We start from the raw sequence: 54981 nt of genomic DNA, 5'->3' as shown, positions 1-54981 counted from the left end.
GGCGGCGCAGCTCGGGGCGGGGAAGTGAGGGTGCCGCCGCGAGCGGGGGACGGGGAGCCCTGCGCCCCGCACCGGCCGCCGAGCGGGACCGCGTCCGCCGGGGCCACCCGCACCCGCGGCCCGCGGCCGGCCCCGGCGGACGCGGGGACGCGCGGGCACCCGCACGCCCGGTGCCTGCGCGGGCAAACCCTCCGGCCCGAGGGCGGGAGGGCCCGCGCATGACGACGCGCTCGCGCTACCCGCTCGTCCTCGTGGGGCTCGCCCTCGTCCTCCTCGCCGCGGCCGTCGCCGGGCTCGCGCTCGGGTCGGTGCGGATTCCCACCGGCCAGGTGCTCGCCATCGTCACCGGCCGCGCCGAGCCGAGCCCGTACCGCACGATCGTCCTGGAAGTCAGGGCGCCCCGCGTGGTGCTCGGCGCCGTCACCGGCGCCGGGCTCGCCGTCATCGGGACCGTGCTCCAGGCCCTGGTGCGCAACCCGCTCGCCGACCCCTTCCTGCTCGGCGTCTCCAGCGGGGCCTCCGCCGGAGCCGTCGCCGTGATCGTGCTCGGCATCGGCGCCGGGGTGGCCACCACCGTCGCCCTGCCGGCCGCCGCCTTCGCCGGCGCGCTCGCCGCCCTCGTCCTCGTGTACGCCCTGGCCCGGCGCGCGGGCTCCATGACGGGCGGGCGCCTGGTGCTCGCCGGAGTCGCCGTCTCGTACGTCCTGTCCGCGCTCACCAGCCTCATCCTGGTCACCTCGGCCAGCGCCGAACACGCGCAGGAAGTCCTGCACTGGACGCTCGGCGGACTCGGCGGCGCCCGCTGGGACATGCTCGCGCTGCCCGCCGTCGCCCTCGTCCTCGGCACGCTCGTCCTGATCGCCCTGGCCCGCCCGCTCGACCTGCTCCTCGTCGGCGAGGAGGGCGCCGGCGTCCTCGGCCTCGACACCGGCCGCTTCCGCGCCGGGGTCTTCGTGCTCGCCTCGCTGCTGACCGGCGTCCTCGTCGCCTACACCGGGGCGATCGGCTTCGTCGGCCTGATGGTCCCGCACGCCGCCCGCCTGGTCGTCGGCGCCGCCCACCGCACGCTGCTGCCCGTCGTGGCCCTCGGCGGCGCCGCCTTCCTCGTCCTCGCCGACCTCGCGGCCCGGACCGTCGCCGCGCCGCAGGACATTCCCGTCGGCGTCCTCACCGCGCTCACCGGCGGCCCGTTCTTCCTGTGGATGCTGCGCGGCCGCGGCACCCGGGCCGAAGGAGGCCCCGCATGACCACGCTGCGCACCGAGTCGCTCTCGTACACCACGCCCCAGGGCCGCGCCCTGCTGCACGACATCACCCTGGGCGCCGCCGACGGCGAGACGGTCGGCCTGGTCGGCCCCAACGGCAGCGGCAAGACCACGCTGCTCCGCTGTGTCTACGCCGCCCTGCGCCCCACCGCCGGACGCGTCCTGCTCGACGGTGCCGACCTGCACGCGCTGCCGGTCAAGGCCCGCGCCCGCCGCATCGCGACCGTCCCGCAGGACGCCGACGCCGGGAGCATCGAGCTGAGCGTCCACGAGATCGTCGCCATGGGCCGCTCCCCGCACCACCGCTTCTGGGAGGCCGACACCACCGCCGACCACGCCCTGGTGCGCGAGGCGCTCGCCCGCGTCGGCATCGCCGACCTCGCGGGCCGCCCCTTCCCGTCCCTGTCCGGCGGCGAACGCCAGCGCGCCCTGGTGGCCCGGGCCCTCGTACAGCAGCCGGACGTCGTCGTCCTGGACGAGCCGACCAACCACCTCGACATCCGCTACCAGCTCGAAGTCCTGTCCCTGGTAAGGGAGTTGGGGACCGTCAATCTGCTGGCCCTGCACGACCTGAACCTCGCCGCGTACTACTGCGACCGCATCTGCGTCCTGGCGGGCGGCCGGGTGGTCGCCTCGGGGCCGCCCGCCGACGTCCTCACGGCGGACCTGCTCGCCGAGGTGTACGGGGTGAACGCCGAGGTGAGCGTCCACCCGGTCACCGGCGCGCCCACCGTCGTCTACCTGCCGCCGAGCGGCACCCGCGTCCCGCCCGCGCCCGGGCTGCCCACATCCTGAGCGGGATCGGTCCAGGATGTGGGATCACATTCCGGGAAGCGGACCGGGAATCTATACGATGACCCCATGGTTTCGAACGACGTGAGCGACAAGACGCCGAGCAGCGGCCCCGCCCTGCTGCTCGTGGCGCGGCTGCACGTCGACCTGTGCCGGCTCGCCAGCGCGATCTGTACGGCCCGCGCAGCCGCCGTCTGACGCCGCGCGCCCCGCACCAACGCACCACCGCACGCCCCAGCGCGTGCGGCGCGCGGACCCGAGCCCGAGCCGCGCCCACCTGCCTCTCCCCTTAGATCAGGAGCCCACGCCATGGCCATCGAGGTCCGCATCCCGACCATCCTCCGCACCTACACCGACGGCGCCAAGGCCGTCGAAGGCAGCGGCGCCACCCTCGCCGACCTCTTCAACGACCTCGACGCCCGGCACACCGGCATCCGCGAGCGCATCGTCGACGGCGACAACCTGCGCCGCTTCGTGAACGTGTACCTCAACGACGAGGACGTCCGCTTCCTCGACGGCATCAACACCCAGCTCGCCGACGGCGACAACGTGACGATCCTGCCCGCGGTCGCGGGCGGTTCCGTCTGACATGCGCTACGACTCCGCTCTCGCCGCGGTCGGCAACACCCCGCTGGTCCGGCTCCCGCGCCTGTCCCCCTCGGACGACGTACGGATCTGGGCCAAGCTGGAGGACCGCAACCCGACCGGCTCCATCAAGGACCGGCCGGCCCTCCACATGGTCGAACAGGCCGAGAAGGACGGCCGGTTGACGCCGGGCTGCACCATCCTGGAACCCACCAGCGGCAACACCGGCATCTCCCTCGCGATGGCCGCCAAGCTCAAGGGCTACCGCATCGTGTGCGTGATGCCGGAGAACACCTCGCAGGAGCGGCGCGACCTGCTCGCGATGTGGGGCGCCGAGATCGTCTCCTCACCGGCTGCGGGCGGCTCCAACACGGCGGTGCGGGTCGCCAAGGAACTGGCCGGGCAGAACCCGTCGTGGGTGATGCTCTACCAGTACGGAAACCCGGACAACGCGGGCGCCCACTACGCCACCACGGGCCCCGAGATCCTCACCGATCTGCCCTCCATCACCCACTTCGTGGCGGGCCTCGGCACCACCGGAACCCTGATGGGCGTCGGGCGCTACCTGCGCGAGAACGTCCCCGGCATCCAGATCGTCGCCGCCGAACCCCGCTACGACGACCTGGTCTACGGCCTGCGCAACCTCGACGAGGGCTTCGTGCCCGAGCTGTACGACGCCTCCGTCCTGACCACCCGCTTCTCGGTCGGCTCGGCGGACGCGGTCACCCGCACCCGCGAGCTGCTCCAGCAGGAGGGCATCTTCGCGGGCGTCTCCACCGGCGCCGCCCTGCACGCGGCGATCGGCGTCGGCAGGAAGGCCGTCAAGGCGGGCACCCCCGCCGACATCGTCTTCGTCGTGGCGGACGGCGGCTGGAAGTACCTCTCGACCGGCGTCTACACCGCGCCGACCACCGAGGCCGCGATCGAAACCCTGCACGGCCAGCTCTGGGCCTGACGGCCGAGCCCGCCCCCAGGGGCCGGAGGCCGGTGGTGCGGGTCCGTCATCCCGCCGGGTTCCGTCACCCCGCCGGGTTCCGTCACCTCGCCAGGTTCCGTCATCCCGCCAGGTGACGGACCTGGTCCCACAGGGCCGGGTCCACCACGCCCACCCGGCGGCGGAAGTCCCGCACCCCGACCTCGCGCAGCTCGTCGGTCTCCAGGAAGCTGGGCCGCCCGTGCGCGTCGGCCACCGTGCCCGGCGCCAGCGGGATCACCCCGGCCCGCTCGTCGTGGAACTTGCTGGTGATCTTCGCGACCGTCGCCGTCCCGCCGCGCACCCGCAGCACCAGACACGGCCGGTCCTTGCCGCCCGGCAGGTCCTCGTACGGCACCTGCGCCCACCAGATCTCCCCGGCCTTCGGCAGCCGCCCGGCAGCCCGCCCGGACCCGTCCGGCCGCCCGGGCGGCCGCGTACGCCCGCCGGGCCGACGCCGCCGGCGCCCGCGTCCGTCCATCAGAGCCGCGACGGCGGCGAGCGCCACCACGGCCCCCAGCGCCAGCCACCACGACGTGTCCATAGCGCAGACGTTACCGGCGCACCACCCGCGGCGCGCGCTCCCTGACAACACCATCCGAACCGGTGACAGCGCAGGTGAGTTCCCCCACAACGGCCCGCTCCGAAGGAGCGAGGGGCCTTGGCGCGCCTTACGCTCGATCCACCGCAGCCCTATCCCGCGGCCTCCCCGCCAGCCCCGGCCGCCCCGCAACGACAGGCTTCGCCTGGCCCCTCTGTTCCGGAGGTTCACGCTCCATGAAGCTCACCGTCGTCGGTTGCTCCGGGTCGTTCCCGTCCGCGGAATCGGCTTGCAGCAGCTACCTCCTTGAGGCAGACGGCTACCGGCTGCTCCTCGACATGGGCAACGGGGCCCTCGGTGAGCTACAGCGCCACATCGGACTGTACGACCTGGACGCGATCTTCCTGTCCCATCTGCACGCCGACCACTGCATCGACATGTGCGGCTACTTCGTCGCCCGCTACTACCGCCACGAGGGCGGCCGCTGCGCCCCCATGCCGGTGTACGCGCCCGAGGGCGCCGAGCAGCGCCTCACCACGGCGTACGCGGACACGCCCTCCGCCTCTTCGATGAGCGAGGTCTTCGACTTCCACACCCTGAAGCCGGGCACGTTCGACATCGGCCCCTTCTCGGTGCGCACGGAGCGGGTCTGCCACCCCGTCGAGGCGTACGGCATCCGCATCGAGCACGGCGGCTCCACGCTCACCTACTCCGGCGACACGGGTGTCTGCGCCGCCCTCGACGAACTGGCCGAGGGCGCCGACCTGTTCCTGTGCGAGGCGTCCTTCACGTACGGCAAGGAGGACATCCCGGCGCTGCACCTCAACGGCCGCGAGGCCGGCGAGCACGCGGCCCGGGCCGGCGCGGGCCGCCTGGTCCTCACCCACATCCCGCCGTGGACGGACGCCGAGGTCAACCTGGCCGACGCCCGCGTGGTCTACTCCGGCCCGACGGAACTGGCCGCGCCCGGCGCGGTCTACGAGTTCTGACCCCGCCCCGCCCCGCTCGGCGGCGCGAGCATGCGAAAGACCCCCGGAACCGTTGGGTTCCGGGGGCCTTCCGTCGGGCGCGGGCGGGGGCTACTTGGCCTCGGCCTTGGCCAGCTCCGCCAGTTCCTCGTCGGACTCGCGGCCCGGCGTCGGCAGGTTGAACTTGGTGATCGCGAACCGGAAGATCACGTAGTAGACCACCGCGAAGCAGAGGCCGACCAGCGCCAGACCCCACGGGTTGGTCGCGATGCCCAGGTTGAGGAAGTAGTCGACCGCGCCGGCCGAGAAGCCGAAGCCGTCCTTCATTCCGAGGGACCAGGTCAGCGCCATGGAGACACCGGTGAGCACCGCGTGGATCGCGTAGAGGACCGGGGCGATGAACATGAAGGTGAACTCGATCGGCTCGGTCACACCGGTCACGAACGCGGTGGCCGCGAGGGAGAACATCATGCCGCCGACGACCTTGCGGCGCTCGGGGCGGGCGCAGTGGGTGATCGCGAGGCAGGCCGCCGGGAGGGCGAACATCATGATCGGGAAGAAGCCCGTCATGAACTGTCCGGCGGACGGGTCACCCGCGAGGAAGCGAGCGATGTCGCCGCTCTTGCCCTCGTACGAACCGGCCTGGAACCAGGGGAAGGAGTTGAGCAGGTGGTGCATGCCGACCGGGATCAGCGCGCGGTTGGCGACACCGAAGATGCCAGCGCCGACGGCGCCCGAGCCGACCAGCCACTCACCGAAGTTGTGCAGACCCGTACCGAGGACCGGCCAGATCAGACCGAAGACGATGCCGACGAGCAGACCCGCGAAGGCCGACATGATCGGCACCAGGCGGCGGCCGCCGAAGAAGCCCGCCCAGTCGGGCAGCTTGGTCCGGTAGAACTTCTGGTAGAGCAGGGCGACGATGACGCCCATGACGACACCGCCGAGCACACCGGCGTTCACCGGGGCGGCGTTCATGACTATCTTGCCGTCGACGACCGACGCGACCTTCGGGAGGTTGCTGTCGGTGAAGGTGGCGAGCACCTTCTGGAAGACGAGGTAGCCGGTCACGGCCGCCAGGGCGGTGGAGCCGTCCGACTTCTTGGCGAAACCGATCGCGATGCCGACGCAGAACAGCAGCGCCATGTTGTCGAGCAGGGCCCCGCCACCGGCGGCCATGTAACTGGCCAGCTTGTGGATGAACTCCGGGAACGAGGCACGGCCGAGCATGTCCGGCTGGCCGAAGCGGACCAGCAGTGCGGCGGCAGGCAGCACGGCGACCGGCAGCATCAGGCTGCGGCCGATGCGCTGCATGACAGCCATCGCGCCGGCGCCCTTCTTCTTCGTGGCCGCGGGGGCGGCACTGGCCGTACTCACAACATCCTCCAGTAGGCAAGGCGCCGCCCGGGGGACATGGGAAAATACGGGGGGACGGCGGCGTCTCAGGGGAACGCGGTCAAGCCCGCGTGGTCTACACCAATGAGTGGTGTAGACCAGTTGTAGCACGGTGTGGGTTAGATAAGGAACCTTCGTTTTTTGTGGTCTGAGCCATACCTGGCAATACGGGCAACCCCGACCCCCCGCCGTCTCCGCGCCGTGACCTTTCCGTAGCCGCGCCGAGCCCCGAACGGCCCCTGAACGGCGGCCGTTCGGCGGCGGAACGGCGGTCGTACGGCCCGTCGAGGAGCGCGCGAAGGCCCCCGGACCGGGCGGGTCCGAGGGCCTTGCGGATCCGGGCCGAAAAGCCCGGCGAAAAGGGGCGCCGAGGGAGGAGGCGTGCCTAGGCCTTGATGTTCTCCTGCTCCAGCTCGTCCGCGTCCGGCTCGCGCCCCGGTGTCTGGAGGTTGAACTTGGTGATCGCGAAGCGGAACACCACGTAGTAGACGACCGCGAAGCACAACCCGATCGGAATGATCATCCAAGGCTTGGTCGCAAGGCCCCAGTTGATGACGTAGTCGATCAACCCGGCCGAGAAGCTGAAGCCGTCCTTGACGCCGAGCGCCCAGCTGACCGCCATCGAGACACCGGTGAGCACCGCGTGGATCGCGTACAGCAGTGGCGCGATGAAGACGAAGGAGTACTCGATCGGCTCGGTGATGCCGGTGACGAGCGAGGTCAGGCCGACCGAGAGCATCATGCCGCTCACCTCCTTGCGGCGGTGCGGCTTGGCGCAGTGCGCGATCGCGAGGGCGGCCGCGGGCAGCGCGAACATCATGATCGGGAAGAAGCCGGTCTGGAACTGTCCGGCCGTCGGGTCGCCCGCGAGGAACCGCGGGATGTCGCCGTGCACGACCGTGCCGTCCGGCTTGGTGAAGTCGCCGAACTGGAACCAGATGAAGGTGTTCAGGAACTGGTGCAGGCCGATCACGAGCAGGGCCCGGTTGGCGACACCGAAGATGCCGGAGCCCCACGAGCCCAGGTCCACGAGCCACTTGCTGAAGCTGGTCAGCGCGTCACCGACCGGCGGCCACACCCACAGGCACAGCACCGCGAACACGATCGCGATGCCGGCCATGATGATCGGCACGAGCCGGCGCCCGTTGAAGAAGCCCAGCCAGTCCACCAGCTTCGTACGGTGGAAGCGCTGCCAGAAGTATGCGGTCAGCAGGCCCATCACGATGCCGCCGAAGACGCCCGGGTTCTGGTACGTGGCGAGGACCGCCGAACCGTCCTTGGCGACACAGGCGCCCGCCGTCAGTGTCGCGCCGGCGGCACAGTCCTTCGGGAACTGGAGCAGCACCCCGTAGTAGACGAGGAAGCCTGCCACCGCGGCGAGCGCGGTCGAGCCGTCGGCCTTCTTCGCCATGCCGATGGCGACGCCCACGCAGAACAGCAGGGGCAGTCCGAGCGAGCCGTTGAGCAGGGCGCCGCCCGCGCCGTTGAACACCTTGGCGACGTCGTTCCAGCCGAGCCCGGTCTTGCCGAACATGTCGTCCTGGCCGAACCGGTTGAGAATGCCCGCCGCGGGTAGCACGGCGATGGGCAGCTGGAGGCTGCGGCCCATTTTCTGCAGCCCCTGGAACAGCCCGTTCCACCACTTGGGCTGCGGCACTGCGGCCGCGCTGCTGGCACTCATCGGCAACCTCCAGGCTTGTGGAACAAGCCGGCTAGGACGGTCGTTGCAAACTGGTGTAGACCAGTTGCGGTATCGTCCGGAGAGGCCCCTCGCGGGACATGGCTCCGGTGATCGCCATCCTTGGCCAGGCAGAATGCGCCCGCGCGCATAGCTGAGCCAAACGTGGGTTACCGTGACAAAGCGGACCTACCGTGGGCCGACACAGCGTTCTTCAAGAACCAGGAGAGACACATGGCCAGCAAGGCTGAGAAGATCGTCGCCGGCCTCGGCGGTATCGAGAACATCGAAGAGGTCGAAGGCTGCATCACGCGCCTGCGCACCGAGGTCATCGACCCGAGCAAGGTCGACGAGGCCGCGCTCAAGGCCGCCGGCGCCCACGGCGTCGTCAAGATGGGCACCGCTGTCCAGGTCGTCATCGGCACCGACGCGGACCCCATCGCCGCGGACATCGAAGACATGATGTGAGTCGCTGACCCACAGCGCCGAAGGCCGGCCCCCACTCGGGGCCGGCCTTTCGCGTACGCACACAGGGTTCGGCACTTCCGGATCCTGCGGTCGTGCGAGACCCGTGCCCGTCCGGGACCCGCGCTCGTCCGGATCCCGCGCCCGCGCGGACTTCACCAGTGGCGGCATCACCTAGGCTCATAGCCATGTCTCGAATCGACGGCCGCACCCCCGAACAGCTCCGCCCCGTCACCATCGAACGTGGATGGAGCAAGCACGCCGAGGGCTCCGTCCTCGTATCCTTCGGCGACACCAAGGTCTTCTGCACCGCCTCCGTCACCGAAGGCGTCCCGCGCTGGCGCAAGGGCAGCGGCGAAGGCTGGGTCACCGCCGAGTACTCGATGCTGCCCCGCTCCACCAACACCCGCGGCGACCGCGAATCCGTCCGCGGCAAGATCGGCGGCCGCACCCACGAGATCTCCCGCCTCATCGGCCGCTCGCTGCGCGCCGTCATCGACTACAAGGCCCTCGGCGAGAACACCATCGTTCTCGACTGCGACGTCCTCCAGGCCGACGGCGGCACCCGCACCGCCGCCATCACCGGCGCCTACGTCGCCCTCGCCGACGCCATCACCTGGGCCCAGAACAAGAAGCTCGTCAAGCACGGCCGCAAGCCCCTCACCGGCACCGTCTCCGCCGTCTCCGTCGGCATCGTCGACGGCGCCCCCCTCCTCGACCTCTGCTACGAGGAGGACGTACGCGCCGAGACCGACATGAACGTCGTCTGCACCGGCGACGGCCGCTTCGTCGAGGTCCAGGGCACCGCCGAGGCCGAGCCGTTCGACCGCAAGGAACTGAACGCCCTCCTCGACCTCGCCACCGGAGGCTGCGCCGACCTCGCCGCCCTCCAACTCCGGGCGCTGGCCGCGGTGTCCGGGGAGTAGGGAAGCAACCGGGCAGGGCGCTCCCCGCGTCACTACGAGTACGGGCGCACGGGCCGACCGCGCGCCCGTCCGTACCTTCCGGAACGGCCGACCTCTGGAACGCCCTCCGGAGCACCCGAGCACCGCCCGGAACCCCTGGGGGAGGACCGCCCGATGCGCCGAGCCGCGCTCGCCGCCGCCATCGCGGCCCTGGCCGTCACTGTCACCGCCACCGCAGGCTGCGGAGCCATCGACAAGGCGGTCGACTGCGTCAACACCGCGGACGCCATCGGCAACAGCGTCGGCAACCTCGGCCGGGCCGTCGGCAACGCCACCGACAACCCCGCGCAGGCCGACCAGGCGCTCAACGACATCGACAGAGAGCTGTCGTCCCTGAAGAGCAAGACCGGCGACGCCGACCTGTCCAAGGCCGTCGACGACCTCGGCAAGGCCGTGGACAACGTCCGTACGGCCATCAAGAACGGCGACAACACCCCCGACATCAGCGGCGTCACCGCCGCGGCCAAGGAAGTCGGCAAGGTCTGCACGCCTTGAGCGGGCGGCCCGGCCCCCCCACGCAGGCATGCGCGGCCGTCCTGCCCCGATACTGGTGGGCATGACCCGCCTGATCCTCGCCACCCGCAACGCCGGCAAAATCACCGAACTCCACGCCATCCTGGCCGCCGCCGGGCTGCCCCACGAACTCGTGGGCGCCGACGCGTACCCCGAGATCCCCGACGTCAAGGAAACCGGCGTCACCTTTGCCGAGAACGCCCTCCTGAAGGCACACGCCCTCGCGCAGGCGACCGGCCTGCCCGCCGTCGCCGACGACTCCGGCCTCTGCGTCGACGTCCTCAACGGCGCCCCCGGCATCTTCTCGGCCCGCTGGTCCGGCACCCACGGCGACGACCAGGCCAACCTGGACCTCCTGCTCGCCCAGCTCTCCGACATCGCCGACGAACACCGCGCCGCCCACTTCGCCTGCGCCGCTGCCCTCGCCCTGCCCGACGGCACGGAGCGAGTGGTGGAGGGCCGTCTCCTCGGCACCCTCCGCCACACCCCGGCGGGCCAAGGCGGCTTCGGCTACGACCCGATCCTCCAGCCGGAGGGCGAGACAAGGACGTGCGCGGAGCTGACGGCGGACGAGAAGAACGCGATCAGCCACCGGGGGCAGGCCTTCCGGGCGCTAGTGCCGGTGGTGCGGGAGCTGGTGGGCTGAGACGCGAACGGCGTGGTTCCCCCGCCTCCGGGGGAACCACGCCGTTGCGCTCCGGTGCGCCCGGTCGGATTCGAACCGACAGACACGACCACCTAAAGATCGCCGCTCAGCCCTTGGCGTACGGGCGCGCACACCGCGCCCACTCTACTGGGCGAAGGCCGCCGACGGCAGCCGGAGCCCGGTGGACGGGCCCGGTCACGAGGAGCCGCCTCGGCCGCCCCGGCACCAGGTGACCGTCACCGCATGGCAGTTGGGGCACATCAGTCGCAGGTTCTCCCGCCGGTCGTCGCCCCGGTCCCCGTTGATGTGGTCCACCTCCAGGGTCATGGGCCTGCCCAGCCACTCCGGCCCACAGCCGCACTCGACGCAGCGTTCGGGCACGCCGACCTCGCGCAGTGCGCGGCGCAGGTGGAGCGTTCTCGTACGCCGCCCGTCGTCGTGCCGTGCCAGTACGTCCTCGGCGTTCCTTCTGGCGGGGTGTGTCCTGCCCAGCTGGTGCGCCTGTCCGAGAAGGTGGTGGGTGGGGACGGCGTCCTCAGTCAGCCACCCGCGCAGGGCCGTCCGTGCACGTGAGCTGTCCGGTCTGCCGAGACGGCGGAGCACTTCGGCGAGTGACAGGGATGCGGCCACGGCGCTGCGCAGTTCCGCGGGGCCGGGGCGTGGCTCGGCCGTCCGGCGCGTCCTGGTGCGCAAGTGCGAAACGTCAACGCCGTAGTGCGCGAAGCGTTTGAACAGATAGCGGCGCAGGTGCCTGGTGGGCGGAGCTCCGAAGAGCGCGATGACCTCGTCGATGTCCCCACACGTCTGCGCCGCCTCCACGAGCCGGGCCCGTGAATAGCGTGTTGTCGAGCTCATCGCCAACCTGCTTCCCCCGCCTTGCCCCGGCCTCGGTAACTGTCCGTTGTGGAATGGCAGTTGGGGCAAAGGAGCCGGAGGTTCTCGATGCGGTTGTTCCGCCAGTCTCCGTCGATGTGATCGACTTCGAGTGGGAGCGGCCGCCCTCGCCAAGCCGGTCCGGTACCGCACAGGGAACAGCGCTCGGTGACGCCCAGGGTGTGCATCGCGCGCTTCAGCCGATCGCCCGGTATCCGTCGCGCCGTGGCCGGTTCTTGCTCGACGAGGAGCGCTTCTGGCACTCGCCGCCGGGTCTCGCCCGCTCGCGCGGGAGGCCGGAAGTGCGAGGTATCGATCCCGAACGCCTTGACGCGCCGAGAGATATGCGTGTGGTGCCCGCCGACCACGTCCAGACCGAGTCGGCGCAGCACCTCGCACATGTTCGTCGAGTCCGCGACCACCGGCTCAAGGACCTCCCGCGTCCAGCGGGCCCCCTCGCGCTCGAAGTGAGCGGTCTCGATGCCCAGCTTCCGCATGCGCTCGCGTATGTACCGCCGCGACCCGCCGGTCGGGTCGACTCCCAGTTTTGTCAGGGCCTCCGACAGGGTCCGGGACGAGCCGGCCGCCGCGGCCAGCCTCTCCCGGGTGTACGGGCTCGCACTCATGTCCCCTCCGTCCCGGCCGCACGTTCGCAGCCTCGTACGGAGTAACGAACCGAATACCGGACAGTCACACCCGAAATGCGGAACGCCCCGTCCCGCTTCCCGCCGAGCAGGGCTGGGCAGGGCGGGGCCGGGCGGGGGCGGGTGGATCAGATTCCGAGATCCTTGATGATCTTGGCGACATGGCCCGTGGCCTTCACGTTGTACAGGGCGCGCTCCACCTTGCCCTCCTCGTCCACGACCACCGTCGAGCGGATGACGCCCGTCACGGTCTTGCCGTACAGCTTCTTCTCGCCGTACGCCCCGTAGGCCTCCAGGACCTCCTTCGAGGGGTCGCCGACCAGCGTGACCTTCAGGGACTCCTTCTCGCGGAACTTCGCCAGCTTCTCGGGCTTGTCGGGGGACACGCCGATGACGTCGTAACCGGCGCCCGCGAGCAGTTCCAGGTTGTCCGTGAAGTCGCAGGCCTGCTTGGTGCAGCCCGGTGTGAGGGCGGCCGGGTAGAAGTACACGATGACCTTGCGGCCCTTGTGGGCGGCGAGCGAGACGTCGTTGCCGTCGGCGTCGGGCAGGGTGAAGGCGGGGGCGGTGTCGCCGGGCTGAAGTCGCTCGCTCATGGGGTTTCCTCCGGAATGGCCGAGGGGGTGGCGTACACCGACAGAGCCTAATGGGGGCCTGTGACAGTGCATTGTCGGTGGAACTGACAGACTGTGGATGACGGATGACCCCATACGACCACCGGAGGCGGCGCAGTGTCGGATGCCAGGACCCCTGCGCAGATCGAGGCGGACATCAGGAGCCGGCGGAACCAGCTCGCGGTGACCCTCGACGAGATCGGGGTGCGGCTGCACCCGTCCACGATCGTCGGCGACGCGAAGGCCAGGTTCGCCTCGGCCGTGGACCACACGGCGGGCCGCGCGTACGTCGCGGTGAACCGCACGGTGAGCGACGTGAAGGCGCAGTTCGTTTCGGACGAGGGCGCGCCCCGCGTGGAACGGATCGTGCCGGTCGCGCTCGTGGCGGTCGGCCTGGTGGGGCTGCTCGCCCTGTCGGCCCGCAAGCGCCGGGCCTGACCCTTCCGCGTACGGCCGCGGCCGGTGCGGGTAGGTTCGACCCCGTGAGCGAGAACACCCACGACAAGCTGCCCATCCGGATGCTGCACGACCGTGTGCTGGTCCGGTCCGACACGCCCGAGGGCGAGCGGCGGTCGGGCGGCGGCATCCTCATCCCCGCGACCGCCGCCGTCGGCAAGCGGCTGGCCTGGGCCGAGGTGGTCGCGGTCGGCCAGAACGTCCGCACGGTGGAGCCGGGCGACCGGGTGCTGTACGACCCCGAGGACCGGGCCGAGGTCGAGGTGCGGGGCGTGGCGTACGTGCTGATGCGCGAGCGCGATCTGCACGCCGTGGCCTCCGAGCGGGTGTCGGAGGACTCCACCGGGCTGTATTTGTAGGCAGGGGCAGGGCGCTTCACGGGCGTCCCACGACCCGCGCGGAAGGGGCTGGTGACCGTTGTCACCGGCCCTTTCGCCTGCCCTTTGTTATCGTGGTGGGACCCCGACGAGACGCGTCGTACCGGGTCAGGACAAGACGACGCACCCGTATTTTCCTCACGCGTCTCGGAGGTCCTCATGGCCTGGGTTCTGCTCGTCGTCGCCGGTCTGCTCGAAGTGGGCTGGTCGATCGGCATGAAGTACACCGACGGCTTCACCCGGCTGGTCCCCAGTGTGCTCACGGGCGCCGGGATCGTCGCGTCCATGATGCTGCTCTCGCAGGCCGCCAAGACGCTGCCCATCGGCACCGCGTACGGCGTGTGGGTGGGGATCGGCGCGGCCGGTGCGGCGGTGCTCGGCATGGTGGTCCTCGGTGAGCCGGCCACCGCCGCCCGGATCTTCTTCGTCTGTCTGCTGCTCGTCTCCGTGGTCGGCCTCAAGGCGACGAGCGGCCACTGACAGGGACCGCCTGGCGGGCCCGGCCGTTCGGCCCGCCAGGCCCGCCAGGAACCGGTCCGTCACGGGCTGCGTGAGCCCCGGGGCCGTGCGGCCAGGCCGGTCGTGGTGGCTCCGGGGCCTTCGGTGCTGCCGCTGTTGGTGCCGCCGTTCGTGGTGCCGCCCTGGGTCTGGCCCTGGTCCTGGCCCTGGATCTGACCTTGCGTCTGGCCCTGGATCTGGCCGCCGGTGTTGGTGCCGCCGTTGTCGGCGCCGCCCTGTGTCTGGCCCTGGTCCTGACCCTGGTTCTGGCCCTGGGCGGTCTGGCCCTGCGTCTGCCCCTGGGTCTGTCCCTGGTTGAGGCCGCCCTGGTTCTGTCCCTGGCTCTGCCCCTGGGTCTGACCTTGGTTCTGGCCTTGTGTCTGGCCCTGGTTGCGGCCGCCCGTCTGGCCCTGGTCCTGGCCCTGGTTCTGTCCCTGCGTCTGTCCCTGGTCGCCGCCGGGCGTCGGGGGCTGGGACGGGTTGGGGGCCGGCGGCTCGACGGGGATGTTCGCGCCGTCCTGGAGTTCCAGGTCGAAGTCCTTGGGCTCACTGCTGCGCAGGGCGCCCTTGGTGTACTGCGCCCAGATCTGCGCCGGCGGCCCGCCGCCGTTCATGCGGGGGAAGCCCAGTGCCCCGTACAGCGGCTGTTGCACGGCCGTGTCGGGATCGGCGCCCATCAGCGCGACGACGGTGGCCAGGTCGGGGGTGTAGCCCGCGAACCAGGCGGCCTTGTCCTGTTCGGCGGTGCCGGTCTTGCCGGCGGAGGGCCGCCCGGAGGCCTGCGCGGCCGTGCCCGTACCGCCGTCGACGACGCTCTGGAGCATCGACGTCGTGGTGTCGGCGGCCTCGCGGGTGACGGCCTGTTCGGGCTCCTGCGCGGGCAGTTCGGTCTTCTCGCCGTCCTTGATGACGGATTCGACCATCGTGTACGTGCCGTGGCGTCCGTGTCCGGCGAGCGTGGCGTACGCCTGCGTCATGTCGAGGACGCTCGCGGTGGCCGGGCCGAGCGCGATCGAGGGGGACGCGTTCAGGTCGGGGGTGTCGGCGGGCAGGCCGAGTTCGATCGCGGTCTGCTTGACCTTGGCGGAGCCGACGTCGACGGCCATCTGCGCGTACACGGCGTTGACGGACTTGTCGGTGGCGGTGCGCACGGTGATGGGCCCGTAGGAGGCGTCGTCCTCGTTGGCGGGTGCGTAGCTGCCGCCGTCCCAGCCCTGTACCGGCCGCTTGTTGGTGCCGTCGTAGACGGTGTTGGGGGTGATGGGGCGGCCGTCCTGGGTCTTGGAGTTGTTGACGACGGCCGAGGTGAAGACGAACGGCTTGAAGGTCGAGCCCACTTGGAAGTCGCGCCGGGTCGCGTTGTTGACGTACTGCTTGGTGTAGTCGATGCCCCCGTACATCGCGAGGACCTTGCCGCTGGCCGGGTCGATGGAGGCGCCGCCCACGCGTACGTTGCGGTCGGCCTTGCGGTCGGTGCTCAGCTTGGAGTTGACGGTGTCGTCGACGGCCTTGACGAAGGCGTCCTGCTTGTCCTTCTGGATGGTGGTGGTGATCCGGTAGCCGCCGGTGGCCAGGGTGTTCTCGTCGATGATCTTGTTGCCGGTGAGGTAGTCCTTGACGGCCTCGACGAGGTAGCCGCGCTGGCCGGCGAGGCCCGCCCGCGGCTTGACCTTTCCGGGCACGGGGAAGGTGGTCGCGGCCCGTTCGGAGGCGCCGAGCCACTTCTTCTTGACCATGCCGTCGAGCACGTAGTTCCAACGGGCCAGCGCCCGGGGCTTGTTCTGCGGATGGGCGATGACGTCGTACGCGCTGGGGGAGTTGAGCAGGGACGCGAGGTAGGCGCCCTCGCCGGTGGTGAGCTTCTCGACGTCCTTGCTGTAGTACGCCTGGGAGGCGGCCTGGATGCCGTACGCGTTGCGGCCGAAGTAGCTGGTGTTCAGGTACCCGGCGAGGATGTCCTCCTTGGTCTCCTCGCGATTGAGCTTGATCGCGATGAAGAACTCCTTCACCTTGCGGGTGACGGTCTGTTCCTGGCCGAGGTAGTAGTTCTTGACGTACTGCTGGGTGATGGTGGAGCCGCCCTGGGTGCCCTTGCCGGTCAGGGTGTTCCAGGCGGCGCGGACCATCGCCTTGGGGTCGACGGCGCGCTCGGAGTAGAAGTCCCGGTCCTCGGCGGCCAGTACGGCGTGCTGGACGGTCAGCGGGACCTGTGCGAGCTGGACGTTCTCGCGGTTGACCTCGCCGTCCGAGGCGAGCTGGGTGCCGTCGGCGTACAGGAAGACGTTGGACTGGGCGGTGGCCCCGGCGTTGGCGGCGGGGATCGACACGAGCGTGTAGCCGGCGATGAAGCCGCCGATGAGCAGCAGCGCGATGAGCAGGACGATGCCGAGGACGACCCGCCAGCGGGGGACGAACCGGCGCCAGCCGGTGCGCTTGGGCCGCTTGCCCGGGCCGGCGGGGGTGCCGGTGCCCGCGCTCGCACCGGTGGCGGCGGCGGCTCCGGCCGGGCCGGATCGGCCCGCGGGCTCGTCCGGCTCGTCCGGGTCGGTGGAGCCGTCGGCTGCGGCGTCGGGGCCCGGCGGGGTGGATCCGGTGGCGCCGAGGTCGCGGGGCGTCCACTTCCGTGGCGCCTTGGGTCCGGGTCCGGGGTGCGGTGGCTCCGGCTGCTCGTCGTCGCTCATGTCTCTCCGGCTCTCTCCGGCCATTGCGTCCCGGTCGCGTGCGGGGTGAGGTACGGGCTGGTTGTCGATAAGAATCGACCAAATCGGACGATTCTCACCGTAAGGACATCTTGCATGTCCAGCCGCGGAAATTCCGTCGCGAAGGGCTGGAGGGCTGGGCTAGGCTCCCGCGCTTTGGTGTCCATGACGGGAGAGGGGGCGTTCGTGCGGCTGTACGGGGTCGTGGCCGCGGGTGGATTCCGGCGCTATACGACGTACCGGGTCGCCACCGCGGCCGGGGTGTTCACCAACACCGTCTTCGGCGTGATCGTGGCGTACACCTATATAGCCCTGTGGGACCAGCGCCCCAACCTCGGTGGCTACGACCAGTCCCAGGCGCTCACCTATGTGTGGGTCAGCCAGGCCCTGCTGATGACGGTCAATATGTTCGGCGGGGGCTTCGCGGACGAACTGGTGGAACGCATCCGTACGGGTGACATCGCGATCGACCTCTACCGGCCCGCCGACCTCCAGCTGTGGTGGCTGTCGGCCGATCTGGGCCGGGCCCTGTTCCACTTCCTGGGGCGCGGAGCGGTCCCGCTCGCCTTCGGCGCGCTGTTCTTCGACCTCGCGCTGCCCACGACCCCGGGCACCTGGCTCGCCTTCCTCCTCGCGGTCCTGCTGGGCGTGGTGGTGAGCTTCGCGCTGCGGTTCCTGGTGGCCCTCTCGGCGTTCTGGCTGCTCGACGGGGCCGGTGTCTCCTCGCTCGTCTCCATCGCGGGCCTGTTCTTCTCCGGGATGCTGCTGCCGCTCAACGCCTTCCCCGGCCTGCTCGGCGAGGTGGCCCGGGCGCTGCCCTGGTCCTGTCTGCTCCAGATCCCGGCCGACGTCCTGATGGGCCACCACCACGGGACGGGCCTGCTCGGCGCCTACGGGTTCCAGCTCGGCTGGGCGGCGCTGTTGCTCGGCGCGGGCCGGGTGCTCCAGTCCGCGGCGGTACGGAGGGTGGTGGTGCAGGGTGGCTGACACGAGGGGTGGCGCAAGGGGTGAGCGGACCGCGAGGGGCGAGTGGACGGGGGTGCCCGGGGCGGCCGGTGCGGCCGGGGCGCCCGAGCGGCTTCCGGCGCCGGGTATGTGGGCCACGTACAGGATGATCGCCGGAATGTGGATCCGCTCCACACTCGCCTATCGGGCGTCCTTCGCGATGATGCTGGTCGGCAACTTCCTGGTGACGGCGTTCGACTTCGTCGTGATCGCCCTGATGTTCTCGCAGGTCCGCTCGCTCGGCGGCTACTCCTTCGCCGAAGTGGCCTTCCTGTACGGGACGTCGACGACGGCGTTCGGCCTCGCGAACGCGCTGCTCGGCTCCATCGACAAGCTCGGCGCACGGGTCCGGGACGGCACGCTCGACACCCTCCTGGTGCGCCCGGCGCCGGTTCTCGCCCAGGTCGCCGCCGACCGCTTCGGCCTCCAGCGGCTCGGCCGCCTGCTGCAAGGGCTGCTGGTCCTCGGCGGCTCGCTGCTCGCCCTGGACGTGCACTGGACGGTACTGAAGGCGCTGCTCGTGCCCATGATGCTGCTCAGCGGTACCGCGATCTTCTGCGCGGTGTTCGTGGCGGGCGCGGCCTTCCAGTTCTGGGCGCAGGACGCGGCCGAGGTGCAGAGCGCGTTCACGTACGGCGGCCAGACGCTGCTCCAGTATCCGCCGACGGTGTTCGCCAAGGACATGGTGCGCGGCGTCACCTACGTCTTCCCGCTGGCCTTCGTGAACTGGCTGCCCGCGCTCTACGTCCTGGGCCGCCCCTACCCGCTGGCCCTGCCGGCCTGGTTCGCCTTCACGCCCCCGCTGGTCGCGGCGCTGTGCCTGATCCTGGCGGGCCAGGCGTGGCGGGTGGGCGTCAGGTCGTACCGCAGCACGGGGAGTTGACATGGGCCGAGGGAGGGGACTGGGGCGTGAGCCGACGCCAGGACGCACGCCTTGAAGGCGAACCCGCTTATGGACGAAGGGAGTTGACGTGATGACGGATCTCGTCGAACTCGACGGCGTCGAGAAGGTCTTCGACGTGCGTCGCAAAACGGGCCGCTGGCGGCGCGAGAAGCAGCAGGTCAGGGCGGTGGACGGGATCAGCTTCCGGGTGCCGCGCGGTGAGATGGTGGGCTACATCGGTCCGAACGGCGCCGGTAAGTCCACCACCATCAAGATGCTGACGGGCATCCTCACCCCGAGCGCCGGCCGCCTGCGGGTCGCGGGCCTCGACCCGTCCCGCGAGCGTACGAGAATGGCGCAGCGCATCGGCGTGGTGTTCGGCCAACGCACCACGCTGTGGTGGGACTTGCCGCTGTACGACTCCTACCGGCTGGCCCACCGTATGTACCGCATCCCCGACGCCCGCTTCCGCGAGAACCTCGACCGGTGTGTCGAACTCCTGGACCTGGCAAGCCTGTTGGACGTCCCGGTACGTCAGCTCTCGCTCGGCCAGCGGATGCGCGGCGACATCGCGGCGGCCCTGCTGCACGATCCGGACGTGCTGTACCTCGACGAGCCGACGATCGGCCTCGACGTCATCAGCAAGGCCAAGGTCCGCCAGTTCCTGCGCGACCTGAACGCCGAGCGCGCCACCACGATCCTGCTCACCACGCACGACCTGACCGACATCGAGCAGCTCTGCCGGCGCGTGATGGTCATCGACCACGGTCGCCTGATGTACGACGGCGCGCTCACCGGGCTGCACGAGGCGGGCGAGAGCGAACGCACCCTGGTCGTCGATCTGGAGCGCGAACTCCCGCCGGTACGGGCCGAGGGCGCCCGGGTGGTCAAGGTCGAGGGCCCCCGCCAGTGGCTCGCCTTCCCCGCGTCCGCGTCGGCGGCACCCCTGGTCGCGCACATCGCGGCGGAGTATCCGCTGGTGGACCTGTCGGTGCGGGAGCCGGACATCGAGGCGGTGATCGCGCGAATGTACGAGGGCCCACGGGTTCACTAGTCTGCGCACCATGACGAGTGAACCAACGGGCGGGCTGCCGGAGATGCGGGCCTCGGACGCCGAGCGGGAGCGGGTCGCCGAGTCGCTGAGGGACGCGGTGGCCGAAGGGCGTCTCGACATGGAGGAGTTCGAGCAGCGCCTGGAGGCGGCCTACAAGGCGCGCACACATGGGGAGTTGGAGCCGCTGGTCCGCGACCTTCCGGCGCCGGGCTCGGTGGTCTCGGTGGGCCCGGCGGCCCCTGCCGTGCGCCGCACCGAGGACGAGTCCGAGGTCCACTGGCCCTCCCGCATCGGCCACCCACCCACCTCCAAGGGCGGGTTCGCCTTCTGGAGCGGGTTCTCGCGCAAGGGGACGTGGACGGTGGCGCGCCGGTTCACCGCGTTCGCCATGTGGGGCGGCGGTGACATAGATCTGCGCGAGGCCCGCTTCGAGGACCGCGACACGGTACTGCGGCTCTTCACGATCATGGGCGGCATCGGCGTGACCGTACCGCCCGAACTGACCGTCCGGGTCAAGGGCTTCGGCTTCATGGGGGCCGTCGACGGCAGCAAGGCCATGGGTGACGGCACCCCCGGCTCCCCGGACGTCACGATCGTCGCGTACGCCCTGATGGGCGGCATCGGTGTCGACCGCAAGCTGCGCAAGGCACAGAAGGAGCGGCTGCGGTCGGAGAAGCAGCGGGAGACGCTGGAGAAGCGGGAACGCAAGGAACTGGGCTGAGCCGGAACCTGATTCGGCCGGGCCGGGGCAGCTGGGCTGAGGCGGGCCGGGGCGGCTGGGCTCAGCCGGGGCAACCGGGCCGGGCCGGGTCGACTGGTCTGAGCCGGGGCAAACTCGGGCTGGGCCGGGTCGAATGTGCCGGGCCGGGTCGAATGTGCCGGGCCGGGCCGAATGTGCCTGGCCGGGGCTAACCGCCCAGCGCATGGGACACCGTATAGATCACCAGACCGGCCAGCGCACCGACCACCGTGCCGTTGATGCGGATGAACTGGAGGTCGCGGCCGATGTTCGCCTCGATCTTGCGGGAGGTGTCGTTCGCGTCCCACGACGCCACGGTGTCCGTGATCAACGAGGTGATCTCGGCGCGGTACGTCGACACCACGTACGCCGCCGCGTCCTCCAGCCAGCCGTCGACCTTGGACTGGAGACGGGGGTCGGTGGACAGCCGGGTGCCGAGCGAGAGCAGGGACGCGCGGGCGCGCAGCCGCAGCTCGCTGTGGTCGTCCTCCGCCGCCGCGATGATCATTGACCGTACGGAGGACCAGGCCGAGGCGATGATGTCCTGGACCTCGGGGCGGGCCAGTATCTCCGACTTGAAGCGTTCCACCCTGGTCCGGGTCTCGGAATCGGACTGGAGGTCCGCCGCGAAATCCGCCAGGAACCGGTCCAGGGCGCCGCGTGCGGGGTGGGCCGGCATGTCCCGCATCTCGGTCACGAAGCGCAGCAACTCGCGGTAGACGCGCTCGCCGACCTTGCGGTCCACGAACCGGGGCGTCCAGCCGGGGGCGCCGCCCTGCACCGCGTCCATCACCGAGTCCCCGTGCGTGACCAGCCAGTCGTGGGCCCGAACGCACACCAGGTCCACGGCCCTGTGGTGGCTGCCGTCGGCGACGATCCGCTCCAGGGCCTTGCCGACGCCCGGGGCGATCTCCGCCGCGTCCGCCCGGCGGGTGATGGCCTCGCCGACCACGGCCTGGACGTCGGAGTCCCGCAGCACTGTCAGCGCCCCGCGCAGGGCGGTGGCCAGCTCCGATGTGACGCGCTCGGCGTGATCGGGCTCGGCGAGCCAGGTGCCGAGGCGGCGGCCGATGCCGAGGGCCTGGAGGCGGGTGCGCACCACGGCGGCCGACAGGAAGTTCTCGCCCACGAAGGTGCCGAGCGAGGCGCCGAACTGGTCCTTCTTGTTCTGGATGATCGCCGTGTGGGGGATGGGCAGGCCCAGCGGGCGGCGGAACAGCGCGGTCACCGCGAACCAGTCGGCGAGGGCGCCCACCATGCCGGCCTCGGCCGCCGCCGCCACGTACCCGGCCCAGGCGCCCGCGCCCGACCGGTCCGCCCAGGTGGCGAGCCCGAAGATCACCGCGACCAGGAGCAGCAGCCCGGTCGCGGTGGCCTTCATCCGGCGCACGCCCCGGCGCTTCTCCTCGTCCGCCGCCGTATAGGCGAAGGGCGACGCGGCGGCGCGCGGCGGGCGCCCGGAGGCGCCCGCCACGGCCTCCACCTGAGCACTCCCGGCGCCCTCGGCGCTCCCGGCGCTCCCGGCGCCCTCGGCGTTCTCGGCCCCGGGCCCCGTTCTCGTACGTTCCCGTTCCATTCGCTCCACCTGTCCGCGGGTACCCGCGCCCCGATCATTCACGTCCACGAGGCCGGCTTCCCTGTGCGGGTGGCCGGACGGCCCGTTGACGCCGATGGCTGCTGCTCACCCTCCACTGACCTCTACAGGAAGTACTCATGGGCCGCACGTTCAGTTCCCGCACAGACGTCCTGTCACCCGTTCGCGTGGCCGGACCGGCCGTGGCTGCGCACCCGTACATCTTGGTGGGCGGGGGCGTGCCGAGCGGGTGCCTGCACCCCGAGGGCCCCCGAGGCCGGGCCCTGCGTGTGCTGCCGCCCCCGTACGCTGCGTGTGCTGCCGCCCCCGTACGACTCGGGGACCACCTGCACCCGAGCGAGACGGGGTACGGGGTACGGGCGGCGGGGGCGAGGGTTGGTCCGTGGCGCTGTGACGGGGGCGTACCGGGCGAGGTCCGGGCCGACGGCTCGGGGCCTGGCGGGGCCGGCGGTACGCGCGTGTGGCGGGCCGATGCGCCCCCTCCCGCCGGGTGCACAACCTGAGAACGGCCGGCCTCTGCCTGTCCGTGCCGTACCTCGTACCTATGGCCATGCACCCGACTACCAGGGGGAGTTGCCCCTAAGTACGGGCGCGGGGCGCCGCGCGTTCACGCCCGTCGAACTTCTTTCCTGCGGGGTGGAACGCCTACTTACCCGAGTTACGAGTGACGGCCCACGAAGCGAGGGCGACGGCCCCGGCCACCCCGAACACGGAGGGCCAGGCGCCGACCTTCTTGGCCAGCGGGTGCGACCCGGCGAACGCGGCGACATAGGCGCTGGTCAGCCCGACGGCCGCCTTGGTCCCGGCCGCCTGCTGCCACTGCCGAGCCGCCAGCGCCCCGGCCCCCGCAAGCGCCACCCCGCCGAGCGGCCGCTTCTTGGTCCACCGGGCCACCCCATACCCGCCGACGAGCCCACCGGCCGCGATCAAAGTTGCGGGGACCTTTGCCATGGTTTGCCTCCTGGAGTGCGTTTCCCTTGAGGCTAGCCCTTGGGTTCTGAGGGCTTGGGAGAGGGGGCCGGGCGCCGCACTACCGAGGTTGGCCCTGCCGCGTGGTGTCTAGCCGAGGCGCCGCGATCGCACGGCGCCGACAAAGGCCCCAGGTACCACTGGGGGAGGCCTCCGGAACGCCATGGGGCGCGAAGCGTCAGACATGATCGAGTCCGATCACGAACTCGCTAGTATGTTCGGATGGCTGCGTATAGAGCTGTCTTCGGACACGTCGGTGGCGTCCTGCCCGGCACTCGCTTCGCTTCTCGGGAGGAAGTAAAGGCTGCCGGGCTCCATAAGGAGAATCAAGCCGGGATCTCGTGGGGACTTGACCCCAGAGGCGAACGCGCCGCCGACGCGATCGTCCTCAGTAACGGATACGAGGACGATGTTGATGAGTGGGACCAAATAACCTATACCGGTGCCGGGGGGCAAGATTCCAACACGAAGCGGCAGATCGCAGATCAGAATTGGGAGAACCGAGGAAACGAAGGGCTGCGGCGTAGTCGAATCAATGGATATCCTATTCGTGTCATTCGCGGATATCAGGGCGAGGAGGACTTCTCTCCTGTAAGTGGGTATCGCTACGACGGCCTCTATCGGATAGAGCGAGAGTGGATGGAAGCGGGCAACGCCGGATTCCAGATCTGCAGGTTTGCCTTGCGTCGTCTTGATGATGATCGTCAGGAACTGTCGTCGATAGAGGGACAAGTTCAAGATCTGATCGAAGGTCGGCCGCCGCGTGCCACGGCCACAGTGGAGCGGATCATTCGAGACACGGCGGTGGTTCGCCGTGTTAAGAGCTGGTATAACTACGCCTGTCAGATTTGTCAGCTCGCGCTGAGGGTTAATGGCAGCGGATCTCAGTACGCGGAAGGCGCCCATATTCAGTCGCTCGGCGCAAATGATGGGCCGGACGTCGACGGCAATGTCCTGTGTCTTTGCCCTAACTGTCACGTGAGGTTGGACCGTGGGGCCCTCTACCTTAGTGACGACTTCGAAGTAATTGACCGGTATGCCGAGGGGATTGGTCCTCGGATCTATCTGAGGACTGTTGGGGAGCACCGAATACAGCGCCGATTCATTCGAGCGCATCGTCGCTTCTGGGGCATAGAGCAGCCCGGGATTTAGCCCGCTGCGATCACGGAGTACGTCAGCACGTCAGCTGGGAGCTCATGCATGAGCTCCCACGTGACGGCCATCGGCTTGCTGCCTTTGTGGCTGACGTAGCGGGCAGGCCCGAGCAGCATCCACGGCTGGGCGCCCCCGATGTCCATGGTCTTGTAGCGGCGGATGAAGAGGAGGACTTGGCTGCCCTCGGCTACGTGATTTTGGTAGCGCAAGCCCGTAGGCGAGGACTCTGAGGTCTGGTTCTGGGATTCCCAGTGGAAGAGCCGCTCGCTCAACGCGTAGTCGTGATAACGGGTTTGCGGCGAGAAGTCCTTCTCGTCTTTCTCTCGCGTGATAAGGAGGGCGTCCGTCCTCGCCGACGCACACCATTTCACGCCCTCGCGGAAGTGGGCCGGCATGAAGCCGCCAATCTCGGACTGTCCGAGGGCTGGCAGGATTTCCTCGCGGGTGTACGAGGCGTGGACGGTGAGCGGCAAACTGGCTTGGCTTCCGTGGAGTGGCAGCGGCACGTGCTCCGTGTGCGCGAGGTTGTACGCCAAGACCTGTGTCAGTTCGTCGCGTAGCGCGCTGTGGTCGGTGAGCGCGGCGAATGCCTCGTCGTAGCTGGTGAAACCGCCCAGAGGCCAAAGCGAGAAATAGAGCATGCGGGCGTACCCCTGTTCTTGCTCACTAAGACTGGCGTAGACGGGCGGCTGATCTGACAGGAGTTGAGAGTAGGCGGCCACTCTTCGTGGATCGTCCACGTGGAGGAAGGACGACACCCGCTTGAGGAGAGCTGTCTCGCTCTCCGGTGCGGGCGACGTTAGAAGCTTGGCGCGGCGCAGCAGGCCGGTCCATGAATTGCCGCCGCGGTAGATCTCCTTGAGCTCACGGCCGCTCTCGTCTAGGTAGGGAGTCAGACGTGATTCGCCATATGTAGCGACCTCGTGGGCCAACGCCGCTACGTTGATGCCAAGTTGCGACTTGATGTTCTCCATGATGACCCTCTTCGCCTTTGGCTCCAGGATGATTTGGCAGCCAGAGGGAAGCTGGGGGAAGTCATGCTCGATGTGGTTCAGGAGCCGCTTCCGAGTCAGATTGGTCAAGGCCCTGAACTGGTTCTCGAAGCGGAACTCCTTGCGGTGCTGGCCGATGAAATCCAAGACGGTCAGCACCGCTTTGCCTTCACTTCGACGCAGGCCACGGCCCAACTGCTGTAGGAAGATGGTCGCGCTGGCGGTGGGACGCAAGAGCAGCAGCGTGTCAACATCAGGGATGTCCAAGCCCTCGTTAAAGAGGTCGACGGAGAAGATCACCTGGAGCTTGCCCGCCTTCAAGTCGACCAAGGCCTGCTTGCGTTCCTCCGCTGGAGTCTCGCCGGAGAGTGCAACAGCGTCCAGGCCGGCGCGGCGGAAGTATCCCGCCATGAACTGTGCGTGAGCCACCGAAACACAGAAGCCTAGAGCGCGCATGGCTGTAGCGTCCGTCACCTTGTCCTCTACGGCTTTGACCACCAGGCGAGCCCTGGCGTCATTTCCCGTGAGGACATTGTTCAAGGCGGCAGTGTCATAGGCGCCGCGCTTCCACTCGACGGCAGTGAGATCGGTGTTGTCGCTGATCCCGAAGTAGTGGAAGGGGCTGAGGAGGTCGTTCTCAAGTGCCTCCCACAGCCGCATCTCAGCTGCGATGCGGCCATCGAAGAACTCGTCCTGAATGTTCTTGCCGTCCATGCGTTCTGGCGTCGCGGTGAGACCGAGCAGTTCGGTGGGGCGGAAGTGGTCGAGGATCCGTCGATACGTCGGGGAAGTACCGTGATGGAACTCGTCGATGACGATGACGTCGAAGTGGTCCGGGCTGAGTTGCTCCAGAGCGCGAGCGCTGAGGGATTGCACGCTCGCGAAGACATGGTTCCATCGCTCGGGGATCTCGCCGGAGAAGAGCAGCTCGCCGAAGTCGCCGTCGACGAGTACGTCTTGGTACGTGCGCAGCGACTGTTGCAGGATCTCCTTGCGGTGGGCGACGAAAAGGAGCCGTGCATCAGCGCCCAACTTCTGCCGCAACTGCTTGTAGTCCAAGGCAGCCATCACTGTCTTGCCCGTACCGGTCGCTGCGACCAGCAAGTTGCGGTGGCGATCATGAACGGTGCGCTCGACCTCAAGACGCTCCAGCATGTCCCGCTGGTGCGGATACGGGCGGACCTCCAAGCCCGAGAGCTGGAGCGAAGGGCGCTCGGTGCCGTTCATTCGGCCCGAGGCTCGATTCAATGCGTCGTCGAGGCGTGCGCTGTCCCGGGCAGGGTCGTACAGCTCGAACGTCGGATCGTTCCAGTATGAGTCGAAGGTGGCTTCGAACTTGCGCAGGACGTCAGGCGTGCCGATTGAAGACAGCCGCACGTTCCATTCCAACCCGTCCAGGAGGGCGGCCTTGGACAGGTTCGAGCTCCCTACGTACGCCGTGTCGTACCCACTGTTGCGACGGAAGAGCCACGCCTTTGCGTGCAGACGTGTTGAGCGGAGCTCGTAGCTCACGCGCACCTCGGCATTGAATTCTTCGACCAGGCGGTCGAGAGCTCGTCGCTCCGTGGCTCCGATGTAGGTGGTCGTGATCACCCGAATCGGTACGCCTCGGTCATGGGCTGCCTTGAGTGATTGCTCCAGCACGCGCAGTCCGTGCCACTTAACGAAGGCGCAGAGAAGGTCGACGCGGTCAGCAGTGGCGAGCTCGGCTCGAAGTTCGAAGCCCAGATTCGGGTCGTCAGGTGCGTTGGTGATCAGAGCTGTGTCGGACAGCGGAGTGGCCGGGCGCATTGCGTAGACACCCGGTGCCTCCGGCTCGGCCACGGCCAGGAGCTGACGAGGCCCCTCGGCTACGAGGTCCACCCACTCACGTGCGCCAGCCAACGTGCTCATGGACTCAAGGATGTGATTGGCAGCATGGACACGCTCTGCTGGCGGTAGCCGGTGCAGTACCTGGCGCACAGTGTTGGCGATATGCCGCGCGAGGACGTGTGATGTTGATTCGGCGCCAACCTCGGCCTCGACGGTTCGCCACCCGGCGGCATCTAGCCCTTTGAGCTGCTCAGTGAGGCGCAGCGTGATGAGTTGTTCGTAGAGACCGGTTACGGGTTGCCCCGAGTCGACGGTGTTGGTCACGCTGCGCCCCTCCCATGGACTGCTACCCCTAGTGAATCAGGGGCCACTGACAACTGAGGGACGCCGAACGGATCAAGCCGCCCCGTGGCAGTCCCCGTAGTTGACCCCCGAGCCGCACCAGCAGTCGGCCCCCCGGCCGGGCGGCCAGGAGGTGGCTCGGGCTCGGGCGGCCAGGGTGGTGGCGTATTGGGGGAGGAGGTCGGCGTTGGCGGGGGAGGAGGCTTCGGAGGCGGCGAAGGCTTCGTAGGAGGGGACCGTGGCCGTCACGATGCCGAGGTTGGGGGTGCCGGCCGCGGCGAGTTCGCGCAGGGAGGCCTCGATGTCCAGCAAGTGGGCCGCGTGGGTGGGGTATTCGGACTGGAGCTCGGGGTACGCCGTGAGGAGTTCGTCCAGTTCCGGTTCCGGCCAGTGCAGGACGGCGACCGGGAACGGGCGGGACAGGGCGGCTCGGTAGCTGCCCAACTCGGCCCGTAGACGGGCGAGTTCGGCCTGGAGCTCGGCCGGGTCGTCCGAGCCGAGGGACCACAGGCGCTTGGGGTCGTGGAGTTCGTCCAGGGTGATCGGGGCCGTGTGCAGGTCGTCGGCCAGGGTGTCCCAGTCGTCGTGCGGCAGCGCGAGCAGGCGGCGGACCCGGTGGCGGGTGGTGACCAGGGACTGGGTGCTGTACGGGATCGCCCTCGTGTCCACCGTGGCCTCGGCGATGCCCAGGAGCGTCAGGGCCCGGGTCAGGGAGGCGTGGGCGAGGTCCAGTTCGTCGTGGGCCTCAAGGGTCTCGGCGACGATCTCCCACGCCGCCGGGTCCAGCGGGGCCGCCGCCCGGATGCCCTCGATGATCGCGCGGGCCTCCGGCTCGTGACCGTACTCCCACAGGTTCGCCGCCTTGAACGCCTTCACCAGGTGGGGGTGGTCCACCCTCGTGGACAGCAGGCGGTCGTAGAGCGTGGTGGCCCGAGGGCGGTCGCCGGAGAGCTCCAGGTGGGCCGCGGCCTGGAGCAGCAGGGGCTCCTGGTCCTCCGGGTACTGGTCCGCGGTGCGCAGCAGACGCTCGGCTTCGGCGGTGTGATCGGCAGGCGTGTCGGGGCGCATGAGGGACACCGTACTGCCGTACGGGTGCCCGGCGGAGGGCGGTTCAGGCCCTGGTGGGTCGACTACGTCACGTCCCGGGCCTGGTGAGTTGGCGCCCAGCCACCTAGCCTGCGCCCGTGCGCACAGGGATACCGGTACCGGTGAGGGTGCAGGGCGGGCGGGGACGCGGACCCGGGCACGGGCGCGGGCCCCGGGCTCGGGCGGCGCGCGGGCTGTGGGTCGGCGCCGAGCTCGCCGTGACGGTCGGGCTCCTCGTGCTGCTGCTCGTCGCGCACCAGCTGTGGTGGACCAACCGGGAGGCCCGGGCCGAGGCCCGCGACACCGTCCACTCCCTTGAGGATCAATGGGGGGCTTCGGGGTCGGGCCGCTCCGGGGGTTCGACCGGGTCGGCCGAGTCGGCCGGTCTGTCCGATCCGTCCGATCCATCCGGTCCGTCCGATCCGGCGCAGGACTCGCCCGCCTCGCCAGCCGCCGGTGACGAGAGCGTCGCCGTGGCGGGCGGGCCCCAGGCCGGCACCTCCGGTCGCGGGAGCGCGCCGCGCGGTGACCAGGCGTACGCCGTCATCCGGATTCCGCGGATCGGGGTCACCGCACCCATCGCGGAGGGGATCAGCAAAGCCGGCGTGCTCGACAAGGGGTATGTCGGGCACTACGTGGGCACCGCTCAGCCGGGGCAGACGGGGAACTTCGCGCTCGCCGGGCACCGCAACACCCATGGTGAGCCGTTCCGCTACATCAACCGGCTGCGGGTGGGGGACTCCGTCGTTGTCGAGACCCGGGACACCGTCTATACGTATGTGGTCGATTCGCTCCTGCCGCAGACCTCGGCACGTGACGGCGGAACCATAGCCCCCGTCCCCCGTAGCGTTGTCAAGCCCTCGTACGGGTACAGCGCGCCCGGGCGTTACATCACGCTCACCACCTGCACGCCCGAGTTCACCTCCACCTACCGGCTTGTGGTGTGGGGCAAATTGCGGGGCAGCCGTCCGCGCTAGCGTTCAAGGATGCGTCGTCGTCGAACACATCTGCTCTGGCTGGGGGTGCCCTATCTGCTGTACCTGGGGGCGCTGCCCTTCGTGAACAAGGTGCGGCCCGTGGTCCTCGGACTCCCGTTCCTCTTCTTCTGGTTGCTGCTCGCGACCGTGGTCACTCCGCTCGCCATCTGGCTCACCTGGCGGGGCGATCACAAGGGCGCACGGCAGAGGAGGGCCCGATGAGCAGCGCCGCCGTCGCCACGTCCGTCTTCGGTGTCTTCATGGTCGCCACCGTCGCCCTCGGGCTGTTCGCCGTGCGCGGCCGGGGCGGCGGGGGCGGTGGGCTCGCCGAGTGGTCGGTGGGCGGGCGCAGTCTGGGGACCGTGTTCATCTGGGTGCTGATGGCCGGCGAGAGCTACACCAGCTTCAGCTATCTGGGCGCCGCGGGCTGGGGCTACAACTACGGTGCGCCGGTGCTGTATGTGGTCGCCTACATGTCCTGCGGCTATGCCGTCGGTTATGTGGTCGGGCCCATGTTGTGGGCGTACGCCAAGAAGCACGGCCTGGTGGGGATCACCGACATGGTGGCCCACCGGTACGGCCGGCCCTGGGTGGGGGCGCTCGTCGCGCTGCTCGCCACCGTGTTCCTGCTGCCGTACGTCCAGTTGCAGATCACCGGCATGGGCGTGGTCGTGTCGACCATCTCCTACGGGGCCATCTCCCTCAACTGGGCCTATTTCGTCGCCTTCGCGGTCACCACGGGGTTCGTGGTGGTCAGCGGGCTGCGTGGCAGCGCCTGGGTGTCGGTCCTGAAGGACGTGCTCGTCATCGCCACCCTCGCCTTCCTGGCGATCTACGTGCCGCTGCACTACTTCGGCGGGTACGGAGACTTCGTCGACCGCGTCGTGAACGAGAAGAGCGACTGGCTTACGTTGCCCGGCCACGGCGGGGCGTTCGGACAGGCGTGGTTCGCCACCACATCCGTCCTCAACTCCCTCACCGTGGTGATCTTCCCGACCACCGTCGCCGGTTACCTCGGGGCGCGCAACGCCGACGCCCTGCGGCGCAACGCCGTCCTGCTGCCCGCCTACAACGTGCTGCTCTTCGTGCCGATGCTGCTCGGGATGGCCGCGATCTTCGTCGTGCCGGGGCTGGCCGGGGCCGACTCCAATCTCGCCCTGTTCAAGCTGGTCGTCGACTCGCTGCCCGCCTGGACCGTCGGCCTGATCGGGGTGGCGGCGGCGCTCTCGTCCATCGTGCCGATGGCCGTGTTCATGCTGGTCATCGGCACCATGTGGGGGCGCAGTGTGCTCTCGCTCGTGCCCCGGCTGCGGGACCGGCAGAAGGAGGCCTCGCAGGTCGTGGTCGTCGTCGCGGGGGCGCTCGCCCTGCTCATGACGTACACCGTGCCCAACACCCTCGTACGGCTCTCGCTCATCTCCTACGAGGGGATGGCTCAGCTGCTGCCGATGCTGCTACTGGGGCTTGTGTGGCGGAAGTTGACACTCGTGGGGGGCCTTGCGGGGCTCGCGGTGGGGGTCGCGGTGGTCTGTGGGTTCGTGTTCACGGACCACGACCCGGTGTGGGGTGTCAACGCGGGGATCGTCGCCCTCGGCGTCAACCTCCTTGTGGCGCTTGCTCTTTCCTTCCTCGGGGCGCAGCGGGAACCGGTGGCGGGTGACGTACTGGCCCGCGATCCGATCCATGATCCCGATGACGCGGGGGAGACCGCCCCGCTGCGGGCCTGAGCGCAGCGGACTACCCGGGGAGTCGCCTGAGCGCAGCGGACTACTCGGGGAGTCGCCTGAGTACGGCGGACTACCCGGACAGTCCGGGCCGCGCGCGCGAGCGCAGCATCACGGTGAGTGCCGCCGCCAGCGCCGCGAGGGCCGCCGAGAGGACGAGTACGGTGTTCGGGCCCGCCGGCGCGACCGCGATCGTCAGGGCGACGCCCGCCGACGAACCGATGTAGCGGGCCGTGTTGTTGGCGCCGGAGCCCATCGCCGCGCGCTCGGCCGGAACCGATTCGACGGCGAGGCGGGGGAGCGCCGCGTTCAGGAGGCCGCTGCCGATGCCCGCGAGGAGGAGGCCGGGGATCAGGCGCGGGAGCGGGCCGGAGGTGAGGGCGCCCAGCATCGCGAGGACTCCGGCCGCGTGCAGGACGAAGCCGATGGCCAGTTGGTGCCGGGCGGCGACCCGGCTCGCGAGGCGTCTGGCCTGGAGCGCGACCACGAAGGCGGAGCCCGACCACAGCACGAAAAGCCAGGCCGCGTTCATCGGCGAGGTGCCGAGCGAGCGGCTGAGCAGGGCGGGCAGATAGCTGAAGAAGCCGATCACGGCGAGACCGGTGAACAGGGCGCCCGCCGAGGAGGCGAGGAACTCGGCGCGGCGGAAGAGTGCCAGGTCGATCATCGGGGACGTGGCGCGGCGCTCGACCAGGACGAAGACGGCCGTCAGGACGGCGGCGGCCGCCAGCAGAACGAGCACTCCGGGGCGCAGCCAGCCGTCGCGGCCGAGTGTCAGCGCGCCGATCAGCGCGGTGAACGCCAGGCTCAGGGTGAACGCGGCCGACACGTCCGGACGCCCGCCGCGCGGGGCCCGCGACTCGGTGAGGGCGCGCAGTGCGAACCCGGCCGTGATCAGCGCCGGCACGGCCAACACTCCATATATCAGGCGCCAGTTGAGGGCGGCCAGGGAGCCGGCGAGGAGCGGTCCGAGCGCGATGCCGCCGCTGACGAAGGCGCCCCACACTCCGGTGGCGCGGATGCGGGCGGAGCCGGCCGGGAAGGCGGCGACGAGCAGGCCGAGGCTGCTGGCGAGGATGGCGGCGGACGCCATGCCCTGCGCGACCCGGGCGAGGGTGAAGGTCAGCGTGGTCGGGGCGAGCGCGCCGAGCCCCATGGTGATGCCGAGGGCGAGGGTGCCGGCCAGGAAGACCCGGCGTCTGCCGTGGTCGTCGGCGAGGCTGCCGGCGATCAGGAGCAGTGCGGCGAGGCCGAGCGGGGCGCCGTTCAGCAGCCAGGCCTGGGCGGAGAGCGCGGTGTGGAAGGACGCGGTCATGCCGGGCAGGGTCAGCATCGGGGCGGTGTAGTTCATCAGCGCGACGGCGGTCGCGGCGCTGGTGACGGCGAGTGTGGCGCCGGGGCGGACGGCCGGTCCGACGGTTCGGCGTGGCCGTGTGATCGGGGTCGCGGTCGGGGGCGGGGTCGCGGTCGCGCTCGCTGTCCCTGTTGCGCTCGCGTTCGCGTTCGCTGGTGCGACCTCGGTCGTGGCCTCGGCCCTGGCCTCGACCCCGGTCTCGAACCCGGCCTCGACCCCGGCCTCGACCTCGGCCCTGGCCTCGACCCCGGTCTCGAACCCGGCCTCGACCTCGACCCCGGTCTCGACCCCGGCCTCGGCCTCGGTGGAGCGGATGTTGCGTGCTGCCTGCGTCATGGCTTCCCTCACCAAGGCGTGGTCCGGTTCGACGCGTCGTCCGGTTCGGTCGTGTTCGGTCGTGCTCAGGGGTGCGCGTCGGGTCACGGTTCCTTCGGCCCCGCGTCGTGGCGGGTTCAGTGAACGAACCTGCCGTGCCTCCGACCCTAGCACCGAAGGTTCGTTCAGTGAACCCAGGCGGTAGGCTGGGGTGCATGGCTCTCGGCAAGGACTACGACTACGCGGCGCAGGAGTGCTCCATCGCGCGGGCGCTGGAGATCATCGGCGAGCGCTGGACACTGCTCGTCGTGCGGGACGCGTTGTACGGCGTACGGCGCTACAACGACTTCCTGGTCCACCTCAAGATCCCGCGGGCCGTGCTCGCCGCCCGGCTCCAGTCGCTCACCGAGGCCGGGGTCCTGGAGAAGCGCCGCTACCAGGAGTCGCCGCCGCGCGACGAGTACGTACCGACGGAACTGGGGTGGGGGCTGTGGCCCGCGCTGCGGGCGCTCGGGCTGTGGGGGCGGGCGTTCAACCCGGACGCGCGGCCGATGCGGACCTTCCACCATGCCGAGTGCGGTACCGAGCTCGGGTCGTACGGGGAGTGCCGGGCGTGCGGGCGGGCTGTCGACCCGGCGGACGTCGAGATGCGGCCCGGGCCCGGGCTCGGGCCCGCCGAGGACGCCGTGAGCCGTGCGCTGCGGGCCCCGAGGCGGCTGCTGGCGCCGCTCGAACTCCAGCCGCGCTGAGCCGGGTCGGCGATCGCGCCCTTCCGGCGGCGGCCCCCGTCCGGGCGTCGTGTATAACGGCTGGAGGGAAAACCCCGGTGGAGCCAGAGCGAGGGAGGGCGGCATGAGCGGCGTCATAGCGCGTTGCGCACGGCTCGCCCGGCCGCTGTTCGGGCTCTTCCTCTTCCTGCTGGCCCAGGCCGTCCTCGTCGAGGGCGGCATGCTCTCGGCCGCCGTCGCGCTCGCCGCGACCGCCGCCGCGGGGTCCGCGCTCGCCGTCTGCGCCACGCTCGCCTCGCGAGCGGTCCCGCAGGTGGCCCGCACCCGGGTGCGTACCGCGATCCGGGACCGGGAACGGCGTACCGCCTTCCTGCCGCAGCGCGACCCCGACGCCTCCGGGCGGCCCCGCCCCCGAGCGCCCGGGGCCCTCGTCCCGACGGCCGCGTAGGGGCACCTCCGTACCTCCGCTCCGCCCGGCTCGTCATGCCGACCGGCGCATCACGCATGTGCGCCCACGTGTCATTGCCCACGTGTCATTCCTGACGAGACGCCCCGGAGGGCTTCGCCATGTTCACCTCACTCTTCAGCGCTTTCGCGAGCCTTGCCGCGCATCTGGCCGCACTGCTCGAACCGCTCTTCCACGGTGCGTCCACGGCCGCGGCGATCGTGCTCTTCACTGCTCTTGTACGTCTCGCTGTTCACCCCCTGTCGCGGCAGGCAGCGCGGGGCCAGAAGGCGCAAGCCAGGTTGCGGCCGCAGTTGACCGCGCTGCGTGAGAAGCACGGCAAGGACAGCAAGGCACTCCAGAAAGCGGTCATGGAGCTGCATGCCGCGGAGAAGGTGTCGCCGCTGTCCGGCTGCCTGCCGAGCCTGCTCCAGATGCCGGCGTTCTTCCTGCTCTACCACCTGTTCTCCAGCGCGCGGATCGGCGGCGGGGCGAACGGGCTGCTCGACCACACCCTCTTCGCGGCACCCCTCGGCGGGAACTGGACGCGGGCGCTCGGCGACGGCGGGGTCTTCGGGCCGAGCGGGCTCGTGTACCTCGCTCTGTTCGCCGTCGTCGCGGCCGTGGCCACCTTCAACTTCCGGCGGATGAAGCGGCAGATGGCGGCCAACCCGGTCGTCGCGCCGGGCGGGCAGGACGCGGTGCCGGGGATGGCGGCGATGAACAAGTTCATGCCGCTGCTGTCCTTCGCCACGCTGTTCAGCGTCGCCGTGGTGCCGCTCGCCGCCGCGCTCTACCTCGTGACCAGCACCACCTGGACCGCCGTCGAGCGCGCCTTCCTCTACAAGGACATGCTGCCCGCGCCCGCCGCGCTGGCCCCGGTCGCGTAGCACCGCCGATGGCCGCCGCATAGCACCCCGCACCCTGGTTACGGTCCAGTTTGTGAACGGGGTCTTGCGGACTGGACGTCTTCCTTGGAGGATCGGACGATCCTCCGATGGCCGCTACCCATCGGCCGGGCCCGGCTCGACCAAGGGAGACTGACCATGAAGCTGCTGCGCGTAGGCAACGCCGGTGAGGAGCGTCCGGCGCTGCTCGACGCCGCCGGGACCCTGCGGGACCTGTCCGGCCTTGTGAGCGACATCGACGGCGCACTGCTCGCCGACGAGTTCGCCCTGGACCGGATACGTGCCGCGGCGGACACCGGCGTGCTGCCCGCGCTCGCCGACTCCGGTGCGCGCATCGGGCCGCCGGTGGGGCGGATCGGCAAGGTGGTGTGCATCGGGCTGAACTACCACGACCACGCCGAGGAGACCGGGGCGGCGATTCCGGCCGAGCCCGTCATCTTCTTCAAGGCGGCGGACACGGTCGTCGGGCCGAACGACACGGTGCTCGTGCCGCGCCGCTCGGAGAAGACGGACTGGGAGGTCGAACTCGCCATCGTCATCGGCCGTACCGCGCGGTACGTGAGCGACGACGAGGACCCGCTGGCGTACGTCGCCGGGTACGCGGTGTCGCACGACGTGTCGGAGCGGGAGTTCCAGATCGAGCGCGGCGGCACGTGGGACAAGGGCAAGAACTGCGAGACGTTCAACCCGCTCGGGCCGTGGCTGGTCACCCGGGACGAGGTCCCGGACCCGCAGGCGCTCTCGCTGAAGCTCTGGGTCAACGGGGAGCTCAAGCAGGACGGGTCGACGGCTCAGCAGATCTTCCCCGTCGCGGAGGTCGTCCGGTACGTCAGCCAGTTCATGACGCTGTACCCGGGGGACGTCATCAACACGGGGACCCCCGCGGGGGTCGCCATGGGGCAGCCCGAGCCCAAGCCGTACCTGCGGGCGGGGGACGTCGTCGAGCTGGAGGTCGAGGGGCTGGGGCGGCAGCGGCAGGGGCTGAAGAGCGCGTAGCGCCTCCGGCGGGGGTGGGGTTGGGGTTGGGGTTGGGGTTGGGGTCGGGGGCTTGGGCCTGCGGCCCTTGCCCTTTCCCACCCTCCCCCAAGCTCTTAAGGAGCAGGGGGGACCCCTACCCCGTTCGGCCCGCTCGTGAGGCTGAGCCACCTGTGGGTGGTTGCGGTTGCGTCGGCGGCCGCCCGCCGGTGCTCGCGACGCCCGCCTGCGGCGGGCCTCTTTCCCACCCGCCCGCCCGTTCGGCGGGGTTGATCGGCTGAGCCCCCCGTGGGCGGTTCCTGTTGCGTTGGCGGCCGCCTCCCGGTGGTCGTGACGCCCGTCTTCGGCGGGCGGTGTGCCGCGGTGGTCGTGAGGCCCGTCTTCGGCGGGCTGTGTGCCCGGGTGGTTGTGGCGGTCGTCTTCGGCGGGCTGTGTGCCCGGGTGGTTGTGGCGGTCGTCTTCGGCGGGCTGTGTGCCCGGGTGGTTGTGGCGGTCGTCTTCGGCCGGCCGCGTGCCCCGGTGGTTGTGGCGGCCACCTGCGGCTGCGCACCCCTGGCTCGGCCAGGGACCCGGGGCGGCCGGGTTGCCCTGGTTGGGCGGGGCACACCCCCTGCTCGGCGGGGCGAGTGCGCCGGACGGGGGCGGGTTCGTGCGTGTCTCGGTGGAACTCCGGGCTTAACTTCGCATATTGCTCCTATGCGAAATGCGCCAGGAACTGCGCCAGGAACTGCGCCAAAGGTTGCGCCGGGGATTCGGAGACGGGCGGCCGCCGCCTCGGCCGTCGTCGTGGGGGCGGCCGTCGTGGTGGGCGGCCTGGCCACGCTCGGGTTCGCCGATCCGCTGCCGGACGGGCTCGGGCCCTGCAAGGGGAGCAACTGCCCCGTCAATCCCTACCCGGACCCCAACAACGGGCCCCTCGCCGGGCGGGACAACAACATCAACATCTTCGTCGGCGGGGACTTCCTCGTGCGGCAGGCCGCCGCCGAGGCCGAGGGCAAGGTCGTCGTCCTGGGGAACTTCGACCAGAACAAGGCGGCCGGCGTCTCCCAGGTCTACAACGTGGGCGTCGCCGGAGTCGGCTCACGCGTGCCGCCGGACAACGGCACCGCCTTCCTGACCACCGGCAAGAACGTCACCGTCGCCACCGGGCAGCGCCTCCTCGCGGAGGAGGGCGCGGTCTCCGGGATCGTCCGCCACGGCGGCACCCTGAGCGGCACCGTCCGGCCCCGCGCCGTCCACGACCCCGAAGCGGCCGCCCCGTACGCCAAGCTCAAGCCGAACCTCGCCGCGGCCAGCCATTGCTACGCCTACGTCGGCGGCAAGCCGAGGGCCGCCACCGGCACCGCGAAGAACAACGGCAGCGAGACCGTGTTCACCGGGGACGGAAAGTCCGCCATCCAGGTCTTCAACGTCGACTTCGATCTCGCCACGTCCGGCGGCGGGGCCCAGGGGTTCCGGTTCACCGGCATCCCGGAGGGGGCCACCGTCCTGGTCAACCTCACCGGTGCCGCGCGCGAGATCAACACCTACATGGGCATGCTCCCGCCCGCGCTGCGGGACCGGCTGCTGTGGAACTTCCCCGACGCCGGCACCGTCCGGCTCCGCGGCAGCGGGCAGCTCTCCGGCAGTGTGCTGGTCGGCAACCCCGACAGTACGACGACGGTCACGCTGCCCGGGGTCAACGGGCGCTTCTTCACGGTCGGTTCGCTCACCCACAGCTCCGTGGTGGGCGGCGGGGGCGGGCAGGAGTTCCACGCCTATCCCTTCAACGGGGACCTGCCCAGCTGCAAGGAGACCCCCGAGCCGCCGACGCCCACCCCCGAGCCGCCCACTCCGACGCCCGAGCCTCCGGACCCGACCCCCGAGCCGCCGACGCCCACCCCCGAGCCCCCGACACCCGAACCGCCCACGCCCACCCCTCCGGACTCGGGAGGCATGAGCACGGGCGGGGACACGGGCGGGGACACCGGCGGGGACACCGGTGGGAGCACCGGCACGGGCGGGGACTCCGGCGGCGGGGAACTGCCCGACACCGGAACGTCCTCCGACACGACGATCCTGATCGGCGGGCTCGCGGTCACGCTCGTCGCGGCCGGCGGCATCACCCTCGCGGTGACCCGCAAGCCGAAGGGGCTGTGGAAGTAGCAGCCGTCAATCGACCCTGTGGCCGGGGCTGTTGACCGGACCGCCCGGGTGGCCGAGGCCGCCGACCAGTCGCGTCAGCGCCTCGGCCACCAGTGCGTGGTCCTCCGCCTGCGGCAGGCCCGACACCGTCGCCGTGCCCACGACCCCGACGCCCTCGACCGTCACGGGATACGAACCCCCGTGCGCGGCAAAGGAGTTGGGGTCGAGCCGGGACGACTCCTCGAACGTCGTGCCCTTCGCGCGGAAGCGGGCGCCGACCAGGAAGGACGGGGCCGCGTAGCGCTCGGCGACCCGGCGCTTGCGGTCGATCCACGCGTCGTTGTCGGCGCTGGAGCCGGGCAGCGCGCAGCGGAACACCTGGCGTGTGCCGTGCCGTACGTCGATGGCGACCGGGGCGTTGCGTGCCACGGCGAGTTCGCGCAGCAGCATGCCCAGGTTCCAGGCGTCCTCGTAGGTGAACTGCCGCAGGACCAGGCGCTGTTGCTCGCCCTCAAGGAAAGCCACCGGGTTCGCTTTCAGGGAAGCCGCCGGGTCTGCCTCCAGGGAAGCCGTCGGGTCCGTCTCCGGGGGTGCCGCGGGGGCCTTGCCGGCCGCTGCGGCCGGGCCCGACTCCGCCGTCTCCGGCTTCGCCGCCGTGTCCCGCGCCCTCACAGTGCCAGCTCCACCGTGACGCCCTCGCGGGCCGAGCGGCGGGCCGCCTCCAGGACGTCGAGCGCGGCGGCGGCCTCGTGCGCGGTGACCGGCGGCTCGCCGCCCTCGCGCAGGGCCTTCGCGATGGCCGCGTAGTACGCCGGGTAGTCGCCGGGGACGGTTTCCACCGGGGCGCCGCCACCGGTCAGGGGGGACTCGCCGGAGCCGAGATGACCCCACAGCGACTGCGGCTCCACGCCCCAGGGCTTGTCCGCGCCGGGCCGCTTGCCCTCGCGCAGGGCCGCTTCCTGGGGGTCGAGGCCGTACTTCACATAGCCCGCCGCCGAGCCCAACACGCGCAAGCGCGGCCCGAGTTGAGCGGTCGTCGCGCTGACGTAGAGGTGCGAGCGGACGCCGCCCGCGTGCGTGATCGCGATGAAGGTGTCGTCGTCCGCCTCGGCGCCGGGGCGGCGCACATCGGCCTCGGCGTAGACGCGCAGGGCGGGGCCGAACAGGACGAGCGCCTGGTCCACGACATGGCTGCCCAGGTCGTAGAGGAGGCCGCCGATCTCGGACGGGTCGCCCGACTCGCGCCAGCCGCCCTTGGGCTGCGGCCGCCACCGCTCGAAGCGCGACTCGAAGCGCTGGACCTCGCCGAGCTCGCCGTCCGCGAGCAGCCGCTGGAGGGTCAGGAAGTCGTTGTCCCAGCGGCGATTCTGGAAGACCGAGAGCAGCAGGCCGCGCTCCTCCGCGAGCGCTGCGAGGGCGCGGGCCTCGTCCGCCGTGCCGGCCAGCGGCTTGTCCACGACGACCGGCAGGCCGGCCTTGAGCGCGCCGGTCGCGATCGGGACGTGCGTCTTGTTCGGCGAGGCGATCACGACCAGGTCGAGACCGGCGTCGTACAGCTCCTCGGGGGAGCCGGCGAAGCGCAGCGCGTCGCCGTGCTCGGCGCGGGCCTGCGCCTGGCGCTCGGGGTTCGAGGTGACGACCGTGTCGAGGACGAGGCCCTCGGTCGCGGCGATCAGCGGGGCGTGGAAGACGGAACCCGCAAGGCCGTAGCCCACGAGTCCCACGCGGAGGCCGTCGGTCTGGGGAGCGTTCATGGGATCCTTCATGCATCCACTTAAGCAACGCTGTTGCCAAAGTGCAAGCAAGAGGGACAATGGGTCGGTGAACAGGAGCAATACGGGGGCGAACCTGCCGACACTGCGCAACCACAACGCCGCGCTGGTGCTCGACCTGCTGCGCGCGGCGGGCGAGGAGGGCATCAGCAGACTGGAGCTCGCCGAGCGGACCGGCCTCACCCCGCAGGCCGTCAGCAAGATCACCGGGCGGCTGCGGGACGAGGGCACGGCCACCGAGGCGGGCCGCCGCGCCTCCACCGGCGGCAAGCCGCGCACCGTGCTCAAGCTCGTCCCGTCCGCCGCGCACGCCATCGGGCTGCACCTGGACCGCGACGAACTGACCGCCGTCCTCGTCGACCTCGCGGGCACCCTGGTCGGCGCCAGGACCGTCCCGCTCGATCTCGGCGCGGAGCCCGCACGGGTGGTGGAGGCGGCCGCGGCCGAGGCCGAGGCGCTGACCGGCGGGCGCCGGGTGCTGGGCGTCGGCGTGGCCATGCCGGGGCCGCTCGACCACGAGAGCGGGGTGCTGCACCGGGTCACCGGTGTCCCGCACTGGAACGGCTTCCCGCTGCGCGACGCGCTCGCCGAACGCCTGGGCCAGAAGGTCTTCCTGGACAAGGACACCAACGCGGCCGCCCTCGGCCTCGCCCTGCGCGCCGACACCCGGGCGGAGTCGTTCGCGTACCTGCACCTGGGCAGCGGCCTCGGCGCGGGGCTCGTCCTCGGCGGGGCGCTGCACCGCGGTGCCCGGACCGGGGCGGGGGAGTTCGGACACCAGACGATCCTGCTCGGCGGGCCGGTGTGCGGCTGCGGCGGGCGCGGGTGCATCGAGGCGCTCTGCCTGGCCTCGGTGGCCCGCGGGGACATCGCCGCCGCGGCCCGTTTCCTCGGGGTGGGGGCCGCCAACCTGGTCGGGCTGCTCGACATCGACGCGGTGCTGCTCGGCGGCCGCAAGGTCGTCGCCGACCAGGACACCTTCGTACGGGGCGTGAACGCGGTCGTCGAGGAGCGGGCGCGGCGCGGCGGCGCCCCCGCGATCCCGGTCCGCGCGGCCGCCGGTGGACCCCACTCCGTGGCCGAGGGCGCGGCCCAGCTCGTCCTCGTCCCCGTCTTCGGTCGCGCGAACGTGGCGTACCCGTAGGGCGTTCCCCTGGTCGGGGTCGGGGTCGTGGGTGGTCGTGGCAGGCGGCCGGGTGACGGGCCCGGGTGGCGCTGCGGAACGTCCATACGATGGGCCGATATTGGGCTGATGGGGCGGTCTTCACGGGGTCCGGCGGCCGGCCCGGACGTGGCGGCCCGGACCGTGGGCAGGGGCATGGCAGGCTCGCGGATTCACGGCCGGGCTCGACCGGAGGACCCGCATCCGGACGGGCGGCGGCCACCGGACCCCGCACGCCGCGAGCAGCAAAGGCCCCTCATGCGACTGCGTACCGCCCTCGTCACCGCGGTGGCCGCCGCCTTCCTCGCCCCGCTCGCGGGAGTGGCCGCGGCCGACGACGGCGGGCTGCCGCCCGGCCGTCACGACCTCGCACCGCGCAAGCCGGTCGTCGCCGCGGCGCCCGTCGACCCGCCGCTCTCGCTGAAGCTCCCGCTCTGCGCCGCCGGGACCGGGGCCGCGTTCCCCCTGGACACCAAGATCCACGGGGGGCCCGCCGAGTACGAGCCCGGCGCGGGCCGCCAGGCCTGGTCGCTGGACCTCACCAATACCGCGCACGAGACCTGCGACGCGGTCCACCCCGTGCTCGTCCTGGTCGACCGGGACCGGACCTTGAAGAACACCCAGCTCAAGATGGAGTTCGACGACCCGGCCACCGGCCGCACGCACCCGGTCGCCTTCATCAGGACGGACGAGGACGAACACATCGGCGTCTTCGACGACGGCTTCCCCGGCTTCGTCATCGCCCCCGGCAAGACGCTCACCGTGCCGGTGCGGCTGGGCTTCACCGCCGACGCCGTGCCCGACACGATCACGGCGAACGCGGCGGTCGTGCAGCGCCGGGGGAGCGACGGGCAGTGGGTGGGGGAGTCCGGCGACTACCGCTTCGAGATCGTGCCCGAGGGCGATCTGCTGCACCGGATCGACGACGAACTCGCCGCGACCGGACGCGGCAGCGCGCTGACCCGCCTCGCGCTCACGGCGGTCGTGCTCCTGATCGCGGGCGCGGCCCTGGTCGTCGCTTCGCGGGGGCCGCGGGTGCGGGGCCGCTGAGCGGTCGGCCCCGGTCGGCCCCGGGCGGCCCCGGGCGGCCCCGGTCGGCCCCGGTCGTTCACCTGGCCGTGCGAGCATCGACCTTGTGGAAAACCCGAACGACCCCTTGACCGGCGGCCCCGAACCGACCGGCCCCCTCGCGCAGGCCAGCCGTCCCGGGCCGCTCGGATACCCCGAGAACCAGGCGCCGGGCGCCCCCATCCGCTCCGGTGTCCCGGACCATGGGCGCATCCCCAAGTACTACGCCGTCAAGGCTCAAGTGGCCCTGCTCGTCGACGAGTTGGGGGAGGGTGATCCACTGCCGACCGAGCGCGATCTGGCCCTTCGGTACGAGGTCGCCCGCGAGACGGTGCGTCAGGCGCTGCGTGAGCTGCTGCTCGAAGGCCGGCTCCGCCGTCAGGGACGGGGCACCGTGGTGGCGGGGGCGAAGCTGGAGCAGCCGCTCTCGCTCGCGAGCTACACGGAGGGCGTGCGCCGTCAGGGCCGTAAGCCGGGACGTCACCTCATCGCCCTCGAACGTTTCCCGTGCCCGCCCGCGCTCGCCGCCGAGACCGGGCTCCAACGGGGCGAGCCCGTCTGGCACATGGAGCGGGTGCTGCTCGCCGACGACGAGCGGATGGGGCTGGAGAGCACGTACGCGTCGGTGGCCCGGCTGCCCGATCTGGACCGGGACTTCGAGCCCGACTCCTCCTTTTACGCCTATCTGCGCGACCGGCTGGGTCTCACGCTCGGTGACGTGGACGAGCGCATCGAGACCGTGCTTGCGACGCCGCGGGAGGCTCTGCTCATCGGGACTCCGCCGGCGCTGCCGATGCTGCTGATTCATCGGGTTTCGCGTGACGCGGCGGGGGCTCCGCTGGAGCGGGTCCGGACGCTGTACCGGGGGGACCGGTTCTCCTTCACGACCCACCTCGGCCGCTAGCCCCTGGCGAGCCCCGGCCCGGCTGTACGACCCCGGCCGCCTTCCGGCCCGCGGCCCCGCCCCCGCCCCTGACCCCGGCCCCGGCTGCGGACCGCGGGGGCCGTTCGCGCAGTTCCCCGCGCCCCCAACCCCGTTCTCGTCCGTCCGCCGTGGGTGGCTGGTCGCGCAGTTCCCCGCGCCCCTTGTGGGTGACCCGGAGCCCCCCTTGGTCGCGCCCACCGCGGCGGGAGCCGCGCGGTGTCACAGTCCCGCGCCCCTTGTGGGTGACCCGGAGTCGCCCTTGGTCGCGCCCACCGCGGCGGGAGCCGCGCGGTGTCACAGTCCCGCGCCCCCAACCCCGCTCTCGTCCGTCCGCCGTGGGTGGCTGGTCGCGCAGTTCCCCGCGCCCTGTAGGTGACCCGGAGTCGCCCTTGGTCGCGCCCACCCCGGCGGGAGCCGTGCGGTGTCACAGTCCCGCGCCCCCAACCCCGTTCTCGTCCGTCCGCCGTGGGTGGCTGGTCGCGCAGTTCCCCGCGCCCCTGTAGGTGACCCGGAGTCGCCCTTGGTCGCGCGCACCGCGGCGGGAGTCGCGCGGTGTCACAGTCCCGCGCCCCCAACCCCGTTCTCGTCCGTCCGCCGTGGGTGGCTGGTCGCGCAGTTCCCCGCGCCCCTGTAGGTGACCCGGAGTCGCCCTTGGTCGCGCGCACCGCGGCGGGAGCCGCGCGGTGTCACAGTCCCGCGCCCCTTGTGGGTGATCCGGAGTCGCCCTTGGTCGCGCCCACCCCGGCGGGAGTCGCGCGGTGTCACAGTCCCGCGCCCCTTGTAGGTGACCCGGAGCCCCGTCGGTCGTGCCCTCTGTAGGTGGCCCCAAAGGCCTCGATGCCGGCCGCATGGGGGCGTCTTCAGCCTGTCCGGCGTTTGAGGACGAGCGGCCTTCAGGCGCGGTACGGGGCGCGGGGCGGAGCCCCGGACGGGGGTGCCGTGCCGTCGGGCGGGGGATAACGAGAAGGTAACGGGTCTAGTCCAAGCTTGGGGACTCGTTCACCGTCCCGTTGCCAACAGGACCGGCCCGGGACACCCGTCCCGAGGAGCGTTGCCGCCGTGAGAGTCATCGTCGTTGGAGCCGGCGTGGTGGGAACCATGCACGCCTGGCACGCAGTGGAACGCGGCCACGAGGTCGTACACATCGAGCGCGAGAGCGAGGCGCGCGGGGCTTCGCTCCGCAACTTCGGCCAGATATGGATCAGTGGCCGGGCCGGCGGCGAGGAGCTGGACACCGCGCTGCGCGCCCGCGAGCTGTGGGAGGGGATCGGCAAGCGCGTCCCCGGGCTCGGCTTCCGGGCCAACGGCTCGCTGACCCCCCTGCGTACCGATCTGGAACTCGCCGTCGCCGAGGCCGCGTTGGCCCGCGAGGATGCCGCCGCACGCGGCTACAAGCTCCTCACCGCCGACGAGACGCGCGCCCTCAACCCGGCCCTGCGCGGCGACTTCCGGGCCGCCCTGTGGTGCGAGCGGGACGCCGCCGTCGAGCCCCGCACCGCTCAACTCGCACTGAAGGCCGAGCTGTTGGCTTCCGGGCGCTACACCTTCCTGGGCGGCAGGGAGGTCCGCGAGGTCGTCGAGGGCGCGCACGGCAGTGCGGTCCGCGACGACCACGGCGATGTGCACACCGGCGACACGGTCGTCCTGTGCACGGGCGCCTGGCTCGGCGGCCTCGTCCGCGAACTCGCCCCCGAGCTGCCCGTGCGGCGCGTACGCCTCCAGATGATGCAGACCGCCCCGCTGGGTGAGCCGCTCACCACCTCCATCGCCGACGCCGACAGCTTCCGCTACTACCCGGCGTACGCGAGCGAGGCGCTCGACGCGCTGAACGGCGGGCAGGCCCAGGAGGCGACCGCCGCCGCGCACAAGATGCAGCTGCTCATGGTGCAGCGCGCGGACGGCGGGCTGACCATCGGCGACACGCACGAGTACGAGCACCCCTTCGCCTTCGATGTGCTGGAGGAGCCGTACGAGCACCTCGTCGGGGTCGTCGAGTCCTTCCTCGGCCGGCCGCTGCCCAAGATCCAGCGCCGTTGGGCCGGGGTCTACGCCCAGTGCACCGACACCTCGCGCGTAGTGCACCGCCAGCAGGTGCGGGACGGGGTCTGGCTGGTGACCGGACCGGGCGGACGGGGCATGACCTGCTCGCCCGCCATCGCCGAGCAGACCGCCAACGAGCTGGACTGGTAAGGAAGTTGACCTCAATGACCACAGGCGAATCGACCATGCGCAATCAGACGGCCGCCCTCGGCCCCACGACCACGTACAAGCTGATCGTGCTCGACATGGCGGGCACCACCGTCGCCGACGGCGGGCTCGTCGAGCGGGCCTTCGCGAGCGCCGCCGGGCGGCTCGGCGTCGAGCCGGGCTCCGCCGAGCACGCCACGATGCTCGACTACGTCCGCGCCACCATGGGCGAGTCCAAGATCTCCGTCTTCCGGCACCTCTTCGGCGACGAGGACAAGGCGCAGACGGCCAACACCGCCTTCGAGGAGGCGTACGGGACGCTCGTCGACGGCGGCCTCATCGCCCCCGTCCCGGGTGCCCGCGAGGCCATCGAGCGGCTCGCCGCGGAAGGGCGGACGGTGGTCCTGTCCACCGGGTTCGCCCGGGTCACCCAGGACGCGATCCTCAAGGCGCTCGGCTGGCAGGACCTCGTCCCGCTCACCCTGTGCCCGGCCGACGCGGGCGGCCGCGGCCGCCCCTACCCCGACATGGTGCTCAGCGCCTTCCTGCGCACCGGCGCCGTCGACTCCGTACGCGACATCGCGGTGGCGGGCGACACCTCGTACGACATGCTCAGCGGCGTGCGCTCCGGCGCCGGGATGGTCGCGGGCGTCCTCACCGGGGCGCACGACAAGGCGGCCCTCGCCACGGCCGGCGCCACCCATGTGCTCGGTTCCGTCGCCGAACTCCCGGACCTGATAGCCGAGTTGGAGCAGGGCGAGTGAGCGGCGCCGCCCCGCCGGGAGTGCCGCGCCGCAGCGGCATCCGCTTCGACGGCGTCACCGTCGCCTACCACGGCAACGTCGTCCTCGACTCGCTCGACCTGACCGTCGAGCCCGGCGAGGTGATGGCGCTGCTCGGCCCCTCCGGATCCGGCAAGACCACCGCGCTGCGCGCCGTCGCCGGGTTCGTCCGGCCGGTGCGCGGGCGGGTGTTCATCGGCGACCGCGACGTGACCGGTCTGCCGCCCCACCAGCGGGGCATCGGCATGGTCGTCCAGCAGTACGCGCTGTTCCCGCACATGCGGGTCGCGGACAACGTCGCCTTCGGCCTCAAGGCCCAGAAGGTGCCCAAGGGGCAGATCCCCGGGCGGGTCGCCGAAGCCCTGGCGATGACCGGCATGGACAGCTACGCCAAGCGCTACCCGCGCGAGCTGTCCGGCGGCCAGCAGCAGCGCGTCGCCATCGCCCGCGCGCTCGCCATCCGCCCGGACGTCCTCCTCCTCGACGAGCCGCTCTCCGCGCTCGACGCCCAGCTGCGCTCCGGCATGCTGGCCGAACTCGCGCGGCTGCACCGGGAGTTGCCGGACGTCTCGATCCTGTACGTCACCCACGACCAGGTGGAGGCGCTCACCCTGGCCGACCGCATCGCGGTCATGGACCAGGCCCGCCTCCGGGACTGCGGCACCCCGCAGGACCTGTACCGGCGGCCGCGTACGGAGTTCACGGCCTCGTTCGTCGGCAACGCCAACCTCCTTCCCGTGCGCGTGGGTTCGGGATCCGTGCTGTTCGGCGGCACGGAACTCGCGGTGGCCACGGACGAGGCGGTCTGGGGCGCGACGGCCACGCTGTGCGTGCGTCCGCACCTGGTCGGCCTCGGGGCCGGGCCGAACGCGCTGCGCGGGAAGCTCGCCGAGGTGCAGTGGCGGGGGTCGACGCACCGGCTGTACGTCGATGTCGACGGGCACCGGGTGAAGGCGGACGTCCGCGAGCTCCGGGTCACCCCGGCCCTGGGCGACGAGGTCACCCTGCACTTCGCCGCCGAGGACGCGGTGCTGCTGGCCGCGGGGGTCAGCGGTGAGTAGGCGCGGCTCGACCGCACTGGCCGGTGATCCGGCAGCGGGGGCGGTGTCCACCGGTTCCGCACCGGGGGCCGCGGATCCCCCGATCGGCACGGCAAGGCGCCAACTGCCCACCGCCGCATGGGCGTTGCCGCCCGTCCTGATCCTCGCCGCCGTCTTCCTCTACCCCCTCGCCCTCGTCGTCCAGCAGTCCTTCTCGCCGGACTCCGGCGGCACCTCCCTCCAGCCCTACACGGACGTGTTCGCGTCCACCGCGTTCCGCGAGGCGCTCGGCACGACCGTGTGGCTGGCGGTCGGGGCGACCGCGGGATGCCTGGTGCTCGGGTTCCTGCTCGCGCTGGTCGTCGCGTTCGTGCCGTTCCCCGGCGGAAAGGCCGTCGCGAAGTTCATCGACGTGTTCCTGTCCTTCCCGTCGTTCCTGATCACGCTCGCCCTGCTGTTCGTCTACGGCACGGTCGGCATGGCCAACGGCGTGTGGACGGACGTCACCGGCGCGCACAGCGGGCCCTTCCAGTTCCTGACCACGCCCTGGGGAGTGCTGCTCGCGGAGATCACGTACTTCACCCCGTTCGTGATGCGCCCGCTGCTCGCCGCCTTCTCCCAACTGGACACCGCCCAGCTGGAAGTGGCGTCCTCGCTCGGCGCCCGGCCGGCCAGGATCGTACGGCGGGTGATCCTGCCGGAGGCGCTGCCCGCGCTCGCGGCGGGCGGTTCGCTGGTCCTGGTGATGTGCCTCAACGAGTTCGGCATCGTCCTGTTCACCGGAGCCAAGGGTGTGACCACGCTGCCGATGCTCGTCTATAGCAAGGCGATCCTGGAGTCCGACTACCCGGCCGCCTGTGTCGTCGCCGTCGTCAACATCGCGATCTCCGTCGGCCTCTACGGCCTCTACCGGGTGGTGAGCCGTCGTGTTGGTGCATAGCCGGGGCGGCCGCTGGGCCACCTGGACCGTCTTCTTCGCCCTGTTCCTGCCCGTCTTCGCGCTGCCGCTGCTCGTCATCGTGGCCGCGTCGTTCGCCACCAACTGGTCGGGGGCCTTCCCGTCCGGGTTCACCACCGGCCACTACGGCGCCGCGACCACCGGCGACTCGCTCCAGGCGCTCACCACCAGCCTGGTCACCGCGCTCACGGCGAGCGTTCTCGCGCTGATCGTCGGCGCGTGGGCGGCGCTCGCCGCGGCCGCCCTGAAGAAGGGCGGACGGCGGTTCATGGACGCCCTGTTCGTGCTGCCGGTCGCCGTGCCGTCGGTGGTCGTCGGGCTCGCCGTCCTCGTCGCGTTCTCCAAGCCGCCGGTGCTGCTCAACGGGACGCGCTGGATCGTGATCCTGGCGCACACCGTTCTTGTCATGGCGTTCGCCTACCAGTCGGTTTCGGCTGCCATCCTGCGGCTCGACCCGATGTACGAGCAGGCCGCCGCCAGCCTGGGTGCCCGGCCGCTGCTGGTGCTGTGGCGGGTGAAACTGCCACTGCTCCTGCCGTCCCTGACGGCGGCGGCGGGGCTCTGCTTCGCCCTGTCCATGGGCGAGTTGAGCGCCACGATGATGCTCTACCCGCCGGACTGGACCCCGCTTCCGGTGCAGATCTTCGCGATCACCGACCGCGGCTCCCTGTTCACCGGCGCGGCCGTCGCCGTGGTGCTCATGGGGACGACGCTGCTCGTCCTGCTCGGTGTCTCCCGCATCCGCACCAGAGCCTCCTTCCGCTGAACCGCACGCACACCGTGTGCGCGCCCTGCCGAACCTCCGCCGAACCTCTTTCGAACCCCGTGAACCCCTGCTGACCCGAGAAGCTCAGGAGTCCCGAACGTCATGCACAGAAACACCCTCACCCTGCTCAAGCCGGTCGCCGCCGTCACCGGCAGCCTCGTCCTCGCCGCCACGCTCTCCGCCTGCGGCGGCGACTCCTCGGCCGACTCGAACGCGAAGACCGTCACCGTCTACAGCGCCGACGGCCTCAAGGGCGAGAAGGGCGACGGCTGGTACGACCAGGTCTTCAAGGACTTCGAGGCGAAGACCGGCATCAAGGTCAAGTACGTCGAGGGCGGCTCCGGCGAGATGGTGCAGCGCGCGGTCCGCGAGAAGTCCAACACCCAGGCCGACCTGCTCGTCACCCTGCCGCCGTTCATCCAGCAGGCCCAGGCCAAGGGGCTGCTCCAGAAGTACGTGCCGGCCGGCGCGGACAAGGTCGACGGCGGCGCCAAGTCGCCGGACGGCATGTGGACTTCGGTCGTCAACAACTACTTCGGGTTCATCTACAACAAGAAGGACCTCAAGGAGGCCCCCAAGAACTGGGACGACCTCCTGGAGGCCAAGTACAAGAACAAGATCCAGTACTCCACCCCGGGCGTCGCCGGCGACGGCACCGCGCTCGTCATCAAGGCCATGCACGACTTCGGCGGCAAGGAAGCCGCGATGGAGTACCTGCGCAAGCTCCAGGCCAACAACGTCGGGCCGTCCGCCTCCACCGGCAAGCTCGCGCCCAAGGTCGACAAGGGCGAACTGCTCGCCGCCAACGGCGATGTGCAGATGAACTACGCCCAGTCCAAGACCATGCCCAACCTCGGCATCTGGTTCCCCGGCACCGCGAGCGGCACCAAGCCGTCCTCCTTCGGGCTGCCCTACGCGGCTGGTCTGGTCAGCAAGGCCCCGCACAGCGCCAACGGCAAGAAGCTCCTGGACTTCATGCTGAGCGAGCAGGCGCAGAAGCAGGTCAGCGAGATCGGCGGCGGTTTCGCGGCCCGTACCGACATCAAGGCCACGGACGCGAACGCGGTCGCGCTCGGCAAGCTGATGCAGGGCGTCGACATCTTCCAGCCGGACTGGATGGACATTTCCAAGAACCTGCCGGACTACGTGGACGCCTGGAAGAGCGCCACCGGAAGCTGAGCGGAAGTCCGCCAGGAGATCGGCCAGGTCAGGATCGGCGGATCCTGACTAGGCTGGGGGCGCCGGCAACGCACAGTGCGGTGCGCCGGCGTCCCCAGCTGATCGCTCATCAGCGCGAGAAGACCGCGCAGAACGCAGGAGTCCGCACCCATGGCAGAGCGCAAGCCGATCGAATCCTGGCTCACCGACATGGACGGTGTCCTCATCCACGAGGGCACCCCCATCCCCGGTGCGGACGCCTTCCTCAAGACGCTGAAGGAGTCGGGCCGGCCCTTCCTGGTCCTGACCAACAACTCGATCTACACCCCGCGCGACCTGCACGCCCGCCTGATGCGGATGGGCCTCGACGTGCCCGTCGAGAACATCTGGACCTCGGCGCTCGCCACCGCGAAGTTCCTGGACGACCAGCGGCCCGGCGGCACCGCCTACGTCATCGGCGAGGCGGGCCTGACCACCGCCCTGCACGACATCGGCTACGTCCTGACCGACCACGAGCCGGACTACGTGGTGCTCGGCGAGACCCGTACGTACAGCTTCGAGGCGCTCACCAAGGCGATCCGGCTGATCAACGCCGGAGCCCGGTTCATCTGCACCAACCCGGACGAGACCGGGCCGAGCCAGGAGGGCCCGCTGCCGGCCACCGGCGCGGTCGCGGCGCTCATCACCAAGGCGACCGGCAAGAAGCCCTACTTCGCGGGCAAGCCCAACCCGCTGATGATGCGCACCGGGCTCAACGCGATCGGCGCGCACTCCGAGACCAGCGCCATGATCGGCGACCGGATGGACACCGATGTGCTGGCCGGCCTGGAGGCGGGCATGCAGACGTTCCTGGTGCTCACGGGCCTGACCCGGCCGGAGGACGTGGAGTCGTACCCGTTCCGCCCCTCCAAGATCGTCGACTCGATCGCCGATCTGGTGAAGCTGGTCTGACCCCGCCTGGCCTTCGGGGGCGGGCGGCTGTGGACCATCCGGCCCAGTCGCCACGCCCTCGGGATGCGGAATGCGGGCCCAGCCGTGAATCTCGGTTACAGGAGGTTCACGATGCGCATCCGTCCCATCACATTCTGTGCGGCCACGATGGCCGCCGCCGCCCTGACCGTGCTGCCCGCGTCCCCCGCGGTGGCCGAGTCCGAGCCGCACGGATCGGTGCGGGTGACCCCGAGCACCACGGCTCCCGGCGGGGAGGTGGATCTGCGGGTCAGCGTGTGCGGCGGCCGCGAGGCGGTCGGCACGTCCGACGCCTTCGTCTCGGAGGCCCGCTTCACGCCGGCCGCGGACGGCGGTCTCTACGCCCAGGCCCGTATCCGCTCGGACGCTCAGGACCGCGACTACGACATCTGGGTCAACTGCAAGGACAGCTCCGGCAAGGCGAGCGGCCGGCTCACCGTGGTGCACGGTCGGGACCACGACCGCGACCATGACCGCGACCACGGCCGCGACTGGGACCAGTCCCGCCCGTACCGGCCCGTGCACGCGGGCGGCGGCGGGGCGGCGACGCTCGCCGCCGACGAGGCCAAGGAACAGGGCCCCGGCACCCGCCACGCGGTGATCGGCCTCGCGCTCGCGGCGGTCGCGGCGGTCGCCGTGGCGTCCCGCAGCGTGCGCCGCCGGCGCGGCGGCGGCGACTGACATGTCCTCGGCACGGGGCAGTGGCCGCCTGGTCACCGGTCTCGCCTGGGCCCTGCTGCTGCTCGGCCTGTGGCTGTGGGGCCGGGACGTCGGCGACGGGCCCGGCGGTACGTCGTCGCCGACCACCGGTGACATAGCCGCCGTGGGCCGGCCGCTCGGTGTGCCGCTGCCACCGGCCCACGACCCGCTCAAGGGTGCGACGCCGCGGCGGGTGGAGCTCCCCTCCATAGGCATCGCCGCGCCCGTGGTGCGGCGCGGCCTGGACGGGGACGGCGCGGTGGACCCGCCGCCGTACTCCACCCCCCACACGGTCGGCTGGTACGGCGACGGCGCCCGGCCCGGCGAGGCGGGCGCGGCCATCCTGGTCGGGCACGTGGACACCGAGAGCAAGCCCGCCGTGTTCTACGCCCTGAGCGCGGCCCGCCCCGGCCAGCGCGTGAGGGTGACCGGCGCCGACGGCACGGTCGCCGAGTTCACCATCGACGACGTCCAGGTCTTCCCGCGCAGCCACTTCGACGCGGCGAAGGTGTACGGGCCGCGGCAGCGGGGCCGCGCCGAACTCCGCCTGATCACCTGCGGTGGAACGTACGACCGCACGACCAAGTCCTACACCGCGAACGTGGTGGTCTCGGCCTATCTGACCGACGCGAGGGCAACGGCCCCTTCGAAGCCGTCGAAGCCTTGACCGCCCGGGACGGGAGCCGGGACCCGGAACGCTCCGGCGGTCGACGGGTACCGAACCCGGCCGACGGTCCGCTCCCCCCGGAAACCGCCGGCCGGGCTGGTCCTCTACCGCCGGTGCGCGGGCTGCGGGAGGAGCCCGGCGCCGCCGCGGGAGGTTCAGTCGAGCGTGGCCGTGAGACGACCGGGGCTGGGGTCGACCCCATCACTCTAGAACGGGGGCTCGGTCCGGGCCTAGGCCCAAATAGCGCCAAGTGGCCGGTCGGACACGGTGAGTTGATGAGGTGGTCACGTCGGCCAGCCAAATGGGCCGATGAGTTGAGGAGCTTCGCGCACGCACGGCGAGGGATGCCGGATGCGGCGATCGGGCCGAGGGAACTGTGATGTACGGGAGCGCGATCCAGCCAAGGGGTCTGTGATGTACGGGAGTTGGAAGAGACAGGCGATGCGTGCCGGTGCGCCGGGTGTCGCCCTGGCCCTGCTGACCGCGGGATGCGGCGCCGCGGACGGTGGTCCCGCGCCGGCCGCGAGCGATGGCCAGGCCCCGTCCGGGCGGCCCCAACCGGTCACGTCCACCAGCTCGTTCTGGGTCGATCCCCACACCAACGCGGCGCGCCAGCTGGCCGCGTACACCTCGGCCGGGGACAGCCGGAACGCCGCGCTCATCCGGAAGATCGCCGAGCAGCCGGTGGGGGAGTGGATCGGCGGACCGAGCCCCGAGGCGGCCGTGCGCGGCTACACCGAGTCGGCGGCCCGGTCCGGGCGCAGGGCCCTGCTCGTCCTCTACAACATCCCGCACCGCGACTGCGGCCAGTTCTCCCGCGGCGGCGCCCCCGACGCGGACGCCTACCGGGGCTGGGTGGACCAGGTGGCCCGGGGCATCGGTGAGCGCCCGACCGCGGTCGTCCTGGAACCGGACGCCATCTTGCACCTGGTCGACGGCTGCACCCCCCAGGAGTTCCACGAGTCGCGCTACGCCCTGCTCAAGGGAGCGGTCGAGCGGCTCAAGCGGCAGTCCACGACGAAGGTCTACGTGGACGCGGGCAACGCGGGATGGCGCTCCCCGGAGGCCCTGGACGAACCACTGCGGCGAGCGGGCATCCAGAGTGCCGACGGGTTCGCGGTGAACGTGTCCAACTTCCAGACCACGCAGGCGAGCCGGGAGTTCGGGCAGCGGCTCTCCGCGAAGGTCGGCGGCAAGCACTTCGTGATCGACACCAGCCGCAACGGCAACGGCCCGTACACCGAAGGCGACCCCGCCGAGAACTGGTGCAACCCGCCGGGCCGTTCGCTGGGCGAGCGCCCGACGACGGACACGGGCGGCGGCGCGGTGGATGCCTATGTCTGGGTGAAGCGCCCGGGCGAATCGGACGGCCCCTGCCGGGGCGGGCCCCCGGCCGGTGCCTGGTGGCCCGAGTACGCCCTGGGCCTGGCGGGCAACACGCGCTGAGCGGCGGCGGCCGGGCAGCCGGGCCGGGCCCGCAAGGGGCGGGGCCTGCAAGAGGCCGGGCCCGCAACGGCCCGGCTGCGTGGCCCGGCGCGGAAATACGGTGGCGTCCCCGGTCGGCGGTGGCCAGGATCGCGGCATGAACGTCTTCTTGGAGACCGATCGGCTCGTACTGCGGGCCTTCACCGAGGCGGATGCCGACCAGTTGTTCGCGCTGGACAACGACCCGGACGTCATGCGCTTCATCAACGGCGGCCGGCCCGTGAGCCGCGAGGCGATCCGGACGCGGACGATGCCCCGGCTCCTTCGCGACTACCCGTGCTTCGGGACCCGTGGCTACTGGGCCGCGCAGGAGAAGGGCACCGGGGTCTTCCTCGGCTGGTTCGAATTCCGTCCCCTGGACGCGCACAGCCCCGCCGTGGTGGAGCTCGGCTACCGGCTGAACCGGGCGGCCTGGGGCCGCGGCCATGCCACCGAGGGCTCGCGGGCCCTGATCCGCGAGGGATTCACGGCGCTCGGGGTGAGCCGGGTGACCGCGAACACCATGGCGGTCAACGCGGGATCCCGGCGTGTGATGGAGAAGGCGGGCCTGTCCTTCCTGCGCGCCTTCACCGGCGACTGGCCGGAGGCGATCGCAGGCTCCGAGCACGGTGAGGTCGAGTACCAGCTCACCCGGGACCAGTGGGAGCAAGAGGCGTGAGCGACGCCGCGCCCGGCCGAAAACGACCGAGGCCCCTCGCGCTGGGCGAGGGGCCTCGGTGGTGCGTGCGCCGCCAGGGACTCGAACCCCGGACCCGCTGATTAAGAGTCAGCTGCTCTAACCAACTGAGCTAGCGGCGCCTGCTGACACGGAAAACTTTACCGGACTCCTGAGGGTGGTTTTGACCAGCGCCACGCTGTCAGATGTTCGTTTTATCCGTTTCGTTCCGTCAAAATGCCCCATGTGGGGACAGTAGGGACACCTCTGTCCTGGTGGAAACGCGGAAAAGATCTCCGAAGTCTCCGAGAGCGGAACGAGCGGGAGGGCAGCGAATGGATGCCAGTACACCGGGGCCGGTGTTCGAGGACTACGAGCCCACCGGGGCGTGCGGCTGCCCCGGCTGCGCCGACCGGCGCCGGACGCGGCTGCTCCCGATGCGCGACGGCGGCCACCCCGCGGCGAGCGGCGGTGCGCGGCGCGCGCTGGTGGCGGCGACGGCCGCGTCGGTGGTGTTCGGCGGCGGCGCGGTCGCCGCGGCGGCCCCGGCCCCGGTGCCGG

The 54981-nt window shown here is 71.0% G+C and carries 55 protein-coding genes, 2 tRNA genes, 1 pseudogene and 1 riboswitch (1 of these 59 only partly in view); of the genes and pseudogenes, 42 read left to right on the top strand and 16 right to left on the bottom strand.

Features of this window, described 5'->3' with window-relative positions; genetic code table 11:
- From CG740_RS30845 to CG740_RS30820, 6 genes are all read left to right on the top strand, one after another.
- Positions 1–28: the 3' end of an ABC transporter substrate-binding protein gene (locus CG740_RS30845; RefSeq protein ID WP_100578577.1), read on the top strand. Its footprint begins 947 nt before the window's first position; 28 of the gene's 975 nt are visible here — the last part of the coding sequence; its start codon lies off the left edge, out of view; it ends in the stop codon at positions 26–28.
- A 190-nt stretch (positions 29–218) separates the two neighbouring features.
- On the top strand, positions 219–1247 hold the full coding sequence (locus CG740_RS30840) for a FecCD family ABC transporter permease (protein WP_100578576.1): 1029 nt from the start codon (positions 219–221) through the stop codon (positions 1245–1247).
- Positions 1244–2059, top strand: coding sequence for an ABC transporter ATP-binding protein (locus CG740_RS30835; RefSeq protein WP_100578575.1), 816 nt, complete (start codon positions 1244–1246; stop codon positions 2057–2059). Before CG740_RS30840 ends, CG740_RS30835 begins: the two co-directional genes overlap by 4 nt.
- A gap of 66 nt (positions 2060–2125) precedes the next feature.
- The gene (locus tag CG740_RS41630) at positions 2126–2254 is read left to right on the top strand and encodes a putative leader peptide (protein WP_264198279.1); all 129 of its coding nucleotides are present in this window, start codon (positions 2126–2128) and stop codon (positions 2252–2254) included.
- Between the two features lie 111 nt (positions 2255–2365).
- Complete coding sequence (locus tag CG740_RS30825) at positions 2366–2644, top strand: MoaD/ThiS family protein (protein WP_100578573.1); 279 nt, start codon at positions 2366–2368, stop codon at positions 2642–2644.
- A 1-nt stretch (position 2645) separates the two neighbouring features.
- Positions 2646–3596 (top strand): PLP-dependent cysteine synthase family protein, encoded by a 951-nt coding sequence (locus CG740_RS30820; RefSeq protein WP_100578572.1) that lies wholly within the window; start codon positions 2646–2648, stop codon positions 3594–3596.
- Positions 3597–3696: 100 nt separating this feature from the next.
- Here CG740_RS30820 and CG740_RS30815 read toward each other — a convergent pair whose 3' ends face one another.
- A complete protein-coding gene (locus CG740_RS30815) occupies positions 3697–4158 on the bottom strand; it encodes a type II toxin-antitoxin system PemK/MazF family toxin (RefSeq protein ID WP_100578571.1) in 462 nt (153 codons plus the stop codon).
- A 233-nt stretch (positions 4159–4391) separates the two neighbouring features.
- Here CG740_RS30815 and CG740_RS30810 point away from each other — a divergent pair, with 233 nt between their 5' ends.
- The gene (locus CG740_RS30810; protein ID WP_100578570.1) at positions 4392–5144 is read left to right on the top strand and encodes an MBL fold metallo-hydrolase; all 753 of its coding nucleotides are present in this window, start codon (positions 4392–4394) and stop codon (positions 5142–5144) included.
- Between the two features lie 90 nt (positions 5145–5234).
- On the opposite strand, the gene CG740_RS30805 is transcribed toward CG740_RS30810, so the two are convergent.
- Together CG740_RS30805 and CG740_RS30800 are read right to left on the bottom strand one after the other, a co-directional pair.
- Positions 5235–6500, bottom strand: coding sequence for a PTS transporter subunit EIIC (locus CG740_RS30805; protein ID WP_100578569.1), 1266 nt, complete (start codon positions 6498–6500; stop codon positions 5235–5237).
- Positions 6501–6903: 403 nt separating this feature from the next.
- A complete protein-coding gene (locus CG740_RS30800) occupies positions 6904–8199 on the bottom strand; it encodes a PTS transporter subunit EIIC (RefSeq protein WP_100578568.1) in 1296 nt (431 codons plus the stop codon).
- Positions 8200–8430: 231 nt separating this feature from the next.
- On the opposite strand from CG740_RS30800, the gene CG740_RS30795 reads away from it, so the two are divergent.
- The 4 genes from CG740_RS30795 to rdgB all read left to right on the top strand — a co-directional run bounded on the left by CG740_RS30795 (position 8431) and on the right by rdgB (position 10785).
- On the top strand, positions 8431–8664 hold the full coding sequence (locus CG740_RS30795; RefSeq protein WP_053729485.1) for a glucose PTS transporter subunit EIIB: 234 nt from the start codon (positions 8431–8433) through the stop codon (positions 8662–8664).
- A gap of 185 nt (positions 8665–8849) precedes the next feature.
- Positions 8850–9587 (top strand): ribonuclease PH, encoded by a 738-nt coding sequence (gene rph / locus CG740_RS30790; RefSeq protein ID WP_100578567.1) that lies wholly within the window; start codon positions 8850–8852, stop codon positions 9585–9587.
- A gap of 153 nt (positions 9588–9740) precedes the next feature.
- A complete protein-coding gene (locus CG740_RS30785) occupies positions 9741–10121 on the top strand; it encodes a hypothetical protein (RefSeq protein WP_100578566.1) in 381 nt (126 codons plus the stop codon).
- Positions 10122–10182: 61 nt separating this feature from the next.
- A complete protein-coding gene (gene rdgB / locus CG740_RS30780; RefSeq protein ID WP_100578665.1) occupies positions 10183–10785 on the top strand; it encodes an RdgB/HAM1 family non-canonical purine NTP pyrophosphatase in 603 nt (200 codons plus the stop codon).
- 55 nt (positions 10786–10840) lie between these two features.
- On the opposite strand, the gene CG740_RS30775 is transcribed toward rdgB, so the two are convergent.
- From CG740_RS30775 to bcp, 4 genes are all read right to left on the bottom strand, one after another.
- Positions 10841–10913, bottom strand: a tRNA-Leu gene (locus CG740_RS30775).
- Between the two features lie 67 nt (positions 10914–10980).
- Complete coding sequence (locus CG740_RS30770) at positions 10981–11640, bottom strand: HNH endonuclease signature motif containing protein (protein WP_100578565.1); 660 nt, start codon at positions 11638–11640, stop codon at positions 10981–10983.
- On the bottom strand, positions 11637–12284 hold the full coding sequence (locus CG740_RS30765) for an HNH endonuclease signature motif containing protein (protein ID WP_100578564.1): 648 nt from the start codon (positions 12282–12284) through the stop codon (positions 11637–11639). The genes CG740_RS30770 and CG740_RS30765 overlap by 4 nt, the downstream gene beginning before the upstream one ends.
- Before the next feature lie 146 nt (positions 12285–12430).
- Positions 12431–12898 (bottom strand): thioredoxin-dependent thiol peroxidase, encoded by a 468-nt coding sequence (gene bcp / locus CG740_RS30760; protein WP_100578563.1) that lies wholly within the window; start codon positions 12896–12898, stop codon positions 12431–12433.
- Between the two features lie 135 nt (positions 12899–13033).
- Here bcp and CG740_RS30755 point away from each other — a divergent pair, with 135 nt between their 5' ends.
- The 3 genes from CG740_RS30755 to CG740_RS30745 all read left to right on the top strand — a co-directional run bounded on the left by CG740_RS30755 (position 13034) and on the right by CG740_RS30745 (position 14229).
- Positions 13034–13354 (top strand): DUF3618 domain-containing protein, encoded by a 321-nt coding sequence (locus CG740_RS30755; RefSeq protein WP_100578562.1) that lies wholly within the window; start codon positions 13034–13036, stop codon positions 13352–13354.
- A gap of 44 nt (positions 13355–13398) precedes the next feature.
- Positions 13399–13731, top strand: coding sequence for a GroES family chaperonin (locus tag CG740_RS30750; protein WP_100578561.1), 333 nt, complete (start codon positions 13399–13401; stop codon positions 13729–13731).
- A gap of 75 nt (positions 13732–13806) precedes the next feature.
- Positions 13807–13877, top strand: a riboswitch (guanidine-III (ykkC-III) riboswitch).
- A 31-nt stretch (positions 13878–13908) separates the two neighbouring features.
- A complete protein-coding gene (locus CG740_RS30745; RefSeq protein ID WP_100578560.1) occupies positions 13909–14229 on the top strand; it encodes a DMT family transporter in 321 nt (106 codons plus the stop codon).
- A gap of 59 nt (positions 14230–14288) precedes the next feature.
- On the opposite strand, the gene CG740_RS30740 is transcribed toward CG740_RS30745, so the two are convergent.
- On the bottom strand, positions 14289–16928 hold the full coding sequence (locus tag CG740_RS30740) for a transglycosylase domain-containing protein (RefSeq protein WP_199846626.1): 2640 nt from the start codon (positions 16926–16928) through the stop codon (positions 14289–14291).
- 204 nt (positions 16929–17132) lie between these two features.
- Between CG740_RS30740 and CG740_RS30735 the strand changes: the two genes are divergently transcribed.
- The 4 genes from CG740_RS30735 (at position 17133) to CG740_RS30720 (ending at position 20609) form a co-directional block, all read left to right on the top strand.
- On the top strand, positions 17133–17933 hold the full coding sequence (locus CG740_RS30735) for an ABC transporter permease (RefSeq protein WP_100578663.1): 801 nt from the start codon (positions 17133–17135) through the stop codon (positions 17931–17933).
- Positions 17934–18039: 106 nt separating this feature from the next.
- Entirely contained in the window at positions 18040–18834 is a 795-nt protein-coding gene (locus tag CG740_RS30730; protein ID WP_234376578.1) for an ABC transporter permease, read from the top strand.
- Positions 18835–18925: 91 nt separating this feature from the next.
- Positions 18926–19888 (top strand): ABC transporter ATP-binding protein, encoded by a 963-nt coding sequence (locus CG740_RS30725; RefSeq protein WP_100578558.1) that lies wholly within the window; start codon positions 18926–18928, stop codon positions 19886–19888.
- 43 nt (positions 19889–19931) lie between these two features.
- Positions 19932–20609, top strand: coding sequence for a DUF1707 SHOCT-like domain-containing protein (locus tag CG740_RS30720; RefSeq protein WP_199846630.1), 678 nt, complete (start codon positions 19932–19934; stop codon positions 20607–20609).
- A gap of 187 nt (positions 20610–20796) precedes the next feature.
- Here CG740_RS30720 and CG740_RS30715 read toward each other — a convergent pair whose 3' ends face one another.
- Positions 20797–22203 (bottom strand): DUF445 domain-containing protein, encoded by a 1407-nt coding sequence (locus tag CG740_RS30715; protein WP_100578556.1) that lies wholly within the window; start codon positions 22201–22203, stop codon positions 20797–20799.
- A gap of 663 nt (positions 22204–22866) precedes the next feature.
- Positions 22867–23172, bottom strand: a complete 306-nt coding sequence (locus CG740_RS30710) for a hypothetical protein (protein WP_100578555.1) — start codon at positions 23170–23172, stop codon at positions 22867–22869.
- A 240-nt stretch (positions 23173–23412) separates the two neighbouring features.
- On the opposite strand from CG740_RS30710, the gene CG740_RS41965 reads away from it, so the two are divergent.
- Positions 23413–24342, top strand: a complete 930-nt coding sequence (locus CG740_RS41965; protein WP_100578554.1) for a YDG/SRA domain-containing protein — start codon at positions 23413–23415, stop codon at positions 24340–24342.
- On the opposite strand, the gene CG740_RS30700 is transcribed toward CG740_RS41965, so the two are convergent.
- Together CG740_RS30700 and CG740_RS30695 are read right to left on the bottom strand one after the other, a co-directional pair.
- Positions 24339–27473 carry a DUF3427 domain-containing protein gene (locus CG740_RS30700; RefSeq protein ID WP_100578553.1) on the bottom strand — a complete coding sequence of 1045 codons (3135 nt, stop codon included), beginning with the start codon at positions 27471–27473 and terminating at the stop codon, positions 24339–24341. The genes CG740_RS41965 and CG740_RS30700 overlap by 4 nt on opposite strands.
- A 72-nt stretch (positions 27474–27545) precedes the next feature.
- Positions 27546–28559 carry an SEC-C domain-containing protein gene (locus CG740_RS30695; RefSeq protein ID WP_100578552.1) on the bottom strand — a complete coding sequence of 338 codons (1014 nt, stop codon included), beginning with the start codon at positions 28557–28559 and terminating at the stop codon, positions 27546–27548.
- Between the two features lie 116 nt (positions 28560–28675).
- On the opposite strand from CG740_RS30695, the gene CG740_RS30690 reads away from it, so the two are divergent.
- Genes CG740_RS30690 through CG740_RS30680 form a run of 3 tightly spaced genes read left to right on the top strand, consistent with a single transcriptional unit; the run spans position 28676 to position 31281 of the window.
- Positions 28676–29554, top strand: a complete 879-nt coding sequence (locus CG740_RS30690; protein WP_442802863.1) for a class E sortase — start codon at positions 28676–28678, stop codon at positions 29552–29554.
- 9 nt (positions 29555–29563) lie between these two features.
- Positions 29564–29776 (top strand): DUF3311 domain-containing protein, encoded by a 213-nt coding sequence (locus CG740_RS30685; protein ID WP_100578550.1) that lies wholly within the window; start codon positions 29564–29566, stop codon positions 29774–29776.
- On the top strand, positions 29773–31281 hold the full coding sequence (locus CG740_RS30680) for a sodium:solute symporter family protein (protein WP_100578549.1): 1509 nt from the start codon (positions 29773–29775) through the stop codon (positions 31279–31281). The genes CG740_RS30685 and CG740_RS30680 overlap by 4 nt, the downstream gene beginning before the upstream one ends.
- 70 nt (positions 31282–31351) lie before the next feature.
- On the opposite strand, the gene CG740_RS30675 is transcribed toward CG740_RS30680, so the two are convergent.
- The gene (locus CG740_RS30675; protein WP_100578548.1) at positions 31352–32968 is read right to left on the bottom strand and encodes an MFS transporter; all 1617 of its coding nucleotides are present in this window, start codon (positions 32966–32968) and stop codon (positions 31352–31354) included.
- Between the two features lie 194 nt (positions 32969–33162).
- Here CG740_RS30675 and CG740_RS30670 point away from each other — a divergent pair, with 194 nt between their 5' ends.
- The 5 genes from CG740_RS30670 to CG740_RS30650 all read left to right on the top strand — a co-directional run bounded on the left by CG740_RS30670 (position 33163) and on the right by CG740_RS30650 (position 38148).
- Entirely contained in the window at positions 33163–33696 is a 534-nt protein-coding gene (locus CG740_RS30670; RefSeq protein ID WP_100578547.1) for a winged helix-turn-helix transcriptional regulator, read from the top strand.
- 103 nt (positions 33697–33799) lie between these two features.
- The gene (locus CG740_RS30665) at positions 33800–34123 is read left to right on the top strand and encodes a DUF6412 domain-containing protein (RefSeq protein WP_100578546.1); all 324 of its coding nucleotides are present in this window, start codon (positions 33800–33802) and stop codon (positions 34121–34123) included.
- A gap of 119 nt (positions 34124–34242) precedes the next feature.
- Complete coding sequence (locus CG740_RS30660) at positions 34243–35010, top strand: YidC/Oxa1 family membrane protein insertase (protein ID WP_100578545.1); 768 nt, start codon at positions 34243–34245, stop codon at positions 35008–35010.
- A 156-nt stretch (positions 35011–35166) separates the two neighbouring features.
- Entirely contained in the window at positions 35167–36024 is an 858-nt protein-coding gene (locus CG740_RS30655; RefSeq protein ID WP_100578544.1) for a fumarylacetoacetate hydrolase family protein, read from the top strand.
- A 765-nt stretch (positions 36025–36789) separates the two neighbouring features.
- The gene (locus CG740_RS30650) at positions 36790–38148 is read left to right on the top strand and encodes a choice-of-anchor A family protein (protein WP_234376569.1); all 1359 of its coding nucleotides are present in this window, start codon (positions 36790–36792) and stop codon (positions 38146–38148) included.
- A gap of 6 nt (positions 38149–38154) precedes the next feature.
- On the opposite strand, the gene CG740_RS39910 is transcribed toward CG740_RS30650, so the two are convergent.
- Complete coding sequence (locus tag CG740_RS39910; protein WP_159030438.1) at positions 38155–38667, bottom strand: heme-degrading domain-containing protein; 513 nt, start codon at positions 38665–38667, stop codon at positions 38155–38157.
- A 128-nt stretch (positions 38668–38795) separates the two neighbouring features.
- Positions 38796–39881 carry a Gfo/Idh/MocA family oxidoreductase gene (locus CG740_RS39905; RefSeq protein WP_199846625.1) on the bottom strand — a complete coding sequence of 362 codons (1086 nt, stop codon included), beginning with the start codon at positions 39879–39881 and terminating at the stop codon, positions 38796–38798.
- Between the two features lie 67 nt (positions 39882–39948).
- On the opposite strand from CG740_RS39905, the gene CG740_RS30640 reads away from it, so the two are divergent.
- The 14 genes from CG740_RS30640 to CG740_RS30575 all read left to right on the top strand — a co-directional run bounded on the left by CG740_RS30640 (position 39949) and on the right by CG740_RS30575 (position 54423).
- The gene (locus tag CG740_RS30640) at positions 39949–41043 is read left to right on the top strand and encodes an ROK family transcriptional regulator (RefSeq protein ID WP_234376568.1); all 1095 of its coding nucleotides are present in this window, start codon (positions 39949–39951) and stop codon (positions 41041–41043) included.
- A 276-nt stretch (positions 41044–41319) separates the two neighbouring features.
- The gene (locus CG740_RS30635) at positions 41320–42111 is read left to right on the top strand and encodes a hypothetical protein (RefSeq protein WP_234376567.1); all 792 of its coding nucleotides are present in this window, start codon (positions 41320–41322) and stop codon (positions 42109–42111) included.
- A gap of 199 nt (positions 42112–42310) precedes the next feature.
- A complete protein-coding gene (locus CG740_RS30630) occupies positions 42311–43033 on the top strand; it encodes a GntR family transcriptional regulator (protein WP_234376576.1) in 723 nt (240 codons plus the stop codon).
- Between the two features lie 1080 nt (positions 43034–44113).
- Positions 44114–45244 (top strand): TIGR03364 family FAD-dependent oxidoreductase, encoded by a 1131-nt coding sequence (locus tag CG740_RS30625; RefSeq protein WP_100578541.1) that lies wholly within the window; start codon positions 44114–44116, stop codon positions 45242–45244.
- A 35-nt stretch (positions 45245–45279) separates the two neighbouring features.
- On the top strand, positions 45280–46005 hold the full coding sequence (locus CG740_RS30620) for a phosphonatase-like hydrolase (protein ID WP_100578659.1): 726 nt from the start codon (positions 45280–45282) through the stop codon (positions 46003–46005).
- Positions 46002–47084: an ABC transporter ATP-binding protein gene (locus CG740_RS30615; protein ID WP_234376565.1), complete on the top strand. Its 1083-nt coding sequence runs from the start codon at positions 46002–46004 to the stop codon at positions 47082–47084. Before CG740_RS30620 ends, CG740_RS30615 begins: the two co-directional genes overlap by 4 nt.
- Positions 47085–47127: 43 nt before the next feature.
- Positions 47128–48003: a 2-aminoethylphosphonate ABC transporter permease subunit gene (locus CG740_RS30610; RefSeq protein ID WP_234376575.1), complete on the top strand. Its 876-nt coding sequence runs from the start codon at positions 47128–47130 to the stop codon at positions 48001–48003.
- Positions 47990–48787: an ABC transporter permease gene (locus CG740_RS30605; RefSeq protein ID WP_100578540.1), complete on the top strand. Its 798-nt coding sequence runs from the start codon at positions 47990–47992 to the stop codon at positions 48785–48787. Before CG740_RS30610 ends, CG740_RS30605 begins: the two co-directional genes overlap by 14 nt.
- Before the next feature lie 102 nt (positions 48788–48889).
- Positions 48890–49966 carry a 2-aminoethylphosphonate ABC transporter substrate-binding protein gene (locus CG740_RS30600; RefSeq protein WP_100578539.1) on the top strand — a complete coding sequence of 359 codons (1077 nt, stop codon included), beginning with the start codon at positions 48890–48892 and terminating at the stop codon, positions 49964–49966.
- Between the two features lie 150 nt (positions 49967–50116).
- On the top strand, positions 50117–50896 hold the full coding sequence (locus CG740_RS30595; RefSeq protein WP_100578538.1) for an HAD-IIA family hydrolase: 780 nt from the start codon (positions 50117–50119) through the stop codon (positions 50894–50896).
- Positions 50897–51007: 111 nt separating this feature from the next.
- On the top strand, positions 51008–51595 hold the full coding sequence (locus tag CG740_RS30590; RefSeq protein ID WP_100578537.1) for a hypothetical protein: 588 nt from the start codon (positions 51008–51010) through the stop codon (positions 51593–51595).
- 1 nt (position 51596) lies between these two features.
- Entirely contained in the window at positions 51597–52280 is a 684-nt protein-coding gene (locus CG740_RS30585) for a class F sortase (RefSeq protein WP_100578536.1), read from the top strand.
- 414 nt (positions 52281–52694) lie between these two features.
- Complete coding sequence (locus CG740_RS30580) at positions 52695–53726, top strand: glycoside hydrolase family 6 protein (protein WP_100578535.1); 1032 nt, start codon at positions 52695–52697, stop codon at positions 53724–53726.
- A gap of 136 nt (positions 53727–53862) precedes the next feature.
- Complete coding sequence (locus tag CG740_RS30575; RefSeq protein ID WP_100578534.1) at positions 53863–54423, top strand: GNAT family N-acetyltransferase; 561 nt, start codon at positions 53863–53865, stop codon at positions 54421–54423.
- Between the two features lie 66 nt (positions 54424–54489).
- Here the strand turns inward: CG740_RS30575 and CG740_RS30570 are convergent.
- Positions 54490–54563: transfer RNA gene (locus CG740_RS30570), tRNA-Lys, on the bottom strand.
- A 192-nt stretch (positions 54564–54755) separates the two neighbouring features.
- Between CG740_RS30570 and CG740_RS30565 the strand changes: the two are divergent.
- A pseudogene (locus tag CG740_RS30565) lies at positions 54756–54981 on the top strand (hypothetical protein); the annotation flags it as partial.

It is taken from the genome of Streptomyces sp. CB01201 (genome assembly GCF_002803085.1).
GTDB lineage: Bacteria > Actinomycetota > Actinomycetes > Streptomycetales > Streptomycetaceae > Streptomyces > Streptomyces hundungensis.
The sequence above is the reverse complement of the archived record's forward strand: the minus strand, read 5'-3'. Positions and strand labels throughout refer to the sequence as shown.

Excerpts from the sequence above, each read along its gene's own strand:
- CG740_RS30840 (WP_100578576.1), top strand. The coding sequence starts at position 219 with ATGACGACGCGCTCGCGCTACCCGCTCGTCCTCGTGGGGCTCGCCCTC.
- CG740_RS30835 (WP_100578575.1), top strand. The coding sequence starts at position 1,244 with ATGACCACGCTGCGCACCGAGTCGCTCTCGTACACCACGCCCCAGGGC.
- CG740_RS41630 (WP_264198279.1), top strand. The coding sequence starts at position 2,126 with ATGGTTTCGAACGACGTGAGCGACAAGACGCCGAGCAGCGGCCCCGCC.
- CG740_RS30825 (WP_100578573.1), top strand. The coding sequence starts at position 2,366 with ATGGCCATCGAGGTCCGCATCCCGACCATCCTCCGCACCTACACCGAC.
- CG740_RS30820 (WP_100578572.1), top strand. The coding sequence starts at position 2,646 with ATGCGCTACGACTCCGCTCTCGCCGCGGTCGGCAACACCCCGCTGGTC.
- CG740_RS30815 (WP_100578571.1), bottom strand. The coding sequence starts at position 4,158 with ATGGACACGTCGTGGTGGCTGGCGCTGGGGGCCGTGGTGGCGCTCGCC.
- CG740_RS30810 (WP_100578570.1), top strand. The coding sequence starts at position 4,392 with ATGAAGCTCACCGTCGTCGGTTGCTCCGGGTCGTTCCCGTCCGCGGAA.
- CG740_RS30800 (WP_100578568.1), bottom strand. The coding sequence starts at position 8,199 with ATGAGTGCCAGCAGCGCGGCCGCAGTGCCGCAGCCCAAGTGGTGGAAC.
- CG740_RS30795 (WP_053729485.1), top strand. The coding sequence starts at position 8,431 with ATGGCCAGCAAGGCTGAGAAGATCGTCGCCGGCCTCGGCGGTATCGAG.
- rph (WP_100578567.1), top strand. The coding sequence starts at position 8,850 with ATGTCTCGAATCGACGGCCGCACCCCCGAACAGCTCCGCCCCGTCACC.
- CG740_RS30785 (WP_100578566.1), top strand. The coding sequence starts at position 9,741 with ATGCGCCGAGCCGCGCTCGCCGCCGCCATCGCGGCCCTGGCCGTCACT.
- rdgB (WP_100578665.1), top strand. The coding sequence starts at position 10,183 with ATGACCCGCCTGATCCTCGCCACCCGCAACGCCGGCAAAATCACCGAA.
- CG740_RS30770 (WP_100578565.1), bottom strand. The coding sequence starts at position 11,640 with ATGAGCTCGACAACACGCTATTCACGGGCCCGGCTCGTGGAGGCGGCG.
- CG740_RS30765 (WP_100578564.1), bottom strand. The coding sequence starts at position 12,284 with ATGAGTGCGAGCCCGTACACCCGGGAGAGGCTGGCCGCGGCGGCCGGC.
- bcp (WP_100578563.1), bottom strand. The coding sequence starts at position 12,898 with ATGAGCGAGCGACTTCAGCCCGGCGACACCGCCCCCGCCTTCACCCTG.
- CG740_RS30745 (WP_100578560.1), top strand. The coding sequence starts at position 13,909 with ATGGCCTGGGTTCTGCTCGTCGTCGCCGGTCTGCTCGAAGTGGGCTGG.
- CG740_RS30740 (WP_199846626.1), bottom strand. The coding sequence starts at position 16,928 with ATGAGCGACGACGAGCAGCCGGAGCCACCGCACCCCGGACCCGGACCC.
- CG740_RS30730 (WP_234376578.1), top strand. The coding sequence starts at position 18,040 with ATGTGGGCCACGTACAGGATGATCGCCGGAATGTGGATCCGCTCCACA.
- CG740_RS30725 (WP_100578558.1), top strand. The coding sequence starts at position 18,926 with ATGACGGATCTCGTCGAACTCGACGGCGTCGAGAAGGTCTTCGACGTG.
- CG740_RS30720 (WP_199846630.1), top strand. The coding sequence starts at position 19,932 with ATGCGGGCCTCGGACGCCGAGCGGGAGCGGGTCGCCGAGTCGCTGAGG.
- CG740_RS30715 (WP_100578556.1), bottom strand. The coding sequence starts at position 22,203 with ATGGAACGGGAACGTACGAGAACGGGGCCCGGGGCCGAGAACGCCGAG.
- CG740_RS30710 (WP_100578555.1), bottom strand. The coding sequence starts at position 23,172 with ATGGCAAAGGTCCCCGCAACTTTGATCGCGGCCGGTGGGCTCGTCGGC.
- CG740_RS41965 (WP_100578554.1), top strand. The coding sequence starts at position 23,413 with ATGGCTGCGTATAGAGCTGTCTTCGGACACGTCGGTGGCGTCCTGCCC.
- CG740_RS30695 (WP_100578552.1), bottom strand. The coding sequence starts at position 28,559 with ATGCGCCCCGACACGCCTGCCGATCACACCGCCGAAGCCGAGCGTCTG.
- CG740_RS30685 (WP_100578550.1), top strand. The coding sequence starts at position 29,564 with ATGCGTCGTCGTCGAACACATCTGCTCTGGCTGGGGGTGCCCTATCTG.
- CG740_RS30680 (WP_100578549.1), top strand. The coding sequence starts at position 29,773 with ATGAGCAGCGCCGCCGTCGCCACGTCCGTCTTCGGTGTCTTCATGGTC.
- CG740_RS30675 (WP_100578548.1), bottom strand. The coding sequence starts at position 32,968 with ATGACGCAGGCAGCACGCAACATCCGCTCCACCGAGGCCGAGGCCGGG.
- CG740_RS30670 (WP_100578547.1), top strand. The coding sequence starts at position 33,163 with ATGGCTCTCGGCAAGGACTACGACTACGCGGCGCAGGAGTGCTCCATC.
- CG740_RS30665 (WP_100578546.1), top strand. The coding sequence starts at position 33,800 with ATGAGCGGCGTCATAGCGCGTTGCGCACGGCTCGCCCGGCCGCTGTTC.
- CG740_RS30660 (WP_100578545.1), top strand. The coding sequence starts at position 34,243 with ATGTTCACCTCACTCTTCAGCGCTTTCGCGAGCCTTGCCGCGCATCTG.
- CG740_RS30655 (WP_100578544.1), top strand. The coding sequence starts at position 35,167 with ATGAAGCTGCTGCGCGTAGGCAACGCCGGTGAGGAGCGTCCGGCGCTG.
- CG740_RS39905 (WP_199846625.1), bottom strand. The coding sequence starts at position 39,881 with ATGAACGCTCCCCAGACCGACGGCCTCCGCGTGGGACTCGTGGGCTAC.
- CG740_RS30635 (WP_234376567.1), top strand. The coding sequence starts at position 41,320 with ATGCGACTGCGTACCGCCCTCGTCACCGCGGTGGCCGCCGCCTTCCTC.
- CG740_RS30620 (WP_100578659.1), top strand. The coding sequence starts at position 45,280 with ATGCGCAATCAGACGGCCGCCCTCGGCCCCACGACCACGTACAAGCTG.
- CG740_RS30600 (WP_100578539.1), top strand. The coding sequence starts at position 48,890 with ATGCACAGAAACACCCTCACCCTGCTCAAGCCGGTCGCCGCCGTCACC.
- CG740_RS30595 (WP_100578538.1), top strand. The coding sequence starts at position 50,117 with ATGGCAGAGCGCAAGCCGATCGAATCCTGGCTCACCGACATGGACGGT.
- CG740_RS30590 (WP_100578537.1), top strand. The coding sequence starts at position 51,008 with ATGCGCATCCGTCCCATCACATTCTGTGCGGCCACGATGGCCGCCGCC.
- CG740_RS30585 (WP_100578536.1), top strand. The coding sequence starts at position 51,597 with ATGTCCTCGGCACGGGGCAGTGGCCGCCTGGTCACCGGTCTCGCCTGG.
- CG740_RS30580 (WP_100578535.1), top strand. The coding sequence starts at position 52,695 with ATGTACGGGAGTTGGAAGAGACAGGCGATGCGTGCCGGTGCGCCGGGT.
- CG740_RS30575 (WP_100578534.1), top strand. The coding sequence starts at position 53,863 with ATGAACGTCTTCTTGGAGACCGATCGGCTCGTACTGCGGGCCTTCACC.